This window comes from Roseateles sp. 22389, assembly GCF_052044995.1.
GTDB lineage: Bacteria > Pseudomonadota > Gammaproteobacteria > Burkholderiales > Burkholderiaceae_C > Roseateles.
This window is the reverse complement of record NZ_JBQEOF010000004.1, coordinates 307,172-363,993: the sequence shown is the minus strand read 5'-3', so window position 1 is coordinate 363,993 and position 56,822 is coordinate 307,172. Positions and strand designations below refer to the sequence as shown.

The window sequence follows — 56,822 nt, the reverse complement described above, 5'->3', positions numbered from 1 at the left end:
TGGTGATCGTCACCAACCAGAGCGGCCTGGCGCGCGGCTACTTCACCCGCGCCCAGTTCGCGCAGCTGCAGGACGCGCTGCTGCGGCGCCTGCGCGACGAGGCCGGCGTGCGCATCGACGACGTGCTGCTCTGCCCGCACGAACCCGATGCCCAGGGCCGGCCGGCCTGCCTGTGCCGCAAGCCGGCGCCGGGCATGCTGATCACCGCCGCGCGGCGGCACGGGCTGGACCTGACGCGTTCCTGGATGGTGGGCGACACGCTGGACGACGTCGAGGCCGGCCGCCGGGCCGGCGCGCGCGGCCTGCTCTTCGACAGTGGCGGCGAGACCGTGTGGCGGCGCTCGCCGCTGCGCGAGCCCGAGGCCGTCTTCGACAACTGGGCGGCGCTGGCCGCCCACGTGCTGGACGAGGTCGCGACCGGCGCGGCACCAGCCGGGAGACCGACATGATCGACAAGTGGGACAGCTCGCTCAAGTGCGTGCCGCCGGAGCGCCTGCGAGAGATGGCCGCGCGGCTGGCGCGACCGCTGGTGTTCACCAACGGCGTCTTCGACATCCTGCACGCCGGCCATGTGCGCGGGCTGGAGGCGGCCAGCGCGCAGGGCAGCAGCCTGGTGGTCGCGCTCAACAGCGACCGCTCGGCGCGCGGCCTGGGCAAGCGCGGCGATCGGCCGTACCACACGCTGGAGGACCGGGCGCGCGTGGTCGGCGCGCTGGCCTGCGTGTCCTGGGTCACCTGGTTCGACGAGCCCACGCCGCAGGCGCTGCTCGAGGCGCTGCGGCCCGATGTCTACGTCAAGGGCGGCGACTACCGCGTCGAGGAACTGCCGGAGACGCCGCTGGTGCGCAGCTGGGGCGGCCGGGTCTCGATCGGGCCCTACCTGCGCGGCCATTCGAGCACCCAGCTGATCGAGCACCTGCGGGCCCCGGCGCCATGACCGCGACCACGCTCCCCGAACTGGCGCCGCCGGAGGTGCTGATCGTCGGCGACTGCATGCTGGACGTCTACCTCGAGGGCGCGGTGCATCGCATCTCGCCCGAGGCGCCGGTGCCCATCCTGCGCCTGCATCGCCAGTCGCAGCGCGCCGGCGGCGCTGCCAACGTCGCGCTCAACCTGGCGCGGTTGCGCTGTCCCTGCACCGTCAGCGGCCTGGTGGGCACCGACACCGCCGGCGCCTGCCTGGTCGCGCTGCTGGACCAGCCCGGCATCACGCAGCGCTTCGTCCGCGGGCCGGCGATCGACACCATCCAGAAGATCCGCATGGTGAGCCAGCGGCAGCAGCTGCTGCGCATGGACGTCGAGTCCGAGCCGCCCGCCGCCAGCGTCGACGAGCTGACGACGCTCGCGGGCGAGCTGGCCGCGCGCCACCGCTGGATCCTGGTGTCCGACTACGCCAAGGGCGCGCTGCGCCAGGTGCAGACGCTGATCGAGCGCTGCCAGGACCTGCCCTGCCGCGTGCTGGTCGACCCCAAGCGCAAGGACCTGGAGGCCTATCGCGGCGCCTGGCTGATCAAGCCCAACCTGGCCGAGCTGCGCGAGGCCGTCGGCGACTGGCGCGACGAAGACGAGCTGTGCGAGCGCCTGGCGGCGCTGCAGCGGCGGCTGGACATCGACCATGTGCTGCTGACGCGCGGCGAGCAGGGCATGAGCCTGTTTTCCCAGGATGGCACCTGCCTGCATGTACCGACCGAGGCCCGCGAGGTCTATGACGTCAGCGGCGCCGGCGACACCGTGCTGGCCGCGCTGACCTGCTTCCTGGCGCGCGGCGCGTCGCTGGAGGACGCGGTGCGCGCGGCCAATCGCGCGGCCGGGCTGGTGGTCGGCAAGTTCGGCACCGCCTCGGTCACGCTCGAGGAACTAGGAGTCTCCGCATGAGTGCGCTTCCCCATCCCCTGCCCCATCCGCTGCCGCGCCCGGCCCGGCGCCCCGCGACCACGCCGCCGCGCGTCGATCCGGACGAGACCTTCCTGGAAGGCCTGCGGGCGCATCGCTCGCTGTTCGACCGGCTCGATGCGCTCGGGCCCGACATCGCCCGCGCCGCGATGCTGATGAGCGACACGCTGCGCGCCGGCCGCAAGCTGATGCTGATGGGCAATGGCGGCTCGGCGGCCGATTGCCAGCACCTGGCCGCGGAATTCACCGGCCGCTTCAGCCGGGAACGCGCGCCGCTGGCCGCGGTGGCGCTCACCACCGACAGTTCCGCGCTGACCTGCATCGGCAACGATTACGGCTTCGAGCAGGTGTTCTCGCGGCAGGTCGCCGGACTCGGCGCGCCGGGGGACTGCGTGATCGGCATCTCGACCTCGGGCAACTCACCCAATGTGCTGCGGGGCCTGACGCAGGCGCGCCAGCTCGGCATGACGACGATCGGCCTGAGCGGCCGGGACGGCGGCGCGATGCGGGAGCTCTGCGACCTGTGCCTGATCGTGCCGCACAGCGACACCGCGCGCATCCAGGAGGCCCACATCTTCATCGGCCACACCTGGTGCGCGCTGGTCGAGCAGGCGCTGCTGGCGCCGTGACCGGCGGCCCGCTGACCGACCACCCGTTCCGCTCCTTCTGGATGGGCGGCTACGAAGGTGCCGACCACGTCAACGGCCGCGGCGACGCGCTCGACATGGTCCGCGCCACCGGCCACGACCGGCTGCTGGTGCGGGACTACCGCGAGGCGCGCCGGCTCGGCCTGCGCTGCGTGCGCGAAAGCGTGGGCTGGCGCCTGAGCGAGCGCGCGCCCGGGGCCTGGGACTTCAGCCGCGCCCAGTGCATGGCCCGGACCGCGCGGCGCGAAGGCCTGCAGGTGCTGTGGACGCTGATGCATTACGGCGTGCCGCCCGACCTGACGCTGCTGGACGATGCGCTGATCCCGCGCTTCGCCCGCTTCGCCGCGGCGGCGGCCGCCGCGATCCGCCCGCTCTGCCCGGGGCCGCGCTTCTACACGCCGATCAACGAGATCAGCTTCCTGGCCTGGGCCGCCTCGTCCTCGGACGCGATGGGACCGGCGGGCGCGCCGCACGAAGTCGGCGCCCGCGAGGACTCGCGGATCAGCGGCTACGAGATCAAGCGCCGGCTGGTGCGGGCGGCGCTCGCCGGCATGGACGCGATCCGCGAGGTCGATCCGCAGGCGCGCTTCCTGCACATCGATCCGGTGATCCACGTCGTGCCGACGCAGGACACGCCGGACCAGCGCGCGCTGGCCGAGCAGGTGGCGTCCTACCAGTGGCAGGCCTTCGACATGCTGGCCGGCCGGCAGGATCCCGAGCTCGGCGGCCATCCGGCGGCGCTGGACTGGATCGGCCTCAACCACTATCACAGCAGCCAGTGGGAGGTGCCCAGCGAGAAGCGGCTGGCCTGGCACCTCGGCGATCCGCGGCGACAGCCGTTGTCCGCGCTGCTGGGTCAGGTCTGGCAGCGTTACGGCCGGCCGCTGCTGGTGGCCGAGACCGGCCACATCGGACGCGGTCGCGCCGACTGGCTGCACGACATCGCGGGGGAAGCGCAGCGCGCGCTGCGCGCCGGCGTACCGCTGGGCGGCGTCTGCCTCTATCCGATGCTGGACCGGCCCGACTGGTATGAGCCGACGCGCTGGCACCGCAGCGGGCTATGGCATGTGCCGCGCGATGCGCGCGGCGCCGCGGTCGGGCGGCGTCTGGTGCGCCCCTATGCCCGCGCGCTGGCCGACTGGGAGCGAGGTCGGCGCAGCGCGATGGCGCTGGACCTCGTTGCGGATCACGGATCGCACGCCGGATCGCACGCCTGACCGCGCGCCCGACCCGGTGTTCAGGCCACGGTGACGCTGCGCATCCCGAGCACGCCGCGGAAGTGCTCGATGGTGCGGCGCAGCCCGTCCTCCAGCGCCACTTCCGGCTCCCAGCCGAGCAGCGCCTTCGCGCGGCCGATGTCGGGGCAGCGGCGCTTGGGGTCGTCCTGGGGCAGCGGCCGGAACACCAGTCGCGAGCGGCTGCCGGTCAGGCGCAGGATCATCTCGGCCAGCGCCAGCATGGTGTGCTCGCCCGGATTGCCGACGTTGATCGGCCCGAGGTGCGCGCCGTCCATCAGCAGCAGCAGCGCGCGCACCGTGTCGTCGACGTAGCAGAAGCTGCGCGTCTGCAGCCCGTCGCCGTAGATGGTGAGGTCCTCGCCCTGCAGCGCCTGGACGATGAAGTTGCTGACGACGCGCCCATCGCCGGGCCGCAGCCGCGGGCCGTAGGTGTTGAAGATGCGGGCCATCCGCACGTCGACGCCGCGTTCCTGGTGGTAGGCCATCAGCATCGCCTCGGCGCAGCGCTTGCCCTCGTCGTAGCAGGAGCGCGCCCCGTTCGGATTGACATGGCCCCAGTAGTCCTCGTGCTGCGGATGGCACTCGGGGTCGCCGTAGACCTCGCTGGTGGAGGTATGCAGCAGCCGCGCGCCCGCCTGCTGGGCCAGTTCCAGCAGGCGCCAGGCGCCCAGCACGCTGCTGAGCACGGTGTCCACCGGCGCGGTCTGGTAGTACGCGGGGCTCGCCGGGCAGGCGAGGTTGAAGATGCGGTCCGCCTGCGCCATTTCCTGCGTCGGCTCCAGGCACACGTCGCGCCGGTGGAAGGTGAAGCCCTTGTGGCCGAGCAACTGGTCGAGGTGGCCGATGTCGCCGGTGCTCAGGTTGTCGACGGCCATCACCCGATGCCCACGGGCAAGCAGGCGTTCGCAGAGATGGCTGCCGACGAAACCGGCCGCGCCGGTGACCAGGATCGTGCGGGGAGTGTCGATGGCGTCGTTCATGTCGTGACCTCATGGAGAAGCTGCATCCAGTCCGCGACGAAGCGGTCGATGTTGAATCGCTCCCGCGCCAGCTCGCGGCCGCGCTCGCCCCATTCGCGGGCCAGGCCCGGGTCGCGCAGCAGGCGCGCCATGGTGTCGGCGAGCGCCTGCGGCCGGTTGTCGATGAAGCCGTTCTCGCCGCTGCGGATGACGGTGGCCAGCTCGGTGGTGGCCAGGCCGACCACCGGCTGGCCGATCAGCATCGCCTCGATCAACGCCAGGCCCAGGCTGGTGTAGCGGACCGGATGCAGGAAGAAGCGGTGCGAGGCCATGTGGGCCGGCAGCTCCAGTTGCGAGGCCTCGCCCCAGCCGCCTGGCAGCGCCTCGCTGCCCATGCCCACCAGTGTCAGCGGCACCCGCTCGAGCAGTTCCCGGTACAGGTCTGCGCCCAGGCGGCGGCCGCGGCGCTGCAGGTGGTTGACGACCACCAGCCCGCGCTCCAGGTCGCCGCGATAGACCACCTGCGTCAGCGGCCGCACGCCGTGCTCGACCACCCGGGTCGGCGTCCGGCCCGCGTCCCACATCAGCGCGTTGAAGTGGGTGCAATGGACCAGCATCGCGCCGGGGTCCTGCACCCAGTGCAGGGTGTCGGTGGGATGCTGCTGCGGCGGGTCGTGTTCCAGGTAGACGCGCGGCAGCCGCTGCTGCGCCTCGCTGAGCCAGCGCGGGCGGTCCTCGTCCCAGCCGGCGCGGTGCTGGTACAGCACCAGGTCGAAGGGCATGGTCGCGATCTGCTCGACCGGCGCCTCATGCACGTTGTCGCCCCAGGGCAGCGCGCCGACACGCCCCACGCGGCCCGGCGAGCGCGCCGGGTCGGTCACCAGGAAGAAGTCATGCGGAACCTGCGTGAGGTTGTAGAGGTAGTTGCCGTGGACGTGCCAGGTCAGGATGCGCAGGCGACGGGGCATGGGGACCCTCCTTGGAGATCGCGACGGATGGGATGGATGGCGCGGACGAACCCAGCAGGTCTTCCAGCGCCTGCAGCACCTCGAAGACCGACAGCGCATGCGCGCAGGCATGGCCATTGGGGCATTCGGGATAGGCGCAGGGACGGCAGGGCGCGGGCTTGGCCAGCACCCGGTGCCGGGCGCGGTCCGGCGGCGCCCAGCGCATCGGCTCGCTGCCGCAGGACAGCACCACGCTGGGCACGCGCAGCGCCGCGGCCACATGCGAGACGCCGGTGTCGTTGCACACCAGCACCCGCGCATCGCGCAGCAGCGCGCCCAGGGTCCACAGCGTGGTCGCGCCGGACAGGTCGGTGACCGGCACGCCGAGCGCGGCGAGCATCGCGGCGAATTCGCCGGTCAGCGGACGTTCGGCGGCGGTGCCGGTGAGCACGATCGCCAGGCCAGCGTCGTGCAGCGCCTGGGCCACGGCCGCGAAGCGGCGCAGCGGCCAACGCCGCGATGCCAGCTGCGCGCCCACGTGCAGGCAGGCGTAGGGGCCCGTTTGCGTGCGACCGGGCCAGGCCTGGGCGAGCGCCGCGTCGTCCTCCTCGCGTAGCGGGAACTCGAGCGTGTCGTCGTCGGCCGGTAGGCCGAGGTGGCGGCACAGCGACAGCAGCCGCTGCGTCTCGTGGCCCAGCAGCGGCCAGGGCGCAAAGCGGGCCTCGTCGGCCGGCGGCACCCAGGCCGCATCGCTGCGAAAACCCGCGTGCCAGCGCGCGCCCAGCAGGGCGAGGAAGGGATTGGTCCGCTCGCCGCTGCCGTGCAGCTGGATGGCGAGGTCCCAGTCGCTGGCGTGCATCGCGGCGAGGAAGGCGGGCAGCGCGCGCACATCGGGCTCGCGCTCCGGCAGGCCCGGCCAGCCGGGAAACGGGCGCCACTCGTCGACGCAGTCCAGGCGCGACAGGTACTCGCGCGCGACCGGCAGGCCCATCAGCGCGATGTGCGCCTGCGGCCAGGCGCGCCGGATGGCCCGCAGCGCGGGCACGGCGCAGATCGTGTCGCCCAGCACCAGCGCGCGCAGGATCAGGATGCGCCGCACCTCGCCGTCGATCGACGCGGGCGCGGCAGCGGCAGACGTCGCGGACCCTCGGACGGGGCCGGTGATGGACTTCGGGCTCGCCCCCGGAAGAGGCGAACTCGCCGGAGCCGGCGTATTGGACGGAAGCGGAGGTCGCATCGCGGGCTTAGAGGAACGGCGTCCGGAAATGCCACGCGCCGCGCAGCCGCCAGTACACCGAGAGGAAGGGGATCGCGGCCGAGGTGCAGAGCATCTCCCACACATGCGGCAGCGCACGCGAGGTGGCGCGCAGGCGGCGGGCGGTCAGTCGCAGGATCAGCGCGGCCGACGCGGCCAGCAGCCCCGCCGCGATCGCGCCCTGCCCCGCCACGGTCAGCACGAGCGCCGCCGGGGTCATCGCGACGATGGCGTAGTAGTCCCACGGCGGCACGCGGCGGATGCGCGAGCGGTAGATCCCCGGATGCTTGCGGTACAGCAGCGCGTCGAAGTAGACGTTGCGCTGCTGGCGCAGCGACACGCCCCAGCGTTCGGGACGCACGGGATGCCAGACCAGCGCGTCGGCGACGCGTCCCACCGGTCCCTGCGCCTGCAGGCGGAACTGGAGGTCGGAGTCCTCGCGCCAGGCGCGCAGGAAGCGCTCGTCGAAGCCCTCGATGCGGTCCAGCACCTCGCGCCGGGCGAAGGCATTCGCCGTCACGAATTCGGAGGTCTCCAGGCCGCGGGTCATCAGCTCATGGTCAGTCGGTCGCGCGTCGCGCCGGGCGTGAGCGCCGTCGCGGCCGCTGTCGCTGTCGCCGTCGGTGTCGGTGCCGCTGCCACCGGCGCCCCCGCTTGCGCTCGCGCTCGGCACCCTGACCTGGCCGGCCGCGGCGACCCATTCCGGGTGCGCCTGCATCGCGGCCAGGCCGCGCGCCAGCCACGACGGATCGGGCAGCGTGTCGTCATCGGTGAAGGCGACGAGGGGTGCCGTCGCGGCGCGCCAGCCGGCGTTGCGCGCGACCGCGGGGCCTCGGCCGCTCGCAGCGCGCAGGTAACGGATCGCCGGCGCGCCCGGCGTCGCGGCGATCCGCTCGACCTGCTCCCGGCACCGGTCCTCCTGGCCGTCGTCCACGACGATCACCTCGAAGCGGTCGGCCGGCAGCGTCTGCGTCAGCAGCGCGCCCAGGCAGCGGGCGAGCAGGTCGGGACGCCGATAGGTGGGCATGACGACGCTGAGGTCGAGCGTCGCGGTTGCCATGGGCGCCCCCAGTCCATCGGGACTTGCGACGCCGGCTACCGGGCCGGCCGCAGCCGCGCCTCGGGCCGGCACGACCGCACTCATGCGGCCTCCCCCAGCGTCGGCTGCGGTGGCGGCACCACCGCCGGGAACCGCGCTGGCATCAAGGCGATCGCCGCGGCCGCGACCTCGCGCGGCGACACGCCGCTCAGGCAGCGGTGGTGGCCTTCGGGGCACAGGCTCTTCTGGCAGAAGCGGCACGGCACGTCGCGGAACAGCACGCGAGACGGCACCAACCACGGCGTGTGCTGCGGATTCGTCAGCGCGTACAGGTCCACGACCGGCGTGCCGACCGCGGCAGCAAGGTGGACCGGACCACTGTTGTTGCCGATCAGCAGATCGGCCTCGGCGATCAACGCCGCGAGTTCACCCACGCCCGACACCCGCGGCGAGAGCACCAGGCCCCGGGCAGTGGAGGCCGGCAGGTCCGCCGCGGCCAGCGCCCGGACCGTCTCCTGGACCAGCGACTCCTCGCCCGGCCCGCCGCACACGACGATCGCGGGCGGGCCATCGCCCGGGCCGCCCGCGCCGGTGCGCGCCGCCATCGCCTGCCGCAACAGGCCGGCGGATTCACCCAGGCGGTCGGCCGGATAGCGCCGCGACGGCGCGCTCGCGCCCGGATGCACGACCACGAAGGGCTGGCGCGGTCCCACGCCCGCCGCGACCAGGCACTGACGAACCGCCTCGCGGTCGCCCTCGAGCACGCGAAAGCGCAGGCGCTCGTCGCGCGTGCGCAAACCCACCGCGCCCACCAGGTCCAGTTGGCGGCGGACCTCATGGCGCATGCCGTCGCCGACCTCGTCGCGATCGGGGATCTCGTCGCCCAGCAGGCCATAGGCGCGCTCGCGGGCATGGCCCAGCACGCGCGGGATGCCGGCGAGCCGGCACATCGTCGCCGCCGGAAAAACGCTCTGCGTGCAGACGGTGAAGATGATGGCCGCGTCATAGTCCTCGTCGGCCCATTGCGCGAGGGCCTGGCGCTCCGCCCGCCCCGCCGGCAGACCGCCAGCCGCCAACGCGTCGGCGCCGGCCTTCATCCACGGCGCATGGAAGCCGACGATGCGGTCCACCTCCGGCAGATGCGGCGCCAGCGCCGCCATCGACGGCGCGGCCAGCAGCGTCAGCTGGGCTTCGGGCAGCGACTCGCGCACCGCCGCCAGCGCTGGCGTCGTCATCAGCACGTCGCCGAGGTTGTCCAGCCGGATCAGCAGGACGCGGCGCGCCTGGCGCCATCGGGCGACACGTTCGGCCTGGGCCTCGGCGGCGGCCCCCACCGTCATCCCTGGCCTCCCGAATTGGCCAGCGGCATGGCGACGACCTCAGCATGGCCCGCGTCCGTCGCGCCGACGGCGGCCAGGTGCGGCCGCGCCAGGTGCCGCACCGCCGCCCCCGCACCGGCCTGGCCGGCCGCCGCGGCCAGCAGCCGGATCGACGAGCTGCCCTGCATCGCCCGCCGCGCGGCGACCTGGGCGTAGACGCCGGCCAGCTTGAAGGCGACGCCGTCCCAGGTGAACTCGCGCTGCACGCGCTGCAGCCCCGCGCGCCCCATCAGCCGGGCGATCTCGGGATGGCGGCGCAGGTCGTCGAGCCGCAGCGCCAGCAGCTCGGGGTCCTCGGGCGGGACCAGATAACCGGTGAGCCCGTCCACGACGGTGTGCTGAATGCCGCCCACCGCCGCGCCGATCACCGGCGTGGCGCAGGCCATGGCCTCCAGCGGCGTGATGCCGAAGGGCTCGTACCACGGCGTCGTCACGAAGACGTCGGCGGCCAGGTAGTAGTCGCGCAGCTGGTCGCGGTCACGCCGGCCGACGAAGGTGACGCGGTCCTCGATGCCGGCCTCGCGCGCGATGCCGCGCAGCCGTCCGATCTCCGGCGTGCGGGTCTCGTCGGGCTGCGTCGATTCACCGCCGACGACCAACAGCCGCCACGGCCGCCGCTCCGGCATGCGGTGCAGATGCGCCACCGCGCGGATCACGTTGTCCACGCCCTTGCGCGGCACCAGGCGGCCGAGCTGCAGCACGATGAACTCGTCCTCGCGCAGATGCAGCCGTCGACGGGCCTGCAGCTTGTCGCCCGGGCCGAACTCCTCCAGGTCCACGCCGCAGGGCACCTGCGCGATGCGGTCGGCCGGCGCGCCGCAGTGGGCGACCAGGTCGGCCGCGTCCTGCGGGCACTCGGCGATGACGCAGTCGGCCTCGCAGGCGATGCGCCGCTCCAGGTCGATGCGTTCGGCCGGGAACTTGTCGGCTTCCTTCTGATGCAGGCGCCGCACCGCGCCCAGCGCGTGGAAGGTCTGCACCAGCGGGAGGTTCAGCTGGCGCTGCAGCCGCAGCCCCACGACGCCCGACATGAAGAAGTTCGCATGCACCACGTCATAGCGCAGGCTGCGGCGCATCAGCCGCAACGCCTCGCTGCCGAAGGCCCGCATGTAGGGCAGCAGCTGCTCCTTGGGCACGAACTCCGGCGGCCCGGCATCGATGTGGAGCACCCGCACGCCCGGCCGCATGTCGACGGCCGTGGGCAGCGCGCGCTGGTCGCGCCGGGTGAGCACGTCCACATGGTGGCCGCGCCGCGCCAACGCCGCCGCCACATGGGACACGTAGACGTTCTGGCCGCCAGCGTCGACGCCGCCCTGCTGGGCCAGCGGCGAGGCGTGTTCGCTGATCAGCGCGACTCTCAAGGGGGCTTCGATCATGACTGCTCCTGCTGTTCGCATTCGCTTCTGGAAAGGCAAATGACATGCCGTCCGTTTGGACGGGGTTTCGCACGGCCGCTGTCCCGACGTGGCGACAGGCTCGTGTTCATCGGGTCTTGCGGCCGCCGACAGTGCCGCCGGCCATGCGCGGCTCGCGCGCGACCGTCAGCGCCGATGGGGCGACGGCGGCCGGCCGCGCGAGGAGGCGCATCCGCTCGGCCAGCCGCTGCAGCGCGTGATCGAGCCGGTGATGCCGCTCCATCCGCGTCCGCGCGGCCTGCCCCATGCGCTGTCGGAGCTCATGCAGCGTCAGCATCTGGTGCATGCGGCCGGCCAGGTCTTCGTAGTCGCGCGGCGCCACCAGCCAGCCAGTGCTACCGTGCGCGACGATCTCCGGCACCCCGCCGACGCGCGTCGCCACGACCGGCAGGCCGCTGGCCATGCCCTCCATCAGCGCCAGCGGCATCGCCTCGGAGTTGGAGCTGGACACCAGCAAGTCGAGGTCGTGGAAGACCGGGCGAACGTCGTCGACGCCGCCCATCACATGGATGCGCGACCCCAGGCCCTGCGCCGCGATCGCGTCGCGCAGCTGCGTCTTCATCGGTCCCTCGCCGACCAGCACCGCATGCACGTCCGGCAAGCGCTGCAGCAACAACGCCGCGGCGCGCACGAAGACCTCGGGCGCCTTCTCCGGCGACAGCCGGCCGACGAAGCCGGCGACCAGCGCCTCCGGCGCCAGGCCCAGCGCCGCGCGCAGGCCGTCGGCCGGCCTCGCGCCGGGCCGGAAGGCCTCGACGTCCACGCCGTTGGGTTCCAGGCTAAGGCGGCCGCGATCGACGCCGAGTCCGAGCGCGTGGTAATAACTCTGGCGGCAGACGACGCTCAGGTGGCTGCCCACCAGCCGGTGGATCTCCAGGTCGGGCAGGATCACCTGCCGGCCGTGGATGGTCGTCATCGCCGGCACGCCGGCGAGCCGCGCCGCCAGCCCCGCCAGCAGGTGCGCATTGGGCAGGTGCGCGTGGACCAGGTCCACCCGCTCCGCCGCGATCATCGCGGCCACCATCTGGATCGAGGACCAGGGCGGGTCCTCGGGCATCGGGACGACGCCGATCTCGCCGCCGACCGCGCGGATGCGTTCCGCGAAGTCGCCCTCCGATGGACAGAGCACGGTGAAGCGGAAATCGCCCGTGCCGCCCAGTCCGGCCACCAGCCGCTCCACGCAGCGTTCCATGCCGCCGACGATGCCGTTGCCGACGACCTCCAGCACATGCAGGGGCGCGGGGGTGGCCGGCGACGGCGGCACCGGGCGCACGGGACTGTCCGAGGGAAGGTCCATGGTGACGAAGCGAAGTGGAGGAAGAGAAGGAGCAGCGCTCTGGGTCCGAGACGGCCTCAGCAGCACACCGGCCGCCACGGGCGCGGCGCGTAGTCGCCACCGCCACCGCCACCGCCACCACCGCCGCCGCCCGTGCCTGCCAGCAGGCCCGCGTGCGGACGGTCCGAGTTGGAGCCAGCGTGGGTGCTGGCGTGGGCGCCGGCCTGGGTGTCGGCCGTGGCCGGCAGTCCGAGCCATGCGGCGGCGGTGCCGCTCCACAGGCGTTCGCGCGTGTCGGCGCCCAGGTCCAGCTCGTCCATGAGATCGACCACCCACTGCTTGCGCTCGCGCACGTGCGCGCCGGAACAAGGCAGGAAGCAGTCGCTGCCGAACTGCAGCGAGCCGGCGCCCAGCACGTCCAGCATCCGCGCCAGCACCTCGCGCCGGTACGGCGGCGGCGGCCCGAAGGAGATGTCCAGCCGGAACTGCGCGCGCTCATGCGGCACGCCGTGGATGCGGTCGATCAGGGTGACGGCGAGCGCCTCGTCGGTCCAGGGCCAGCCCATGTGGGCCAGCGCGACCCGGGTGCGGGGGTGGTCGCGCAGGGCCTCGAAATAGGTCGGCCGGCAGAAGCGGCCGGAGCGGCCGTCGATGAAGATCCCGCTGTGGAAGAGCAGCGGCAGCGCATGCTCGTTGGCGACCGCGAAGACCGGCTGCACCCGTTCCTCGTAGGGGTACCAGCCGGTGGGCACCATCTTGCAGCCCCGCAGCCCGAGGTCCTCGATCGCACGCCGCAGGTCGTCCGGCGCATCGGGATGGCGGGGATCCACCACCGCGAAACCGACGAGGCGGTCCGGATGGTGGCGCACCAGCCGGGCCAGGTGCTCGTTGGCGCGGCGCAGCGAGGCCGCGTCGTCCAGCGAGTAGCCGTCCCCGAGGAAGGGCGCGAGCAGCACGCCGACGTCGATGCCGGCTTCGTCCAGCGTGCGCAGCACGTCGTCCGTCGTTTCCCGGCCGGTGCAGTGAAGATGCGCGTCGATGATCATGCCGAGGTCCCTCAGGCCGCGCGCAGCGAGGCGCCGATGACGGGCGCGCCCGGGGCCACCGGCCGCAGGACCGCCGCCAGCCAGTCGCGCGCGCGGCCCGCGGCGGCGTCCCACGACGCGGCCGCGACCACGGCCGCCGCGCTGCCATGCCAGTACTCGCGCGACGCGGCGTCCTCCTGCAGCAGTTCCTCGCAGGCGGCGACGAACTCCGGCGCGTCGTGCCCGATGCGGACCACGTCGCCGTACAGGCCGACCACGTCGCGGATCGGCGTGCTCACGACCGGCTTGCCGCCGGCCAGGTACTCCAGCGTCTTGGTCGGGCTGATGAAGCGGGTGGACTCGTTCAGCGCGAACGGCATCAGGCAGACATCCCATCCGGCGAGCAGGTGCGGCAGCAACTCGTAGCGCTGCATGCCCAGCCAGTGGAGGTTAGGCCGACGCGGCAGGTCGGCCTCGGAGATCTTGACCACCGGCCCGACCATCGCCAGTTGCCAGTCCGGCCGGGCCGCCGCGATCGCATCGACCAGCGCCAGGTCCATGCGCTCGTCGATCACGCCGAAGAAGCCCAGGCGCGGCCGCGGAATGTGGCCTTGCACCGCCTGCGCGCGCAGCGCCAGCGGGTCGTCCGCCGCGCTGCGCGGCGGCGCGAAATGGGCCGCGTCGACGGCGCTGGGCAGGCAGTGCAGTTCGGGATGCTGGCCATGCCGTGCCGCGTACAGCGCCGGGCCGCCGCACAGCACCAGGTCGGCCGAGGCCATCAGCGCGCTCTCGCGCTGCCGCAGCTGCGCCGGCGCGTGCTTGAACGCGGACAGCTCGTCCATGCAGTCGTACACCAGCGCGCGAGGCTGCATGCCGGCGATCAAGGGCAAGGCCATCGGCGTGTACATCCAGACGGCGTAGTCACGCACCTCCCGCTGGGCCAGTTCGCGTTCGATCAACGGCAGCAGCAGCGGCAACTGCGCATCGTCGAAGCCGGGGGTCGCCACCGGCGTGACCGGCACCAGCACCTCGATCGCGCCGCCGGGTCCGACGCGGCGCGACTCCACGCGCGGCGGGCCCGCCGGGTCGTGCTGCGGCTCCTCGATGAAGATGACGCGGTAGTCGTTCGCGAGCCGCGTCATCAGATGCTGCGGGCGTTGGAACACGAAGTCCCAGCGCAGATGCGAGAACACGAGGAGGTGGGGCTGCTGTGGCATGGAGGGTCTCTGCGGATGGTCGTGAGCAACGCTTCGGCAAGCCCGCGTCCTGAGACGTTTCCGTACAGCGTTGGTCGCGTCGAAGCGCTGCTGGAGTCGCTGCTTCGTGGGACCGTCGATCGCTTGCGTGCGACAGCGCACAGCGCTTCGCATCGCACTTGCCAACGCTGCTTTTGCCGAAGCGCTTGCCGTCTGCGATGCGGCTTGAATTGCCGATGGATACGGAGATCGCGGCGATGCCGTACCGCTAGCTTCTGCGTAGGCGCGAGATCCCGGGCACCCCGCTTGCGAAGAGGTCGCCGATGGACGCCACCTCCGCTCCCGCCGCCGCTGCTCCAGCGGCGCAACTCCCCGCCCCTTCGCCGACGCGCCAGGTCTTCCTCGGACTGGCACGCGCGCTGTGGCGCTGGCGCGGCCGCACGCTGCTCGCGCTGGCGCTGCTGATCCTCTCCAAGATCGCGGCGGTGGGCGTGCCGGCGATGCTCAAGGCCATCGTCGATCACCTCACGCCGACGCAGGCGGCCACGCCTGGCGCCTCGGCGGGAACCGCGCTCGCGGTCGGACTCAGCGTGCCGGTCTGGCTGCTGCTGGGCTACGCGCTGCTGCGCTACGCGAGCACGCTGTTCACCGAGCTGCGCGACCTGGCCTTCGCACGCGTGGGCAAGCAGGTGGTCAGCAGTTTCTCGGAACGGGCCTTCGCCCACCTGCTGGCGATGAGCCCGCGTTTCCATGCGCAGCGCAACACCGGCTCGCTGGTGCGCGAGGTCGAGCGCGGCACCGATGGCCTGGGCTACCTGCTGGGCGCCGGCGTGTTCACCGTGGTGCCGACGGCGGTCGAGTTCGGCGCGGTGCTGGTGATCATCCTCAGCGGCTACGGCGCCAAGTTCGTGCTGATCATCGCGGGCAGCATGGCGGCGTACAGCGTCTGGACCGGCTGGATGACGCGCGCCCGCGTCGCGCGCCAGCGCGTGATGAACGAATACGACTCGCGCGCGCACGGCCTGCTGGTCGACACGCTGCTGAACTATGAAGCGGTGAAAACCCATGGCCGCGAGGACAGCGAGCGGGACCGCTACGGCTGCGTGCTGACGCAGTGGGTCGAGGGCAGCGTCGGCAGCCAGCGGACGCTGTCGGCCCTGCACCTGGGCCAGGCGGCGATCATCGCGGTCGGGGTCGGCGCGGTGATGCTGCTGGCCGGCATCGACACCGTCGCGGGGCGGATGAGCATCGGCGACCTGGTCATGGTGAACGCCTACCTGATCCAGGTCTTCCTGCCGCTGAACACGCTGGGCTTCGTGTTCCGGGAAACGCGCGACGCGCTGCTGAACACCGAGGTGCTGTTCGCGCTGCTGGGGCGCGAGCCTGACATCGTCGACGCCCCCGGCGCGCGGCCGCTGCCGGCCGGCGACACGACGCTGCGCTTCGACGACGTGCGCTTCGGCTACGACCGCCAGCGGCAGATCCTCAAGGGCCTGACGCTGGAGGTGCCGCACGGCCAGACCTTCGCGGTGGTGGGCAGCAGCGGGTCGGGCAAGTCCACGCTCGCGCGCCTCTTGATGCGGATGTACGACCCGGACAGCGGCGAGGTCAGTATCGGCGGCCACCCGCTCATCGGGCTGACGCAGCAGAGCCTGCGGCAGGCGATCGGCGTGGTGCCGCAGGACCCCGTGCTGTTCAACGACACCATCGCCTACAACATCGGCTACGGCCGGCCCGAGGCCGATCACGCCGCGATCGTCGCGGCGGCGCGGGCCGCGCAGGCCGACGAGTTCATCAGCCTGCTGCCCGAGGGCTACGAGACCCGCGTCGGCGAACGGGGCGCGCGGCTGTCCGGCGGCGAGAAGCAGCGCATCGCCATCGCGCGCGCGTTCCTGAAGAATCCGCCCATCGTCGTGCTCGACGAAGCGACCTCGGCGCTGGACACCAAGGCCGAGCGCGCGATCCAGGGCGCGCTGGACGAGGTCGCGCGCGACCGCACCTCGTTGATCATCGCCCACCGCCTGTCGACGGTGGTCGACGCGGACCAGATCATCGTGATGGACCGCGGCGAGATCGTCGAGCGCGGCCGCCATGAGGAGCTGCTCGAACGCCGCGGGCTCTATGCGCAGCTCTGGGAGCTGCAGCGCCAGCAGCAGCAGACCGAAACGCTGGAGCGGCGCATCGCGCAGCACCCGGTCAACGTGGCCGGCCTGCTGGTGCTGAGCCTGGACGGCCTGCGCGACACGGTGGCCGACGCCGACATCGATGTCTTCACCGACGTCGACCTGAACGTCGCCAGCGTTCATGGCGACGCCAGCCGCATCGCGCGCATCGTGCAGCTGATGTGCCTGCTGGCGCTGCGCGGCGCCACCCGCGGCCGCATGGAAGGCCGGCTGCGGCGCGTCGACCGGAGCAGTCAGTTGACGGTCGGCTTCCACGGCCGCCTCGATCCGGGCGTCGGCCCGCCGGACACGCTGGAGCTGCGCTCGCTGGTCGGCGAGGCTGGCGGTCACCTGGCGATCGATCGAGACGTGGAGGCCGGCTTCCAGCAGTACGTCGTCGACTTCCCGCTGCCGGCGCTGGCCGAGGCGCGCCTGTCCGAGGACGAGCTGCGCGCCGCGCCGCCCGCGCTGGCGCAGGCCGCGCTCGACCGCGAGGAGACGGCGCTGGAGACGGTGTTCGGCCTGGACGGGCATCCCCTGGCCGGCCTGAACGTGATGTGTGTGGACGACGACGAGGACGCGCTCGATTCGCTGGGCGCGCTGCTGGAGCACGACGGCGCGCGGACCGAGCGCCTGACCACCGGCCACGAGGCGCTGCGACGCCTGGCCGAGCGCCCGCCCGACGCGTGGCCGCATGTCCTGGTCTGCGACATCGCGCTCGGGCCGGAAGACGGCCATGCGGTGGTACGGGCGCTGCGCGACCTGGAGGCGCGGCGCGAGGTGCCGCTGGGCCGGCGCCTGCCGGCCATCGCGCTCACCGGCATGGCGCAGCCCGAGGACCGACTGCGCGCGCTGGTCGCCGGCTTCCAGCGCCACCTGGCCAAGCCGGTCGTGCCCGAGGAACTGGTGCGGACGCTGCATGACCTCGCGAGAGTGCCCGCCTGAGCGCGGCCCTCGTCCGCCCTCGTCACCGCTCTTCCGCCCTCCTCGCTCGCCACGACGGTCGCCTCGATTCCGCCCCTTCGCACCTTCGTTCTCAACCCTCACGGAGCTTCCATGACTGCGACTTCCCCCCGACGCCTGCTGACGCTGGGCATCAATGCGAGCTTCCACGACTCGGCCGCGGCCCTGATGGTCGACGGCGAGGTGATCGCGGCGGCCGAAGAGGAACGCTTCACGCGGGTGAAGCACGGCAAGCGGCCGGTGCCCTTCACGGCCTGGGAGCTGCCCTATCACGCCATCGACTTCTGCCTGAAGGAAGCTGGCGCGACGCTCGGCGATCTGGCGCATGTGGCCTACAGCTTCGATCCGCGGCGCTTCCTCGGCGACCGCGCGCCGGACGGCCGCTTCACCCTGCCGCTGCAGCCGTCGGACTTCGAGGCCGGGCCCTGGGAGAACCCGTGGGACCCGCTGTTCGCCGCCTATGTGATGAGCGCGCCGCGGCTGCTGACCGACGCGGTGCCGCATCACCTGCGCAAGCGCTTCGCCGGGGTGCGGCATGCCGATGCGCCCTACCGCTGGCATTTCGTGCCGCATCACCTGTGCCACCAGGCCAGCGCCTTCCTCGCCGCGCCGTTCTCGAGCTGCGCGGTGATGACCCTGGACGGCCGCGGCGAACAGGCCAGCACCTGCTATGGCCGCTACCGCGACCACCGCTACGAGGCGCTGGGCGAGGTCCATGTGCCGCATTCGCTGGGTCTGCTGTACGAGCGGGTGACCTCGCACCTGGGCTTCCTTCATTCGAGCGACGAGTACAAGGTCATGGCCATGGCCGCGCTGGGCACGCCGCGGTATGCGGACCTGCTGCGCGAGCACCTGGTGGTGGACGCCGACGGCCAGTACCGCACGCTGCCGCTGGACCTGACGGCGCGTTTCGGCCCGGCCCGGGTGCCGGGGTCGGCGATGGGCGAGGCCTACCTCGACCTGGCGGCCTCGCTGCAGGACGTGCTGGAGGAGACGGCGCTGCGGCTGGCGGTCTGGCTGCGCGAGCGCACCGGTGAGGACCGGCTGGCGATGGCCGGCGGCGTCGCCCTGAACTGCGTCATGAATTCGCGGCTGCGCGACGCGGGCATCTTCCGCGAGGTCTGGGTGCAGCCGGCCGCCGGCGACGCCGGCACCGCGCTGGGCGCGGCGCTGTGGGTGGACGCGCTGGCGCGCTCCGGCCAGGCGGACCGCGGGACGGACACGTCGACCGACGGCACCGTCCTGCTGGCCGAGCGCCGCTGGCAGATGGACCATGCCTACCTCGGCCCGGCTTATTCGGACGAGGAGATCGAGGCGCTGCTGCAGTGGGCGCAGCTGCGCTATCGCAAGGTCGAGAACGTGGCGGCCGAGACCGCCACGCTGCTGGCCGGGAACAAGATCATCGGCTGGTTCCAGGGCCGGATGGAGTTCGGGCCGCGCGCGCTGGGGGCGCGCTCGCTGCTGGCCTCGCCGGTCGATCCGGCGATGCAGGCGCGGCTCAACGAGCTCAAGGACCGGGAGGACTTCCGACCGGTGGCGCCCGCCGTCAATCGCGAGGACCTGGCCGACTGGTTCGAGCCGGCCGAGGCCAACGGCGGCGAGTCGCCGTTCATGCTGTTCGTCTACAACGTCAAGCCCGGACGCGGCGAGCGCATCCCCTCGGCCTTGCACACCGACCGGACCGCGCGCGTGCAGACGGTGGACGCCGCCACCAACCCGGTCTTCCACGACCTGCTCCAGGCCGTGGGCGAGCGCACCGGCGTGCCGGTGCTAGTGAACACCTCGTTCAACGTGCGCGGCGAGCCGATCGTGGGCACGCCCAAGGCGGCGCTCGAGGCCTTCTTCAGCACGCCGCTGGATGCGCTGGTGATCGGGTCCTTCATCCTGGAGAAGTGACGCTTGGGAACGAGGGCCCGCAGCGAGAGCCCGCAGCGAGAGCCGGCAACAAGAGCCGGCAACAAGAGCCGGCAACAAGAGGCGGCAACAAGAGCCGGCAACGAGGGCAGGCAATCAGGGCCGGCGGCGAGAGCCGCGCGCGTCAGTGGGTCAGCAGGTAGCGCGCCATCAGCCGCGCCTGCGTCTCGCTGATGCCCAGCGTCGGCATGGCGGTGTGGGCGTCGATCGCCTGGGGATCGCGGATCCATGCGGCCAGTCCGTCCTCGGTCGGGAAGGCCTTGCCGCCGATGCGGTCCCGGCCCGCCAGGCCGCTGAGCCGCGGCCCGTTGGACGTGTCCGGACCGACCACGCCGGGAATCGCGTGACAGGCGGTGCAGCCGTGCTGACGGAACGCTCGCCGGGCGAGCTCCGCGGTGGACAACGCCGGCGTCAGCGGCGCCGGCGCCTCGACCAGCGCCCCGCAGCGCCGCGTGGACGCAGGGGCCAGGGCGGCGCCGAGGGCGGGGGCGGCCGCGACGCCGCTGCGCGAGGCGTCGCCCTGCCCTGTTCCGACCAAGGCCCGGTACTGGTCCGGCGTCATCAGCGGCAGCGCGTCGAGGAAGGCGACCACCGACCAGAGCTCGCCGTCGTCGAGGCGGTACTCCCAGGCCGGCATGCCGCTCATCTTGATGCCGTTGCGGGTGATCCAGTACAGGTCCTGGCGGCGCCAGTGCCGGGTGGCTTCGATCAGCGAGCTGGGCACCGGCTGCATGCCCAGCGCGAAGGGTTCCGGCGCGACGCCGGGCGCGCCGTGGCAGGTGACGCAGTGCTCGCGGAAGCAGGCGGCCCCCTGCATCACGCGCTCGCGGGTCAGCAGGTCCGGCGGCGGCGGATGCGCCTCCGCCCGCCTCTGCACCGCCCGCTTGAGCGCGAATTCCAGCAAGGAATGCACCGGCTGCAGATGCGGCCCCGTCGCCGACACGTCGTAAATGCCGAGCCCGACGAAGGCGGCGGCCCCGGCGAGCCCGAGCGCCGCCGCCACGGCCAGGGCCGACCAGGCGGCTTTCGCGGGGGAGAGGCGGCGCGGCGGATCGCTCATGGCGGCAGCGAGGCAAGCGCGATGCCGGACCCCTGCCCGGGCAGGCACTTCGTGTGCCGGGGAGCGCGCATGCAGCGTCCTTGCCCTTCTTCTCCCGCCCTGTCCGTGAGCGCGCGCGACGGCGAGCCGCTGTCCGTGCCGGTCGTCGCCCACGGGTCCGAGCCGGACGTGGCGTGCCGGCTACGGCCGCTCGCCGGGCGCCAAGCCGGGCTTCGCATCGGCTGCGCGTTCGCCCGGCTCGCCGCCCGCCTGTCCGCCCCCGCGTCGGCGGTCCTGCTGGTGCTTGGACTGACGGGCTGCGGCCCCGCCCCGGACGAGCCGCTGCGACGCTGGCAGGTCGACACGGCGGACCTGGCGCGCGGGCGCACGCTGATGGCGCATTACCAGTGCGGCAGCTGCCATGCCGTGCCGGGCGTGCCCGGCGGCGCGCAGCGCGCGCCCGAGCTGGCGCGCTTCGGCCGGCGCAGCTACATCGCCGGGCAGCTGCCCAACACGCCGGAAACCCTGCAGCGCTGGCTGCTGGACCCGCCCGGGATGCTGCCGGGCACGACGATGCCGCGGCTCGGCCTGTCCGAGCGCGACGCGCGCGACATCGCCGGCTACCTGATGTCGCTGCAATGAGCGCGGGCGGCATGCTCCGGCCGGCCGGTCCCGAGGCGCGGGCGCTGGCGGAGGTCATGCACACGGCGCTGGGCGTCTGCGCCCTGGCCTTCGTCCTGGCGATGGGCTGCCTCGCGGCGGCGCTCTGGTGGAAGGGCCGGCGGCCGGTGGCCACCGCTTTCTGGCTCTGGGGCGGCGGGCTGGTGCTGCCGGTGCTGGTCTTCGGCGGCCTGCTGTTGCACGGCGAGCGCCACGCGCGCGGCCTCGACGAGCCGGCCCCCGCCGACGCATTGCGCGTGACCGTGACGGGCCACCTGTGGTGGTGGTCGCTGGCCTATGCGCCGGAGCACGGCGTCCCCGGCTTCGCCGCCGCCAACGAGCTGCGGGTGCCGGTCGGGCGCCCGGTCGCGCTGACGCTGGCCTCGGACGACGTCATCCACAGCTACTGGGTGCCGGCGCTGGGCGGCAAGGTGGACCTGGTGCCGGGGCGGCTGAACCGCCTGACCTTCACCGCCGATCGTCCCGGCGTGTACCGCGGGCCGTGCTCCGAGTACTGCGGCACGCAGCATGCGGCGATGGTGCTGCAGGTCGTCGCGATGCCGCCGGCGGACTTCGAACGCTGGCGGCGCGCCCAGTCCGACGCGGCGCCGCCGCCGGCCTCGCGCGCGGCCTTGCGCGGCGCGGCGCTGTTCCGCGACCAGGGCTGCATCGCCTGCCACGCGGTGCGCGGCGGCGGTGGGCCGGGCACCGCCTCGACCGCAGCGGACGCCACGGGCGCGCCGGATCGTCCGCCGCTGGGGCCGGACCTCACCCATGTGGCGAGTCGGCTGTGGCTGGGCGCGGGCGCGCTGCGCAACCGCGATCCGCTGGGTGATCCCCGCACGGCACTGCGCCAGTGGATCGCCGACGTGCAGCAGGTCAAGCCCGGCGCGCGGATGCCGAGCTACCGGCACCTGCGGGCGGACGAGGTCGACGCGCTGGTCGAGTACCTCGCCGGACCGCCGCCCGGCGGCGCCGGGACCGAGCGGCCCCTGGTCGCCCTGACACCATGACGGACACCGCCGACGCGCCCGCCCCGTCCGCGCCGCCGACGGCAACAGCGGCAGTAGGGTCACCGGCGCCGCGCGCGCCGCCCGCGATGCGACCCGACAACCGCCTTCCCCGCCCGGCCGGTGAGCTGGAGCGACTGCGCGCCGCCTGGACGCGGCCATCGGGTTGGCGCGTCGTCGGCAGCGTCAACAACGTCTTCATTGGCAAGCTCTACATCGCGACGGCCTTCGTCTTCCTGCTGCTGGGCGGCGTGCTGGCGCTGCTGATGCGGGCGCAGCTGGCCGCCCCGTCGCAGACGCTGATCGACGCGCCGCTGTTCCAGCAGCTGTTCACCATGCATGGCACGGTGATGATGTTCCTCTTCGCCGTGCCGATGGTGGAGGCGATCGCCGTCTACCTGCTGCCCAACATGCTGGGCGCGCGCGACCTGCCCTTCCCGCGCCTGTCCGCCTATTCCTACTGGATGTACGCGATCGGCGGGCTGGCCTTCTACGCCACCCTGTTCTGGCAGCTGGCGCCGGACTCGGGCTGGTTCATGTATCCGCCGCTGAGCGGCTCGCGCTACTCGCCAGGCCTGAACGCCGACTTCTGGCTGCTGGGCATCGGCTTCATCGAGATCTCCGCCATCGCCGGCGCCATCGAGCTGATCACCGGCATCCTGATGACGCGGGCGCCCGGCATGAGCCTGGGCCGCATGCCGGTTTATGCCTGGGCGATGCTGGTGGTGGGCCTGATGATCGTGCTGGCCTTCCCGGCGGTGATCGCCGGTACGGCGCTGCTGGAGCTCGAGCGGGCCTTCGACTGGCCGATCTTCGACGCGACGCGGGGCGGCGATCCGCTGCTGTGGCAGCACCTGTTCTGGTTCTTCGGCCACCCGGAGGTCTACATCATCTTCCTGCCGGCGGCGGGGCTGGTGTCGACCATGGTGCCGGCGCTGGCGAGGACCTCGCTGATCGGCCGGCATGCGGTCACCGCGGCGCTGATCGCCATCGGCGCGGTCAGCTTCCTGCTCTGGCTGCACCACATGTTCACCGCGGGGCTGGGCGGGCTGGGACTGAGCCTGGTGTCGATCTTCAGCGTCGCGATCGCGATCCCCGGGGCGCTGCAGATCTTCGCGTGGATCGGGACGCTGTGGCGCGGCCGCCTGAGGTGGACGACGGCGACCTGGTTCCTGGTCGGCTTCCTGGTGACCTTCGTGCTGGGCGGGCTCACCGGCGTGATGCTGGCGCTGCTGCCGATCGACTGGCAGGTCCATGACACCTACTTCGTCGTCGCGCATTTCCATTACGTGCTGATCGGCGGCATGGTGCTGCCGATGTTCGCGGCCCTCTACCACTGGATGCCGCTGTGGAAGGGGCGCGCGCTGTCGGAGCGGGCCGGCCGCTGGGTCTTCGGGCTCGTCTTCGGCGGCTTCCACCTGACCTTCTTCCCGATGCACCTGGCAGGCATGCTGGGCATGCCGCGCCGCGTCCACACCTATCCGGCGGGCCTGGGACTGGAGGCGCCCAACCTGCTGTCGTCGATCGGCGCGGTCGTCATCGCGGCGGGGGTGCTGCTGTTCGTCGTCGACCTGGTCCGCAGCCAGCGCGGCCCGGAGCAGGCGCACAAGGACCCCTGGCGCTCGTCGACGCTGGAGTGGCTGCCGAGCGAGGCCTACGGCACCCGCAGCATTCCGCATGTCGAGCATCACGAGCCGCTGTGGCACCGGCCCGAGCTGCATGAGGAGGTCGAGGCCGGCGCGCACTGGTTGCCCGGCACGGTGACCGGCGGCCGGGAGACCTTGATCACCAGCCCGATCCGGGCCCATCCGCTGCGCGTGGTCGTGCTGGCCGGCGACAGCCTGTGGCCCTTGCTGGCCGCGATCGGCACGGCGGCCTTCTTCCTGCTGATGACCGTCAAGCAGGTGGGCGGGACGGTGGCGGGCGGCGTGCTCGCGCTGGTGGCGATCTGGGCCTGGCTGTGGCAGACGGACCGGGCGCCGGCCGCCGAGGACGCGCAGGCGGCGGACGGCGTGCTGCTGCCGCTGGGCGCATCGGGCCGGCAGTCGCCGTCGTTCTGGGGCGTGGTGATCCTCATCGTGGTCGAGGCGACGATCTTCGCGTCGATGGCCTTCGCGCACCTGCATGTCGCGATGCGCCTGGATGTCTGCCCGCCGCCCGGAGTCGGCCTGGCGGACGTCGACGCGCTCTGGCTGCAGACGCTGGGGTTCGTGCTCAGCGCGCTGCTGGTGGCATGGACCGGCCGCGGCGCCTGGCGCGCGCCGGTGCCGGCCTGGCGAAGCGCGTTGCTGCTGCCCGCCTTCGCCCTGGCGGCATGGGCCTTCCACGCGGGGTTAAGGGCCGCATGGCCGGCCGACCGCCCCCCCACGCTGGACGCATGGACGGGCACGCTCGCCGCGCTGCACGCGCTGCAAGGGCTGCAGATCGTGGTGGCAGCGCTGCTGGCGCTGTACTACGGCGTGCGCATCGCCAGCGGCCTGGTCCGTCCCCGCCAGCACGCCACCCGCGAGTCGGTGCTGCTGCTCTGGGGGTGGATCTGCCTGCAGGGCGTGATCACGGTGTGGTGGCCGCGCTGGGTGGCTTGATCGCCGACGCGAATCGCGCCCCACCCGGGCTTCCCCCAGAAGGTGGCCCCTCTTCTCTCCCCCCTCGAGAACCAGTTTGAGTCATGGCGAAACCCGCCTCGATTTCGAGAATGGGCAGCTTCCATCGGCATGGGGTCGATGACGGCGAAAGGCAGTAGCGATGTTGAAGCAAGTCGAGTGCAGGGAGGCGCCGCATTTGAGCGCGCAGCAGAGTGATCGGACCGGGCCTCGGCCCGGGACGGTGTGGGTCTACAGCAAGGGACAGTCGCCCTACGAGTTCTGTCCCTCCCGGGATCCGTGCTCGCCCAACGAGTGGCCCTACAACCTGCAGGCGCTGCGCGGCACGCCGGACCACGAGGACATCCTGGCGTGGCATCTCGGGAGGTACCACGAGTTCTCGCGCGTCGAGCTGGAAGCGCTCATGCAGCTGTTGATCCGACACGTCGGCGATCGGCAGATCAGCATTGCCGTCTACCACGACGTCGACACGGGTCGTCGCCACCTCTGGTTCACGGTCTGGGGCTTCTCGATGGACCGCTGGAGCGAGGCGTCGATGCTGATGCAGCGGTTTGAAGACGACTGGGCCTCCAACCGGGCGCTGAGCCAGCTGCTCTGGGTGGTGGACGTCACCGCAAGCCCTGGCACGTTCGAGGCCAGGGATCATGCCGCCGCGTCCGCTCAAGCCTGAGGCGCCTCACGCCGGACCAAATACGCGCTGACGGGCAGCAGTCCCCGCATCCAAGGAGCCGTTGACTCCTGCCGCCGTTCACCTGGCGTGGCGGTCGTGGCCGGCCGGGGACTGCCGGCCGACCGCTGCGAGACCTGGCGAGAAGGTCTTCAGACGCCGAGCAGCGACACCGCCTTGGTGTTCAGGTAGGCCTCGAGCGCCTCGGGGCCGCCTTCCGACCCATAGCCCGAATCCTTGACGCCGCCGAAGGGCATCTCGGCGGACGGCGTGGCCGGCTGGTTGATCCAGAGCATCCCGACCTCGACGCGCTGCGCGAGCAGATGGGCGTTCTTGATCGACTTGGTGAAGGCATAACCGGCCAGGCCGAAGGGCAGCCGGTTGGCTTCCGCGATGGCGTCCTCGAGCGTGTCGAAGCCGCGAATCGCCGCGATCGGCCCGAAAGGCTCATCGTTGAAGACCGAGGCGTCCAGCGGCACGTCCGCCAGGATGGTGGGCGCGAAGAAGTTGCCCGCCGTCCCGACGCGCTCCCCGCCGGTGGCGATCTTGGCGCCGCGCTCCCGCGCCTCGGCGACGATCTTGGACATCGCGACGACGCGCCGCTCGTTCGCCAGGGGGCCGAGCGTCGTGCCTTCGGCGAGGCCGTCGCCGAGCTTCAACCCCTGCGCATGCTTGACCATCGCGGCGGTGAACTCGTCCTTCAGGCTGTTGTGGACCAGGAAGCGCGTGGGCGAGATGCAGACCTGTCCCGCGTTGCGGAACTTCGCGCCGCCGGCGGCCTTGACCGCCAGCGCGACATCGGCGTCCTCCGCCACGATCACCGGCGCATGACCGCCGAGCTCCATCGTGACGCGCTTCATGTGGGCGCCGGCCAGCGCCGCCAGCTGCTTGCCCACCGGTGTCGATCCGGTGAAGGTGACCTTGCGGATGACCGGGTGGGGAATGAGGTAGCTGGAGATCTCGGCCGGATCGCCAAAGACCAGCCCGACCGTGCCGGGCGGCACGCCGGCGTCGACGAAGGTCTGCAGGAGCGCCGCCGGGGATGCCGGCGTTTCCTCGGGCGCCTTCACGAGGAAGGAGCATCCGGTGGCCAGGGCCGCGCCGAGCTTGCGCACGATCTGGTTGACCGGGAAGTTCCACGGCGTGAAGGCGGCCACCGGACCGACCGGTTCCTTCAGCACCAGCTGCTGCGCCGCCAGGTTGCGCGACGGCACGATGCGCCCATAGACGCGGCGGCCTTCGTCGGCGAACCACTCGATGATGTCGGCGCCGGCCAGCACCTCGACCTTGGCCTCGGCCACCGGCTTGCCTTGCTCCTGCGTCAGCAGCCGGGCGATGTCGGCCGCGCGTTCGCGCAGCAGCGCGGCGGCGCGACGCATGGTGGCGGCGCGCTCATGCGCGGACACCTGGCGCCAGGCCTCGAAGCCCTTGCGGGCAGCTTCGAGCGCGCGGTCCAGGTCGACCTGGCCGGCATGGGCGACCTTGCCGATGACGGCACCGGTGGCCGGGTTGCGCACGTCGATGGTCTTGCCGCCGGCCGCATCGACCCATTCGTTGGCGATCAGCAGGCGGACATCGGGATAGGAAGGCGTCGTCATGGCGGGTCCTCGTGGCATCGCCCACGGGGCCGAAGCGGACGCGACGGCGGCGGGCGGGGGTGAACGATGGCGGCGACTCTACCCGCTCCCGCCGCGCCGCTGGGCGAGGCGCGGGGAGTCCGACGCCGTGCCGGCCCATTGCACGCCATGCGCCCAAACGGGCGCCGGCGCAGGATCAATCAGGCCGCTTGAGCACCTTCACCGCCCTCGCCCGCTCCTGCAGCGCGGCTTCGATGCGCCCCATGTCCACGCGCTCACTGAACTGCCGCTGCTGCGGCGTCAGCTCGGTCCGGCGCTTGACGACGATGGCCCGCGCCTCCGGCGAGAGCGCCGCATGGACGGCGTTGCTCGCCTGGCCCCAGCACCGGGCCTGCTCGAGCAGGCGCGGCGTCGGCAGCGTCGGCCCGACGCCCAGCAGCCCGGCGGTGGAGCTGAGGATCATCTGCCCCACNTCGCTGCGCAGCGACTCGGCGATGCAGAAGACGATCAGCGACTGCAGCCGGAACAGCTCCTCCCCGTTCGCCTGCGGCAGCCGCCGCACCGCGGCGTCGAGCCCGCTGGCCGTGGGCTGCATCTGGTCCAGCGTGCTGGCATAACGCTCGAAGCGGCGGCCGTCGATGTCGGCCACGTAGAGGTCCTTCTCCTGCAGCGTCAGCCGCACGCCGGGCGCGTTGCCGGTCTTGTCGTCGCCGGGCTTGAGCAGCACCTGGAACTGCCCGTGGCCGGGCCGGCAGATGCGATAGAAGCCGTTGTCGAAGCGGATCAGGTGGGTTTCCTCGGTGGTCGCGTCGCGCAGCGTCGCGATCTGCCGGGCCCAGTCCGCGTTGATTCGCAGCAGGTGCATGGGGTGTCTCCCTTTCGAAGCAGACCGCAGGCTAGCCGCGCCCCCGGGCGGAGCCAGTGACCAAAGTCCGGTGCCGCGTGACCGGCCCGGGCAAGCCGATTGCCCCGCGGGCGGCACCTGCGCTGATGAATGGATCGGGATGACGGTGTCGACCGGATGGCTGTCGCGGCTTCTCGCGACATGGATGTTGGGCCTGCTGACGGCGGCGTCGACGGCCTGGGCGCAGGAGGCGCCGAGCGCGCCCGTCGATCCCGACAAGGTGCTGGAGGCCGCGCGCAAGGACCTGGCCCAGCTGCAGCGGCAGCAGGACAAGGGGCTGGACGACGAGGCCGACCTGCAGGATTTGCGCAAGCAGGCGCTGTCGGTGCAGTCGCGCGCCGAGGAGGCGTCGGCGGCGCTGGAGCCGCGGCTGACCGACGCCCGCGCGCGGCTGGCCCAGCTGGGCGACGCGCCGGCGGGCGCGAAGGAGCCGCCCGAGCTTGCCGCTCAGCGCGCGCAGCTGGCGCGGGAGATCGCCGACACCGACGCGCAGGTCAAGCTCGCCAAGCTCACCGCCGTGGAGGCCGGCCAGGCAATCGCCGGCGCCGAGCAGAACCGCCGGATGCAACTGGGCGCGCGGCTGGGAGAGCGCGTGCCGTCCCCGCTGCAATCGAGTTTCTGGACCGGACTGGCCCGCGAGGGGCCGGACGACCTGGCGCGGGTGCGCACGTTCTGGCAGTCGCTGGCCGATCTCTGGCGCGCCGTGCCGGCCCGGGGCTGGCTGGTGCTGGCGGGCGCGGCGGCCCTGGTGCTGCTCGTCACCCACGCGCTGCTGCGCCTCATCGCCCACTTGTGCGCGACCCGCGTGCCGCCAGGGCGGTTGCGGCGCTCGCTTTACGCGGTGAGCCTGGTGACGCTGCGCACGCTGCGACCCGGCCTGATCGTCCACGGCCTGATGCTGACGCTGGGCGCCACGGCGCCGGTGGCGCCGGTGCTGGCCGGCTGGCTGGACACGGTCGAGGCCATCGTCTGGTTCGGCGGCTTCGTCGCGGGCCTGGGCGCCGCCGCGCTGATGCCGCGCAAGCCCTCGTGGCGCCTGCTGCCCGCGCCGGATGAGACGGCCGCGCGGCTGGCCTGGTTCCCGCACACGCTGGCCGCCGCGGCGATGCTGGGCTGGTTGACCTCCCGGACGGCGGCGACGCTGGAGATCAGCCTGGCCTGGACCGGCGCCGCGCATGCGCTGGCGGCCCTCACCTTCGTGGCGGTGCTGGCCCTGGCGGCCAGACAGTTGCCAAGACGCGGTGCGCCCGTGGATGCGCCTGGGGACGCGTCCGGGAAAGCGCCCGGGAAGACGGCCGGATCAAAGGACGCCGATGGCGCGCCCCGGTCGGCCGAGCTCGCCATCCGCCCCCTTTGGCTGTCGGTGCTGCGCGCCGGCGTGTGGCTGCTGCTGACCGCCGCGGTGCTGGCGCTGCTGCTGGGCTTCGTGTCGCTGGCCGTGTTCGCGATGAACCAGTTCGTCTGGGCGCTCATCGTGCTGGGCGGCGCCTACCTGGCGAGCGCGCTGGTCGACGACCTGTTCATGACGCTGCTGGCGCCCCTGCCCGCGGTGCCCAAGCCCGACGGCAAGCCCGCCGCGGCGCCCGACGAGGCCCCGGCGCCGCCGCGCACCCGCGAGCAGACCGCGCTGCTGCTCTCGGGCCTGTGCCGCATCGCGATCGCCTTCCTGGCGCTGCTGCTGCTCCTGGCGCCCTATGGCGAGGGCCCGCTGGACCTGGTGCGGCGGTCCGGCAAGGTGGCGGACGGCCTGGCGATCGGCGGCCTGACGCTGCGCCCGCTGGAACTGCTGCAGGGTCTGGCGGTGCTGCTGCTGGGCCTGGGCGCGGTGCGGGGGCTCAAGGGATGGCTGTCGACGCGCTACATGCCCACCACGCGGATGGACGCGGGCATGCGCTCATCGGCGACGACGCTGTTCGGCTACATGGGCACGGTCCTGGCGATCGCCGCCTCGCTGACCGCGATGGAGTTCAGCCTGCAGAGCGTGGCCTGGGTGGCCAGCGCGCTGTCGGTGGGCATCGGCTTCGGCCTGCAGTCCATCGTGCAGAACTTCGTCTCCGGCCTGATCCTGCTGGCCGAGCGGCCGGTGAAGGTGGGCGACTGGGTTTCGCTTTCCGGCGTCGAGGGCGACATCCGCCGCATCAGCGTGCGCTCGACGGAGATCCAGATGGGCGACCGCTCGACGGTCATCGTGCCGAACTCGGAGTTCATCACCAAGATCGTGCGCAACGTCACCTACGGCGAGTCGCTGGGCATGGTGCAGTTCAAGCTGCCGATGCCGCTGGCCACCGACATCGACCGGGTGAAGGCGCTGGTGCTGGCCTCGTTCGAGGCGCATCCGGGCGTGCTGGCGACGCCGGCGCCCAACGTCCAGCTCGACGGCGTGGACGGGACGAACCTGGTGCTCAACGCCTCGGGATTCGTGAACTCGCCGCGCGCCGCCTACGGCATCCGCAGCGACCTGCTCTTCGACGTGCTGGCCCGGCTGCGCGGCGAAGGCCTGCTGCCAGGCCAGCCCTCGCCCGCGGCCTGAGGCGCCGCAGCGGGGCATCGCGGCACCGAAGCACTTCGGCACCAAGGCACCGCGGCGGCGAGGCACCGCCCGCTGCTTCTTGCTCCTCTCCCGCTTGCGGGAGAGCAACCGTGTCCAGCGCTCCTGCACTACCACCGCCGCTGGCCCTCACCCCTCCCTCTCCCACTCCGCGGGAGAGGGTGTAAGAGAGAGAGCCGCTGGCCGGTATGACCCCCTCTCCCGCTTGCGGGAGAGGGTTGGGGTGAGGGCCCGCCCGATCAGAACCGGTGCTGGATCCCCAACCCGACGCTGGACTGCGAATCAGCGAAGCCGTTGTCATCACGCGAGACGCTGACCACGCCGCCATCGCCGGACTTGGCGGTCGAAGCCACCGCGTACAGGCTGGTGCGCTTGGACAGTTCGTACTTGGCGCGCAGCGCGAAGAGGCGCGGATCGTCGGTGCCGCTGGCGCCGCTGGAGATGTTCTGGAAGTAGACGGCCGGTGTCAGGCTGATCGCCGGCGTGGCCTGCCAGGTCGCGCCCAGCCAGGTCATCGTGCTCTTGGCGTTGGCGCCGCCGGTGGCGAATTCCTTCTTGTAGACGCGCTGCGCCAGGAACAGCTTGACCGGCTTCCAGTCATAGGAGACGCCCCAATGCAGCGCCTTCTCCTTGTCGTAGCGGCCGTTGGCCGCGATGGTGGAGCCATTACGCTGGTCCACCACCAGCGCCGCCGCGAACGGCCCCGCCGTGTAGCCACCCGCCAGCGAGAAGAAGCGCCCCGCCGAATCCGAGCCCGCCACCTCGCCCAGCGCATACGTCGCGCCGAGCTTCACCGGCCCGAAGGTCCCCTGGTACTTGATCAGGTTGGACACGCCGGTGACCATGCCGTCCTTGCGCGGCAGGGTCGCGATCTGGCCGCCGGAGGTGGCCCAGGAGTAGAACGGCGCGTAGCCCATCGGGTCGAAGGGCAGCATGAAGTCATAGGTCGTCGAGTACGAGCGGCCGACGATCACGCGCCCGAAGTCGCCGTCCAGCCCGACGTTGGCCTGGCGCCCCCAGAACGACGAGCCCGCCGCGCCGGTGTCCATGCCGACCTCGGCCTCGAGCTGGAACACGGCCTTGAGGCCGCCCCCCAGGTCCTCGCTGCCGCGCAGGCCCCAGCGCGAGGTGTTCATGCCGCCCGAGGTGACGCCGAAGCGGTGGTCGCCGGCCGCGTTCATGTGGTCGCGGTATTCCATCAGCACGTCGGCGATGCCGTAGACGGTGACGCTGCTCTGCGCGAAGGCGGCGGGCGCGGCGCACAGCGCCAGCAGGCCGGCGCACAGGGCATTCAGTCGAAGGGTGCGGGTCGTTTTCAAGAGGTCTCCTCGTTGTCGTTGATGGGGATCGGGAAAGGCAAGGGGTCGGCAGGCACCCGGGTCGCTCAGCGCCGCAGGCCGAAGCGGGTCGCCAGCTCGCCGTACTGGCGGTTCTGGCGGTCGATGAAGGCGCGCAGCGCCGGGCCGGTCAGCGCCAGCGGGAACAGCCCGTGTTGCGCGCGGAGTTCCTGGAAGGCCGGCGTGGCCATCAGCTGGTCGAAGCTGGCCGTCCAGGCCGCGACCGCGCCGTCCGGCACCTGCGGGCCGACGTAGAAGCCGCGGATCGCGGGCCAGACGATGTCCACGCCCTGCTCCCGCGCCGTCGGTACGCCGGCCAGCGGCCCGGGCAGGCGCTGCTCGGCCAGCACCGCCAGCACCCGGAAGGGACCGCCGGGCGCGAGCTTGTCGAAGACCTCGGACGCGTCGCCCATGTAGACCTGCACGTGCCCGCCCTTGAGCGCGGCGCTGGCCTCGCCGCCGCCCTCGAAGGCGACGAAGCGCATGGACTTGTGATCGACGCCCGCCGCCCCGGCGACGAGGGCGGACTTCACCCAGTCCTGGCTGCCGATGGTGCCGCCGGCGGCGAAGCTGATGCGTCCCGGGTCGGCCTTGAGCGCGGCCAGCAGGTCCGGCAGCGTCTTCCAGGGCGCCTGGCGTCCCACCAGCACCACGCCGTAGTCGATGCCGACGGCGGCGACCCAGCGCACGTCGTCGATGCTGCGCTTGCCGAAACGGCCGTTGGAAAGGTTGAGCAGCGAGCCGCTGGAGAAGGCGACCAGCGTCTGCGGTTCCGCGGGACGGCGGGTGACGATCTGGTCGAAGGCGATCGCGCCGACGCCGCCCGGCAGGTAGGTGATGCGCATCGGCGTCTTCGTCAGCCCGGCCTGCTGGAACGCCGCCTGGGCGAGCTTGCAGCTCTGGTCGAAGCCACCGCCGGGCTTGGCCGGGGCGATGCATTCCGGCGCGGCGTCGCCCACCGGCAACGCGGGCGGCGCGGCATGAGCCGCCGGCGCCATCAGGCCGGTCCCGGCCGCCAGGGCGGCGGCCATCAGCAGCGCGCCCGCCCAACGCCGGCCCGCCTGCAACATCGGGGTCGATCGCATCTTGTCTCCTGCGGTGATCTGGGTCGCCGTCAGCCGCCGGGCTCGCGGGAATCGCGAATCGCCGGCAGGCTCGCGCGGTCGCCCGCCACCTGCTTGCAGCGGACTCTAGGAAAGCGGCGCTTTCAGCCGGCTTTCAGCGGTTCAGGAATTTCCGATGCCGGCGACAGCGGAAGCCGCAGCGTCACGGTGGTCCCCCGCTCCAGGCCGTCGGCGTCCAGGCGCGCGGCGCTGACGTCCATGTCGCCCAGGTGCCGCCGGACGATCGCCCGCACGATCGCCAAGCCCAGGCCCGAGCCCGGCAGGTCGACGTTGCTGCCGCGGAAGAAGCGCTCGCCGGCGCGCGGCCGCTCGTCGGCGGGAATGCCGGGGCCGTCGTCGACGACGCGGATCACCGCCATCGGGCCCGCGATGCCGACCTGCAGCGTCACCTGCCCGCCGCGCGGCGTGTAGCGCAGCGCGTTGTGCAGCAGGTTCAGCAGCGCCTCGCGCAACTGGCCCTCGTGGCCGAGCACGACGATGTCGGCCTGGCCGCAGTCGAAACCCAGGTCGATGCCCTGCTCGCGGGCCAGCGGCCAGGACTCGCGCGCGCAGCGGTCGGCCAGGCGGTCCAGCGCCAGCGGTGCCATCACCACCGGCGCGGTGTCGGCGCGGGCCAGCGCCAGCATCTGGTTGGTGCGGCGCACCGTGTCGTCGATCTGGCCCTTGAGCGCTTCCAGCGCCTCGGCGATGCGCGCCGGATCGTGCTCGCGCCGCGCATAACCGACCATGGTCGCAAGCGTCGCCAGCGGCGTGCGCAGCTGGTGCGAGGCGTCGTCGACGAAACGCCGGCGGCCGTCGATCAGCTCCCGCTGCCGGGCCAGATGGTGGTTGATCGCGCGCACCAGCGGCGCCGCGTCGGCGGGCACCTGGGTTTCGTCGACCGGCGACAGGTCGTCGTCGGCCCGCGCCTCGACCTCGCGCCGCAGGCGGTCCAGCGGGCGCAGCGCCCAGCCGATCACCAGCGCCAGCGTGCCGGCGACGACGGACACCGTCAGCAGGTCGCGCCACATCGCCTGGATCAGCAGCGCGCGGGAGAACGCGTTGCGCGAGTTCGTGCTCTCCGCCACCTGGATGATCATGCGGCGGCCGGGCCGCTCCGGATCGAGCTCGCGCGCCCAGGCGCCGACGCGCACCGGCTCGCCGAAGTATTCGGCATCGATGAAGCGCGGCACGCCGCTCTTGAGCGGCTGCGCCGGCAACGGCAGCCCGGCGTTGCCGATCTCGACCAGGCCGTCCTCGGTGCTGACGCGGAAATACACCTGGCCGCTGGCGGTCAGCTCGAAGAACTCCAGCAGGCGATACGGCATCTCCACCGACAAGCCGCCGGTCTCGGTCGACACGTTGTTCTCGATCGCCTTGATGGCGCCGAGCAGCGAGCGGTCGTAGGCCGAGTTCGCGGCCTGCAGCGCGGTGCCCCAGGTCAGCGCCAGTTCGACGCCGACGGCGGCCAGCATGACGGGCAGCACCAGCGCCAGCAGCGTGCGACGGACGCTGAAGCGGTGCCAGCGGGCCGGCAGCGACGGCAGCAGCGGCATCAGGCGGGCGAGCCGGCGCGCGCCCGACGCCGGCGCCGTCATGAGGCTTCCAGCACGTAGCCCAGGCCGCGCAGCGTGGTGATGCGCACCTTGCCGGATTCGATCCGGCGGCGCAGCCGGTGCACGAGCACCTCGACGGCCTCGGGCCGCACGTCCTGCTCGTCGGAGAACAGGCGCTCGAGGATTTCCTGCTTGGACATCGGCTCGCCGCTGTGCTGGATCAGCGTGCGCAGCACCGCGTGCTCGCGGGGGGACAGCGGCAGCGGTTCGCGGTCCAGGGTGAACAGCTTGGAGGCGGCGTCGTAGACCAGCGGCCCGCAGGCGAAGCGCGGCTGGTCGCGCCCGCGCGAGCGGCGGATCAGCGCGACCAGGCGGGCCTCGAGCTCCTGGATCTCGAAGGGCTTGGCAAGGAAGTCGTCGGCGCCCTCATGCAGCGTGCTGACGCGCTCCATCAGCGAGTCGCGGGCGGTCAGCACCAGCACCGGCACGCGGGAATCGGCGTCGCGCAGGCGGGCCAGGACTTCGTGGCCGCCCAGTCCCGGCAGGCCGAGGTCCAGGATCATCGCGTCGTAGCGGGTCGCGCCGAGCTGGCCCAGCACGAGCCGGCCGTCGTCGACCCAGTCGACGACGAAATCGTTCTGCCCGAGCGCCTTCACCAGCCAGTCGGCCAGGGGCTTCTCGTCTTCGACCAGGAGGATCCGCATGGCGCGCGATGCTAGCGCGCGGACATGCGGTGCCGGCTAGTGTCTTTCCACATGCCGGCGGCGCCGGGTCGGCGCCCCCACGAAAGTCGGCCAGGCTCGAATTGAAACCGAAGGAGGTCAGCCGTCGCCGGTCGGGGCGCTGCCCGACCGGTCGACGGCTGACTGATGGGGAAATGAATCGAGGGCCGATGAGCTTGCGCTCAGGCGAGGTCGCCGCGGGCGGCGTCGATCGTGGCGATCGCCTCGACGGTGTCGCCGTGGCGGACCAGCCAGCTGACCTTCTCCAGCTGACGCAGCTCGGGGGCGCTGACCGGCAGGCGCTGCGCCATCAACTGGCGACGGGCGTCGCGCAGCAGATGCATCGCGTTGTCCTGGTGGTCGCAGTAGAGCTCGACCTGCACCGCGCGCAGTTGCTGCTGGACCATCGCGCGTCGCTCCGATCGGCGCGCCATGTCGTCGGGATCGGTCGCGGCCTGGGCCGACGCCGCCGCGAAGGCGGCCACCATGGCGAGGATCGGGGTGGACTTGCTCATGTGCTTCTCCTGCGGTCCGGCGGGCTCCGCGCCGGTGGCGTCTTCTGCAAGGCGTCGCCGTGGGCCGCGGAGCGGGTCGGGCCGATTGCGTCAAACAACGTGTTGCCCTGGGACGTAAGGTGCGCCGGCCGGGTTAGGGAATGCTTAAGAAAACCCGCGATCACGCAAGTCGGCACAACGACTTGGCGTTGGGCGCACCTGCCTTCACGCCACCTCCACGTCACCGTCACACGCGGTCACCGACGCCGGTTTGTATGCCACTGTGTCCAGCACCCGCCGCGACACGCGCCGCGCCAATTCGCCGCGGCAGTCACACACCGGCGATACATCGCCCCGATGCAATGCGGACCACGCAGCAGACGACGCTGCCTTCAAGCCTTCAAAGGAGTCCGCCATGTCCACGACCACCGATCACGTCCAGGTTCTCTACACCGCCCACACCCGCACCACCGGCGGCCGCGAGGGCCGCGGCCAGTCCGACGACGGCCGCCTCGACGTGCAGCTCGGCACGCCCGGATCGTCGCGCCCCGGCACCAACCCGGAACAGCTGTTCGGCGTCGGCTGGTCCGCCTGCTTCATCGGCGCGATGGGCTTGGCCGCCCAGGCGATGGGCGTGCGCCTGCCCGCGGAGACCGACGTCGAAGCCATCGTCGACCTCAACCGCGGCGCCGACGGCTACTTCCTGAGCGGCCGGCTGCGCATCCACGTGCCCGGCCTGCCGCGCAACCAGGCCTACGACCTCATCAAGCGCGCCCACGAGACCTGCCCCTACTCCAAGATGACGCGCGGCAACATGAACGTCGGCCTGGAGCTGGTCTGAGCGCGACGCCGGGAAACCCGCCATGAAGCGCCTGGTCCTCGCCCTGCTCTTCCTGCTCGGCGGCATGGCCCACGAGGTCCGCCATCCGCTGCAGTGCACCGCCATCACCAGCGGCGGCGGCACGCGCAGGCGCCCCACCGGCGGCTCCTGAGCCGCCTCGCCCCGGGCCGTCGACGCGCCACCCCGGCGCCGGTCCGGGGCGGACCGCCGGTCCACTGCGCAGCGCTCGGCGCCCGGCGCTCGGTATAGTGCCCGGCACCCCCACCAGCCGCGAGCGCCCCGGCCATGAGCCACGCCTCCTCCGGCCTGTCGATCCAGGCCTTCCACGATCCCCAGACCGGCACCGTCAGCTACGTGCTGACGGATCCCGCGACCCGGCAGGCCGCCATCGTCGACCCGGTGCTGGATTTCGACCTCAAGTCCGGCCGCACCGCCACCACGCAGGCCGACCGCCTGCTGGCGCATGTCGCCCAGGCCGGCCTCACCGTGCAGTGGATCCTCGAGACCCACGCCCATGCCGATCACCTCTCCGCCGCGCGCCACCTGCAGGCGCGGGTCGGCGGCCGCATCGCCATCGGCGAGCACATCCGCGAGGTGCAGGCGGTCTTCCGCAAGCTCTACAACCTGGAGCGCGACTTCCTGCCCGACGGCCGCCAGTTCGACCACCTGTTCCGTGACGGCGAGACCTTCCGCATCGGCGGCCTCGAGGCCGAGGCGATCAGCGTCCCGGGCCACACGCCAGCCTGTGTCGCCTATCGCATCGGGGACGCCGTCTTCGTCGGCGACACGCTGTTCATGCCGGACGTCGGCACCGCGCGCGCCGATTTCCCCGGCGGCGACGCGGCGACGCTCTACCGCTCGATCCAGCGGCTGCTGGCGCTACCGCCGGCGACGCGGCTGTTCGTCTGCCACGACTATCCGCCCGAGGGCCGCGCGCCGGCCTGGGAAACCACGGTGGCGGAGCAGCGCCGCGCCAACCTGCATGTCCACGACGGCGTGAGCGAGGCGGCCTTCGTCGCGCTGCGCCAGGGCCGCGACGCGCGGCTCGAGGTGCCGACGCTGATCCTGCCGTCGATCCAGGTCAACATCCGCGCCGGCCACCTGCCGCCGGCCGAGGACAACGGCGTACGCTACCTGAAGATCCCGCTGGACACGCTCGGCCGGCAATGAGCCCGGAGTGGGCCGCCCGTGAGGCGGCCTTGAAGGATCAGTGCCCGCCACCCGGCGTGGCTTCGGCCTCGCCGTCGTGTCCGGCCCGGATCGGGAACGGCGCGAACCAGGCCAGCACGATCGGCGGGATCGAGAACACCAGCACCCAGCCGAAGAAGCTCGCGTAGTGCTGGCCGACCCCGGCGAACAGCCAGCCGCTGACGCTGCCGGTGGCCCACTTGGTCATCGCCATCACGCCGGTGGCCATCGCGTAGTGGGTCATCTTGAAGGGCCCCGGCGCGATCTGCTGCATCATGTACAGCATGTGGCCGACGGAGCCCATGCCGAAGCCGAACTTCTCGATCGCGACCACGGCGCCGATCCACCACAGGTCGGTCGGCATCGCGTGGCTCAGGTAGTAATAGGTCAGGTGCGGCAGGTTGAGCGAGATCGCCAGCAGCAGGAAGGACCGCCGCAGCGTCATCTTCGCGGCGATGAAACCGCCCAGGAAGGCGCCCGCGATGAAGGCCACCGTCCCCGCCGTGCCGTAGATGTGCCCCAGCGCGCCGTTGTCCAGGCCGAGGCCGCCGGCGCTGCGCGGATCGAGCAGGAACAGCGGGCCGAACTTCTCGATGAAGCCCTCGCCGAAGCGGTAGAAGAAGACCACCGCCAGCATCATCCAGATCGACGGCTTCTGGAACAGCGTGGCCCAGGACTGCCGCAGCGACAACATCGCGCTGCCCAGGTCCTGGCCATGGACCGCGGCCGGCGCGCCCGGCGGCAGCACCCGCAGGTGCCACAGCCCGAAGCCGCCCATCATCGCCGCCGCCCCCAGCATCACGGCCATCCAGCACTGCACCCAGGTCCAGTGCAGCGACGCGTGCAGCCAGCCGGTCAGCGACACCAGCAGCCCCGAGGCCACCACCGCGCCCAGGTTCCAGCACATGCCCTGCAGGCCGGCGTAACTGGCCTGCTCGCGGGGCGGCATGGTGGTCATGAACACGCCGTCGGCCACGATGTCCTGCGTCGCGGAGGCGAAACCGGTGATCCAGAAGAAGGCCAGCGAAGCGCGGAAGAAGCCGTCCAGCGGCAGGCAGAACGCGACCGCGCCCAGCGACGCCATCATCAGGAACTGCATCGTGATCACCCACCAGCGCTTGGTCCGGTAGGGTTCCAGCAGGGGCGACCACAGCGGCTTGAGCACCCAGGGCAGGTACATCTGCGAGGTGTAGAGCGCGATGTCCTCGTTGGACACGCCCAGGTTCTTGTAGAGGATCGCCGCCACCGCGCCGACCAGCACGTTCGGCAACCCCATCGCCAGATAGAGCGACGGCACCCAGGTCAGCGGATGGCGGGCCGGCCGCGCGGGGGCCGCCGCGCCCGGATCGTCGCCCGGTGCCGCTTCCGCCAGGGCCGGCCCGGACGGCGTGCCGCCCCCGGTGATCCGGGAAAGATCTGCGCTCATCGACTTGTCTCCTTCTTGTGGGCGCGGAGCATACGACACCATGACAACGTTGTCAGCCCAGGGGAAGCGAGCATGCCTGGCCACCACCCGGGCATCCGGCCTGCCCCGCCAGGGAAATTCCAGGCAATGTTTCCGGGAGCTTCCCATGGCCTTGCTTCGTAATTTCCGGATCGGCAGGCGGCTGGCGCTGGCCTTTGCGGCGATCCTCGCCCTGCTCTGTTTCAGCGCTTGGTTCGGGACCCTGCAGATGGCCCGGATCAACGAGAACGTCCAGGACCTGAACGGCAACTGGCTGCCCAGCGTCACCCGGCTGGGCGCGATGCACGATGCCGCCAACCTCGCCCGCCGCCAGTCGCTGCGGGCCGCGCTGGTCACCGACGAGACCACCCGCGCCGCCAGCGGCCGCGAGCGTGAAAGCGCACTGCGCGCGTTCGACGAGGCCGCCAAGGCCTACGAAACCAGCATCACCGGCGAGACCGAACGCGCCCTCTACCAGGACATCCGGGCGGCCTGGACGGCCTATCTGGCGGCCGACGCCGAGCTGCTGCGCGCGGCTGCCGCCGGCGAGGCCGAGCACGCGAACGCCCGTCAACTGGCGACCGGGCGCACCACGACGCTGTTCGTCGCCGTGTCGGCCGCGATCGCCAAGGACATCGACTTCAACCGCGCCGGCGGCGACCGGGCCGCCCGGGCCGCCGCCGAGTCCTACGACCACGGCCGCCTGATCACGCTGCTGGTCGTCGGCGCCGCGCTGGCGGTGGGCATCGCGCTGGCCTGGCAGGTGACGCGCTCCATCACCTCGCCGATCGCCGAGGCGGTCAAGGCCACCGAGGACGTGGCCGCCGGCGACCTGACCGTCGACATCCACGCCGAGGGCCGCGACGAGCCCGCCGATCTCCTGCGGGCCATGGCGCGAATGGTCGGTCAGTTGGGGACGCTGGTCGGCCAGGTACGCGACAGCAGCGAGAGCATCGCCACCGGATCGCGCGAGATCGCCCAGGGCAATGCCGACCTGAGCACCCGCACCGAAAGCCAGGCCAGCAGCCTGCAGCAGACGGCCGCCTCGATGGAGCAGCTGACCAGTTCGGTGTCGCAGAGCGCGGCCTCGGCCGGCGAGGCCAGCCGCATGGCGGCGGATGCCTCCGGCGCGGCCAGCGAGGGTGGCCAGGCTGTCGGCGAGCTGGTCCGGACGATGCAGGGCATCAGCGATGCTTCGCGGCGCATCGAGGACATCATTGGCGTCATCGACTCGATTGCCTTCCAGACCAACATCCTGGCGCTGAATGCGGCGGTCGAGGCGGCCCGGGCCGGCGAGCAGGGGCGCGGCTTCGCCGTCGTCGCTTCCGAGGTGCGTGCGCTGGCGCAGCGCTCGGCCGGCGCCGCCCGCGAGATCAAGGGCCTGATCCAGGCCAGCGTCGACCGTGTCGACACGGGCGCCCGCCAGGCCGAGGGGGCCGGCGAGGTCATGCAGCGGGTGGTCGCCCAGGTCGGCCAAGTCGACACCTTGATCCGGGAGATTTCCGCAGCAACGCAGGAACAGAACGGCGGCATCCAGCAGGTCGGCGGCGCTGTCTCCCACCTCGACCAGGTGACCCAGCAGAATGCCGCTTTGGTCGAGCAGAGCGCCGCCGCCGCCGAGAGCCTCAACGGCCAGGCCCAGCAACTCGCCAAGCTGGTCAGCCAATTCCGCCTCCGCAGCGCCTGAGCCCCCTCCCGACGTCCTCGGTCGCAAAACCGACGCAGTACGGTCCTGGTCGGGGACGGTGAGGCGTGGGGTTCCGGCGCTTGACGCCGGGGCCCCATGCCTCGGCGGCCAACGCCCGGACCTGCGCAGGGGCGTCCTCGCCACCGCCCCCCCGCGCCTGGCCACGCCCCTCCCCGATTACCTAAGTCACCACGCCCAACCGCCCCCACTGGCTATCCTTTCCTCCGGTCAAGAAGGACAGCCAAGATGCTCACGCCTCGTTCGGGACACCACGGATACATGCGCGCCGCTCGCCGGGGCGCCACAGGAATGCTGCTGGCGCTGGGCGCGCTCGGCCTGCTGGGGGGCTGCTCGTCGATCGACAAGCTCAATCCCTTCTCCAGCTCGCCCAAGCCCACCGAGGTGCGCGGCAGCATCCAAGCGTCGCCGCAGCTCAACCCGAGCGTCAACAAGCGCCCCTCCCCGCTGCTGGTGCGGGTGTATGAGCTGAAGTCGACCAACGCCTTCAATGCTGCCGATTTCATCAGCCTGTACCAGAAGGACCAGGCCGAGCTTGGCACCGAGATGGTCGCCCGCGAGGAAATGACCCTCCAGCCCGGCGAATCCCGGACCATCAACAAGAAGACGCTGTCGCCGGAGACCCGCTTCATTGCCGTCTTCGGCGCCTACCGCGACCTGGAGCATGCGCGCTGGCGCGCGGTGGTGCCGGTGATGGTCGGCAAGAAGCAGGACGTCCTCATCCAGGCCGACGAGCTGTCGGTCAGCGCCTCGGTCAAGCAGCCGTGAGCTGGCACAGCAAGGTCATCTGGTCGCAGGGCATGTTCCTGCTGCCCCACCATTTCCAGCAGGAAACCCGATATCTGGAGCACCTGGTCGACAGCCGCGCCCGCGCGCTCGCGCCGCATGGCTGGGGCTTCACCGAGCTGGTGCTGGACGAGGCGCTGCTGAGCGTCGGCCGGCTGGGCATCGTGCGCGCCAGCGGCATCCTGCCCGACGGCACGCCCTTCCAGATCCCGCAGGCGGACGCCGCGATGGCGCCGCTGGAGGTGCCTGCCGACCTCAAGGGCGACATGATCGTGCTGGCCGCGCCGATCGCGCGCCCGGGCACCGACCAGGTGGCCTTCAACGGCCACGATGCCGGCGAGCTGCACCGCTACCACGTCGTCGACCAGGACCTGCGCGACCAGACCAGCGCCGGCGACGAGCCCGAGCCGGTCCAGACCGGCGCGCTCACGCTGCGGCTGCTGCCGGCGCGCGAGCTCAACGATGCCTATGCCGCGCTGGGCGTGGCCCGCATCGCCGAGCGCCGCGCCGACCAGCAACTGGTGCTGGACCGCAGCTACATCCCGCCGCAGACCCGCATCGACGCCAGCGGCCACCTGTCCGCGATGGCCTCGCTGCTGCACGGGCTGGTGCGCCAGCGCGCGCAGCTGCTGTCCTCGCGCATGGGGCAACTGGGCAACGGCGTGTCCGAGCTGGCCGACTTCCTGATGCTGCAGGCGCTGAACCGCGCCGACCCGCTGTTCCGCCAGCATGCCGAGTCACCGCATGTCCATCCGGAGCTGCTGCACCGCGACTGCCTGCAGCTGGCCGGCGATCTGGCCACCTTCGTGAGCGACACCCGCCTGGCGCCCGAATATCCGCTGTACCGCCACGACGACCTGCGCGGCAGTTTCGCGCCGCTGCTGGAGGACCTGCGCCGCATGCTCAGCGTGGTGCTGGAGCGCAACGCGCTGCAGATCGACCTGACCGAGCGCACCCATGGCGTGCGCACCGCCGTCGTGCCCGATGCCGACCTGCTGCGCAGCGCCAGCTTCGTCATCGCGGTCAATGCGCAGGTCTCGGCCGAGCAGCTGCGCCAGCGCTTCCCGGCGCAATCCAAGCTGGGCCCGGTGGACCGCATCCGCGACCTGGTCAACCTGCAGCTGCCCGGCATCGGCCTGCGCGCGCTGCCGGTGGCGCCGCGCCAGCTGCCGTTCCATGCGGGCTTCCATTATTTCGAGCTGGACCGCGGCGGCGAACTGTGGAAACAGCTCGAGCGCAGCGGCAGCCTGGCGCTGCACGTGGCCGGCGACTTCCCCGGACTGGAGCTTGAGCTCTGGGCCATCCGGCAATAGCCGCCCCGCGCGACGGCATGCCGGGCCTGGTCCCCGCTCCTCAGCCCTTCCATCGACAAGACAAGCAACCTCCGGGAGCCGGCATGGACCCCTCCGCGCTCAACGATCCGTTCGCAGGCTTCGACGATCAGCGCACCTTCATCAAGCCCCGCCCCGGCGGTGCGCAGGCGCCGCGTGGCGCCTCGCCCGCGCCGGACTCGGTCCAGCCCGACGCCGCCCCGCCGGCCGCCGGACTCAACCCGCTGCTGACGCTGGCCAACCCGCTGCTGCTGCTGGTGCCGCAGCTGCGCACGACGCGCCGCGTCGACGACGTGGCCGCGCTGCGCAACAACCTAGCCCAGGGCATCCGCGACTTCGCCGCGCGCGCCGCCGCCGCGGGCATCCCGCCCGAGCGCGTCATGGCCACCCGCTACGTGCTCTGCACGATGATCGACGAGGCCTGCGCCGACACCCCCTGGGGCGGCTCCGGCGTCTGGGCGCGGCACAGCCTGCTGTCGATGTTCCACAACGAGACCTGGGGCGGCGAGAAGGTCTTCCAGCTGATGGCGCGCCTGGCCGAGAAGCCCGATGCCAACCGCGACCTGCTCGAGCTGATCTACGCCGCGCTGACGCTGGGCTTCGCCGGCCGCTATCGCGTCATCGACAACGGCCCCGCGCAGCTGGAGGCGGTGCGTGACCGCCTGGCGCAGATCCTGAAGCAGCAGCGCGGCGACTATCCCGCCGCGCTGGCGCAGCACTGGCAGGTCGAGCCGACCGTGCAGCGCCGCCACATCGGCTGGCTGCCGCTGGCGGCGACCGCGGCGCTGACGGCGCTGCTGCTGGTGGGCGTGTACCTGACGCTGACGCTCTCGCTGGCGGATCGCTCCGATCCGGTGTTCGGCCAGATCCAGTCGCTGCGGCTCTCGCCGCCGGTGGTCGCGCCACCGCCGCCGCCGGCCAAGCCGCGCCTGGCGCAGTTCCTGCAGTCCGACATCAAGGCCGGCCTGGTCGCGGTGCGCGACGAGGTCGACCGCAGCGTGGTCACGATCCGCGGCGACGGCCTGTTCGCGCCGGCCAGCGCGACCATCGTCCCGGAGCGCGAAGCGCTGATGGGCCGCATCGCCGACGCGCTGACGCAGGTCCAGGGCACGGTGCTGGTGACCGGCCACAGCGACAACACGCCGATCCGCACCGCCCGTTTCCCGTCCAACTGGCACCTGTCCGAGGAACGCGCCAACACCGTGCGCGAGCTGCTGATCGCGCGCCGCGTCGCCCCCGAGCGCATCCGCGCCGAGGGCCGCGCCGAGGCCGAGCCGGTGGCGCCGAACGACACCCCGACCAACCGCGCGCTGAACCGGCGCGTCGAGGTCAGTCTGATGATCAATGGCCGCGCGCCCGACGCGCCGGCGCGCGGAGCTTCGCGATGAAACGCGTCCTGGGATGGATCTTCAACCGCTGGGTCCTGCTGGCGGTGCTGGTGCTGGCGGTCGCGCTGCTGATCTGGATCGTCGGCCCGCTGATCGCCGTCGGCGAGGCGCGTCCGCTGGACACCGCGCGCTCGCGCTGGATCACCATCGGCGTGCTGGTGCTGGTGGTGGCGCTGTGCATCGCCTGGAGCCGCTGGCGCGCCAAGCGCGGCAACACCGCCGTCGTCAACCAGTTGCTCCAGCAACCGGCCGCCGACACGACCGAGCGCGAGAGCGCCGACATGCTGGCCGTGCGCGAGCGCTTCCGCCAGGCGCTGCAGCTGCTGCAGCGCTCGCGCTTCGGCGCCGAGGGCTCGGCCGGCTTCGGCGCGAAGCTGCGCTCGCGCTTCGGTGGACGTTATCTCTATGAGCTGCCCTGGTACCTGATCATCGGCGCGCCGGGTTCCGGCAAGACGACCGCGCTGCGCCACAGCGGGCTGAACTTCCCGCTGGCCGACCAGATGGGCGACCACGCGATCCGCGGCGTCGGCGGTACCCGCCACTGCGACTGGTGGTTCACCGACCGGGCGGTGCTGATCGACACCGCCGGCCGCTTCACCACGCAGGACAGCGACCCGACCAACGACAAGGCGACCTGGAGCGGCTTCCTTCAGATGCTGCGGCGCTCGCGCCCGCGCCAGCCGATCAACGGCGCGCTGGTGACGGTGTCGGTGACCGACCTGCTGTCGCGCAGTCCGGCCGAGCGCGCCCAGCATGCCGCCACCGTGCGGGCCCGCGTGCAGGAGCTGCAGAAGGACCTGGACATCCGTTTCCCGGTCTACCTGCTGGTGACCAAGGCCGACCTGCTGTCCGGCTTCATGGACTACTTCGCCACGGTGGACAAGGACCAGCGCGCCGCGCCCTGGGGCTTCACCTTCCCGCGCGCCAGCGCCTCGCCGCTGGCCGGCTTCGGCGCCGAGTTCGACGCCCTCGAGCAGCGCCTGCAGGACGGCCTGATCGATCGCCTGCAGGCCGAGCGCGACCCGCAGCGCCGCGCCCGCATCTACGGTTTCCCGGCCCAGTTCGCGAGCCTGCGCGCGCTGCTGGCCGAGTACGCCGACGGCGTCTTCGCGCCCTCGCCCTACGAGGCGCAGCCGCAGCTGCGCGGCATCTACTTCGTCAGCGGCACGCAGGAAGGCACGCCGATCGACCGCGTGCTGGGCTCGGTGGCGCGCAGCTACCAGATCGAGCATGCGGTGCTCGCGCCCAACCAGGCCAGCGGCCGCAGCTACTTCCTGAACCGCCTGCTGGGCGAGGTCGTCTTCGCCGAGGCCGGCCTGGGCGGCACGCACCGCGGCTGGGAGCGGCGCCGCAATGCGCTGGCGCTGGCCGGCTACGCGGCCGTCGCGGTCGTCGGCGTGGGCCTGCTGACCGCCTGGACGGTCAGCTACTTCAACAACCGCAAGTACCTGCAGGAGACCAGCGCCCGCGCCGAGCAGGTCCGCGAGCTGCTGCAGGCCACGCCCAACCGCGCCTCGGCCGACCTGCTGCCGATCCTGCCCGCGCTGCAGGCCACGCGCGCGCTGGCGGCGGTCGAGGACGAGGTACCGCTGTCCATGCGCATGGGCCTGTTCCAGGGCCGCAAGATCGACAGCGCGGCGCGCGCCTCCTACCAGCGCATGCTGGGCGACGCGGTGCTGCCGCGGCTGGTGCTGCGCATCGAGGAACAGCTGCGCCAGGGCGCCGCGACGCCGGTCACGCTGTACGAGGCGCTCAAGGCCTACGTGATGCTGCACGACCCGCAGCACTTCGACGCGCAGGCGCTCAAGCAGCACATCGAGGGCGACTGGGAAAGCACCCGCCGCGAGCTGACGCCCGACCAGCGCGCCGCGCTCGGCGCCCACCTGGATGCCTTGCTGTCGCAGGGGGGCATCGCCTCGCCGCTGCCCGAGGATGCCTCGCTGCTGACGGCGGTGCGCACGCAGCTGGCGACGCAGCCGCTGCCGCAGCGCATCTACAACCGGCTGCGCGCGCAGGGCCTGGGCACCGAGTATCCCGACTTCACCGTCGCGCGGGCCGGCGGCCACAACGCGCCGCTGCTGTTCACCCGCGCCAACGGCGCGCCGCTGACGCAGGGCGTGCCGGGCTTCTTCACCCGTGACGCCTACCTGCGCGGTTTCCAGCCGCGCGTCGGTCAGGTGACCGACGAGCTGGCCGCCGAGGAGCCCTGGGTGCTGGGCGTCGCCGCCGCGCCCAAGGACGCGCAGGCCATGGTGCGCGCCAACGCGCCGCTGGTGGACGACGTGCGCCGGCTCTACCTGAACGACTACGCCGCGGCCTGGGAGGCCTTCCTCAACAGCGTCAAGCTGCTGCCGATGGCGACGGTGCCGCAGTCGGTGGAGCGCTCGCGCATGCTGTCCGCGCCGGACAGCCCGCTGGGCCCGTTCCTGCGCGCCGCCGCGCGCGAAACCACGCTGGCCCAGCCCGGCAACGCGATCGAGAACGCCGAGCGCCGCGCCGCCGACCTGGTGCAGCAGACGCGCGAGCGCGTCGCGGGCATGTTCTCCGGCAAGCCCGGCCAGCCCGCGCAAGCCGATCCGAACGCGCCGCGCATCGAGAGCATCGTCGACGACCGCTTCGTCGGCCTGCGCAGCATGGTCACCGCGCCCCCGGGCGGCGGCAAGGCGCCGCTGGACGAGACGGTGGGCCTGATCGCCGAGGCCAACATCATGCTGACCGCGGCCGATTCCGCGCTCAAGGGCGGCAGCGCGCCGCCGCCCTCGCCGGTGCCCACGCGGCTGAAGGCCGCCGCGGCGATGAGCCCCGAGCCGCTGCGCACGATGCTGGACGACCTGGGCAGCAGCAGCGCCCGCGTGTCGCAGGGCGCGATGCGCCAGAACCTGGGCATGGAGGTGCGCTCGCAGGTCGGCGAGTTCTGCAACCAAGCCGTGGCCGGCCGTTATCCGCTGGACCGCAATTCCTCGCGCGATGCGACCCAGGCCGACTTCGCGATGCTGTTCGCGCCGGGCGGCAAGATCGACCAGCTCTTCCAGCAGAAGCTCGCGCCCTACGTCGACACGACGACGCGGCCGTGGAAGTTCCGCGCGGTCGAGGGCACGCCGCTGGGCGCGGACAGCGGCACGCTGCCGCAGTTCCAGCGCGCGCAGGCGATCAAGGAGACCTTCTTCCCGGGCAGCAACACGCCATCGCTGCGACTGGACTTCAAGCCGATCGAGATGGACACCTCGATCCAGCAGTTCATCCTGGACGTGGACGGCCAGATCGTGCGCTACAGCCACGGCCCGCAGATCCCGACCTCGGTGCAGTGGCCGGGGCCGCGCGGCAGCTCGCAGGTGCGGGTGCAGTTGAGCCCGGCCAGCACGAGCGGCTCGTCCGGCATGGTCAACGACGGCCCGTGGGCGCTGTTCCGCCTGTTCGACCGGGTCAAGATCGAGAAGACCGCCGCGCCCGAGCGATTCAAGGCCACCTTCGAGATCGAGGGCCGCAAGGCGGTCTTCGAGGTCACCGCCAGCAGCGTCCGCAACCCGTTCCGGCTGCCGGAGCTCAACGAGTTCCGCTGCCCCGGCGGGCTGTGAGGCGCACCAGGAGAGACCGACGATGAGCGCGTTGCCCGAAGCCCTGAACACGTCCGGCGACACCGTGCCGGGCTGGTACGGCAAGGTCGCCGCCCTGGGCGACTTCGCCCAGCGGCGGCTGCCGCAGCACTGCGTGCGCCACTGCGACGCCTGGCTGTCCGGGATGATGCAGGACCTGCCCAAGGTGCTGGGCGCCCGCTGGCTCGACACCTACCTGACGGCGCCGGTGCTGCGTTTCGCCTGGGCGCCGGGCGTGGTCGACATGAAGTGGTGGTTCGGCGTGCTGATGGCCAGCTGCGACAACGTGGGCCGCTATTTCCCGCTGGTGATCGCGCAGCCGCGCACGCAGCCGCCGATCGACCGCGCCGGGCTGGACCACCTGGACCGCTGGTACACGGTGCTGGCCAACGCGGCCATGCGCACGCTGGACGACACCGCCACGGTGGACTCGCTGGAAGCGGCGCTCGCGGCCGCCCCGCCCTGGCCGGCGAGCCATGCGGCGACGCTGCCCGCGCCGGAGAACGCGGTGCAGTGGGTCACCTACACCGCGCCGGCGAGCCTGCTCACCTCGGCGATGCCGATGCTGGCGGCGGGCGAGCTGATGGAGCGCCTGGCCGGCTGCACCGTGTGGTCGCCCAACCCCGAGCCCGGCCAGCAGATCGACATGCGCTGGGGGCCCGGCCTGCCCTATGTGGAAGCGTTCGCGGCGCTGCTGACGAAGAAGACCGGTTGATCAGGGTTTTCCCTTAATCGCGCGGCTCTTGAAGCGCGAGGCCCCAATTCCTAAATCTGTGTCGACCCGCCATCCACCGATTCGGACGAGGAACTGAATCATGGCCAAGCCGCTCTCCGACACCCCCTCCCAGGCGCCGACCCGGCGCTCCGCGCGCCCGCTGCGCTCGACGCGGCTCGTGATGAGCCCGCCCCATCTCCAGGCCTATCTGCTCGCGCGCGAGACGCTGCGACGCCTGAAGTGCTCATCGCGCCCCTGCTTCGCGCGCGAGCCCTCCCCCGCCGCGACGGCAACCACGACCAGGGCCGCGTCCCGTCCTGACGGGCGATAGCGCCCGCCTTGCCGCGACGGTGCGAGCCCGCCGACCCAGCGCCTCGGGTCGCCCTCGGGCCGAGCCTGGCCGCGCGTCTCCGGTCGTCCGCACCACCGGTTCATCACGGGACGGCGCCTGCGCCATCCCTTTCATCGCCCCATCGATTCATCGACCAGGAAAGGAGGTCTCTCATGTTCGATACCGTGTTCCACCGCCCTCAAGGCCTGCTGGAGCAGCTCACCCAGCTGCAGCAGGCGCTGTCGCGTTCGCGCGCGCCGGACGGTCTGGCGGACAGCATCCGCTCGGCGACGGCGGGCGCTTTCCCGCCGATCAACGTGGGCCGCACCGAGCGCTCCATCGAGGTTTACGCCTTCGCCGCCGGCCTGGACGCGCAAGCCATCGACGTGACCGTCGAGCGCGGCGTGCTGCGGATCTCCGGCGAGCGCAAGCCCACCGCGCGCGACTCGTCCGACGGCGTGCAGCTCTACGCCGCGGAGCGCTGGCACGGCCGCTTCACCCGCGCCGTGGCGCTGCCCGACGATGCCGACACCGGCAGCGTGGACGCGCATTACCGCGACGGCGTGCTGCGCGTCACGGTGGGATTGCGCGAAGCCGCCCGTCCGCAGCGCATCAACGTCCAGTGAACGACGATCTCACGAAGAAAGGAGCTGTCATGTCCACCCACACCCAACTGACCCGCGCCGATGGCGCCCGCGCGGAACTGGCTTCGACCGGGCAGAACACGTCGGCCGGCAAGCCCGTCTCCGGTCCCCGCGCGGTCGCGGAACCCGCGGTCGAGATCTTCGAGGACGCTGGCGGCATCACGCTGCTGGCCGACATGCCGGGCGTGCCGCGGGAAGCGCTCGACGTCCGGCTCGATGGCGAGACGCTGGTGATCGAAGGCGAGGCCGCGGTCAGCGCGCCTGACGGCATGCGCCCGCTGTGGGCCGAGGTGAGCGTGCCGCGTTTCCGCCGCGCCTTCACCTTGAGCCGCGAGCTCGACATGGGCCGCATCGAGGCCGGCATGAAGGACGGCGTGCTGACGCTGCGGATCCCCAAGCAGGCGCATGCGCAGCCGCGGCGCATTGCGGTGTCCACGGGCTGAAGGACGGCCAGGCGATCGGGCCGGCGTTCGTCGACCCGATCGCCGCCGGCGGGGCCATGGAGGGCCATCGACCATCGTGCCAGGACTCCCCCTGCCGTGCGCCTGGCCGGCCGCACCGCCGCCGGCCGGCGTGTGAATGTCTCGCGCGTCACTTCATGGGCAGGCCTTGAAATATCGACTCGACATAGGCGGCTATCTCGGCTCCATCGGACGAGTCGATGACCAACAGGTGGCTTCTTGCAAAAGCCACCCAATCCAACTCCGGGTCGGACAGCGCCGCTGCCAGCTCTGTGGCGAGCTGAACGGGATCAACAAAGCCATCTGCGATGTCTCTCTCGAGCAGGTGGCGACGCTGCACGTTGTCGAGATCCATGTCACTTCGATAAGAAGTCAGCGCGGCAATCAAGGTCGTGTAGCTTTTCATCCGAGGTGCGCAACAGTGGGGACTGACGCTTGAGCTGATGGGCTCACCGGCAAGGGGCGTTGGCCGCAATGCGCATGATAGGCAGCCAGGACATCACGGCCAAGTTGCAACCCCAGCTCTACATGAGCGCCACGCGCGCAAGTCGCGAGCGACATCACACCAGCCTTGATGCCACAGCAGCCGATACCGGCCGCGCCTGCGCAGGCCGCCGGGACCAGCGCTCAGCGCTTGTGTTCCGCGCCCGCCGGCAACGGAACCTCGACCCATCGATTCAGCCAATCGACGATGCGCGCATGCCCGTCGAGTCGATGGGACGGTCGGCCCTGGCCCAGCGTGTGGTGGTCGCCGCCGGGGTAGAGGACCATCTCGCTCGGCGTTCCCGAGCGCTTGAGCTTCACGAACATCTCTTCCGACTGGCATTTCGGGCAACGCTCGTCGTCCTTGCCCTGGAGGAACAGCGTCGGCGTGCGGCCGCGGCCGATGTGCGCCATCGGCGAGAGCTCGATCATCAGTTCGCGGTTGGCCTCGGGCTTGCCTTCCATCGAGAAGGGGTCGGCGTAGTAGCCGCTGTCGGAGGTGCCGTAGTGCGTCTCCAGGTTGCCCACCGGCGCGCTGACCACCGAGACGCGGAAGTCCTCGCAATTGCCGGTGGCATACGCGCTGAAGTAGCCGCCGTAGGACGAGCCGGCGATCGCGACCCGTTCGTCCACCAGGCCCTCGCGCCGCAGCGCGGCGATCGCGGCGCGGTATTGCGGCAGGTCGAGCTTGCCCCAGCACTTGCGCAGCCGCTCGCTGAACCGGCGGCCGTAGCTGGCCGACCCCACCGCGTTGAGCGCCAGGATGGCCCAGCCCTGGCTGGCCAGCACCTGCCAGTACGGTGCCGTCGGGAACTGCAGGGCCACGTAGCTGGCCGGCCCGCCATGCACGTCGACCAGCAGCCGGCGCGGTGAGGCGTCGCCCTCGCGCAGGAGCAGCCAGCCCTCGATCGACTCGGTGCCGCCCTCGCCGTCCGGCACCTCGAAGCGGCGACGCTCGAGCTTGAGCGCAGGCCGCTGCCGCCACCAGCCGTTGAAGTCGCTGATGCGTCGCGCCTGGCCGCCGTCCAGGTCGCAGCGGTGGGCTTCGATCGGATGGTCCATGCCTTCCTCGACATAGGCGATCACCTCGCCCACCGCCATCGCGCTCACCTGCCCGGCGGGCGGCTCGACCAGCGGGGTGACTTCGCCGCTGTCCACCTGGATGGACACGATGCGCTGGACGCCGCGCCAGGCCTGCACTGCGCGCAGCCGGCGGCCATCGGCGTCCCAGAACAGCGCGTTGCTGAAGAGCTCGACATCCTCGTCGGCCACTCGACGCGTTGTGCCGCTGGCCACGTCCACCGCCCACAGCCGCATGATCGCGTCGCCGCCGTTCTCGGCGCCCATGAAGGCGATCGTCGATCCGTCAGGGGAGAACGCCGGCCACGAGGCGGTGGCCACCGTCGTGGTGAGCCGCCGCGCTTCGGGAAACGGCTGCACGGGGCCGTCGAGGTCCAGCATCCAGACATCGGTGCAGTGGCTCTCGCGTTCGTCCTCGCGTCCCCGGGTGTAGGCCAGACGCCGGCCGTCGCGCGACCAGGCCAGATGCCCCACGTCGTAATCGCCGCGGGTGAGCGGCGTCGCCGCCTGCGACTCGATGTCCAGCAGCACGACCTGCAGCCGGGCGCCCAGCACATAACCGGAGCCGTCCATCTTGTAGGGCAGGCGCCAGACCACTTCCGGCGCCGTCGCGGAGGCGATCGGCCGCTGCAGGTCGACCTCCCGCGTGCCGTCGACGCGCTGGTCCGGATCGACATTGACCGCGCAGACCAGCGCGAGCTGCCGGCCGTCCGGCCGCCACGCCAGGTCGACCACGGTGCCGGCGAAACGCGTGATCTGGCGCGCCTCTCCGCCGTCCGCGGGCATCAGGTACACCTGCTTCGGCCCGCCATGCCGGTCGCTGAGGAAAGCGATGCGATCGCCGCCGGGAGACCAGTGCGGTCGCGTGTTCTTGCCCGGCACGAAGGTCAGCCGGTTCGATGGCCCACCGTCCAGGGGCAGCAGCCACAGGTGGGTCTGGTAGTCATCGTCCGCGCGTTGGACCGACTTCAGCGCGCACACCGCTCGCTGGCCGCCAGGGTGCAAGTCGAGCGACTCGATGCGCTGCTCGTTGCAGAGGTCGTCCACGGTGAAGGCGCTCGGGGCTTCGGCCATCGGCATTTCCTTTCGCTGAAAGAGGAAAGGGGCCGACCCCTGCGGGCCGGCCCCCACGCTGGCAGATGCTCAACGCTCGTCGCGTTGCTGGCCGCCCTCGTCGCGCTGCTGGCCGCCTTGCTGGCGCTGCTGCTCGGCACGGTTCTGCGAGCCGTCCTCGCGCTGCTGGCCTTGCTGGCCTTGTTGGCGCTGCTGCTCCTGGCCTTGGGAGGCCTGGCCTTGCTGACCCTGGTTCTGGCCCTGCTGGCGCTGCTGCTCGCGGTTCTGGTCCTGCTGGCCTTGCTGACCTTGGTTCTGCTGGTTCTGCTCCCGCTGCGAGCCGGAACCGCCTTGCTGGCCTTGGGTCGACTGACCTTGGTTGGATTGCTGAGTCATGGTGGTGTCTCCGTCAATGGGTCATTGGCACATGCCAACGACCTCTTCATTGCAAAGCCCATGCCATCGAGGTTGCGGGGCGGCAGGCGGTTGTGGACGACCGGCAGATGAACCAGTCAGTCGCGGAAAAGCGAGCCTGGGCGCGGCCTGCTAGAGAGAGCACGCGCGTGCGCCTCGCGGCGCGCGAACCGGCGCAAGCCCTGACCCCAAAACACTTGCCTGGACAAGTGTGTGAGTTCTGCCGCATGCCCTTCCGAACGTCGGAAACGAAGTGACGCAATTTTCCTGGCGGCCGAGAACCCCGATGCCATCGGCGATCCACGGCCATCGCGCCCCCACCGTGGCGGCGAGACCCTCATCGCAGCGCTGGATCGGCCCTTGCCAGATCGACCTTGTCGCCGTGCACGCCGGCCCCGCTCGAGGGCTGCGTGACGCGGCGCTTCAAGTTGCCCTCTTCCCCGCCTACCGTAAGGAGATTCCATGTTCGCCCACAACAAACGCCTCCAGTACACCGTCCGCGTCCGCGAATGCAATCCGGCGCTGGCCAACCTGATGCTCGAGCAGTTCGGCGGCCCGCAAGGCGAGCTCGCCGCCGCCTGCCGCTACTTCACCCAGGCGCTGGCCGAGGACGACCCGGGCCGCAAGGACATGCTGCTCGACATCGCCACCGAGGAGCTCAGCCACCTCGAGGTCATCGGCACCATCGTCGCGATGCTCAACAAGGGCGCCAAGGGCCAACTGGCCGAGGCGACCGATTCCGAAGCGGAGCTGTTCCGCTCGCTGCAGGGCGCCGGCAACGACTCGCATGTGACGCAGGTGCTGTACGGCGGCGGACCGGCGCTGACCAACTCCGGCGGCCAGCTCTGGAACGCCGGCTACATCGACAGCATCGGCGAGCCGACCGCCGACCTGCGCTCCAACATCGCCGCCGAGGCGCGCGCCAAGATCGTCTATGAACGGCTGATCGCGGTGACCGACGACCCCGGCGTGAAGGAGGCGCTGGGCTTCCTGATGACCCGCGAGATCGCCCACCAGCGCTCGTTCGAGAAGGCGCTGTATTCGATCAGCCCCAACTTCCCGCCGGGCAAGCTGCCGGGCAAGCCGGAGTTTGCCTCGGTCTACTACAACATGTCGCAAGGCGAAGGCGACATGCGCGGCCCGTGGAACGACAGCAAGCTGTTCCTGTACGAGTCGGCCCGCGAGCGCCAGTGCGCGGTCGACGGCGGCGACGGCCAGGCGTCGGTGGGCCTGACGCCGGACGAGGAACGCGACTGCGAGGCCATGCGCACCCGCACCGCGTCCGATCCGCTGAGCGAGCCCGTCACCGGCGTGGAGCTGGGCAGCGGGCCGACCCCGGTGGATGCGTCGAATGCGGCGATGGACAAGTCGCAGCCGTAAGCCCGACGGAAGAGGCCACGCAGGCACCCGGGCCGGCAGGGATCGAACTCCTAGGGCTCGTCCTTCGGCGAACCACCTTCGCCAGATTGCACCGGCCGGGTCGCCTCGATCTCACTCTCTTCGCTGGACTCCTCCGACTCGTCCGAGTCCACATCGACGATCGTTGCCGCGGCGGGCTGGAGCGCGCCCGGTATCGGATAGTCCGTCTCCTTCACCGGACGGCCCTCCTTGAAGAGCGCATTGTTTCCTTTCAGGTAGTAGAACTCGCTCGCTCCGTCTTGATGCAGCTTCTTTCGCGCCTTGTGGGAAGTGATCGTTCGAATCGGCTTGCCCTGGTCGTCCGTCGTGAGCTGCGGAGCTCCGCCGCGGTCCGATGAAGCCCCCTGCTGCCTGCGTGCTTTCGAAAAAGCTGCCGAGGTCTCGATGGCACTCTTGCGACTCTCCGAGTCGTGAGGCTTCCAACCGGTTCGGGTCAGCGTCTCGACCAGCTTCCTGCCTGTGATCGCGTCGATGGTGTACGCCGCCCCCGAGGTCGAGGGCGCGGCTCCGTGGGCCTCCTCGTGAGCCTGCGAAATCAAGCTCCAATTACCCTGCTTGAACGCGTGGTAGCTCGTATTGAGGTCCTCAAAGAATTTGGTAACGAAGTCCGGTATGGCCGAGTCCGTTCTACCCAACTGAGCGACACCCACGGGTGACGCCGCAGCCGCCTTACCCGGCCAAGACTTTCCGGCGCCTTGCAATACGGGCCGATCACTCTCTGCCCCGCCAAGCACGCCATCGACGAGCCGACGCTGCGCCTGCATGCGGGGTGACTGGTCGACAAAGGCCTGCAGCGTCCTCGCCTGGATCAGGCTGCGCTCATGCATCGCTCGCACCGACACGCGGTCGCCCTGCGCCGCGGGGAGGTCCTGTGCCGAGGGGGCACGGTGGTGAGAGCGCTGCTTCATCGCGAACCCTTTGGCGGAAGTGATGTCGAACGCCAATCTATCCGCCGGCGTCCCGAGGTTCCATCGGCCCCTGGCTGATCTGTCTCCCGCAAATTGCCGAAAGGCCGCCCCGCCCCGCACAGGGGGCGTTGATCAGACTCGTCGCTCCCTCGCAGCCGCCTCGACGAGGTCCATCACCGCCGCGGCGAAGACGGACGGGCATTCCTGCGGGAAGTTGTGGCCGACGCCCGCCACTCGCTCATGTCGCACGAGCCGCGCGAAATGGCGCGCATGCGAGCGCGTGTCGGGCTCGACGGCGACGCCGTCCGCCAGGCCGTCGAGCAGGATGGTCGGGACCTGGATCAACGGTCGCGTCAGCAGCTTCGCCTCCAGTTCGAGGAAGCGCGCATCGCCCGGGACCAGGCCATAGCGGTGGCGATAGGAATGCACGACCACCTCGACGAAATCGGGGTTGTCGAAGGCCGCCGCCGAGCGAAGGAAGTCGGCCTCGGTGAACGGCCAGCGCGGTGACCACATCTGCCACAGCAGCTTCGCCATGGCCTGCCGGTGCTGCTCCAGGCCGCGCCGGCCGCGCTCGCCATGCAGGTAGAACTGGTACCAGTAGCGCGCCTCGTTGGCCGGCTCGTCCGGCGCCATCGCGTCCGGCGGATGCAGCAGGTTGTAGCCGTTGCAGGACACCAGCCCGGCGCATCGCTCCGGCCACGCCGCAGCGACCACGCAGGCGGCCCGTCCGCCCCAGTCGTATCCGGCCAGCACCGCGGACTCGATCCGCAGCGCGTCCATCAGCGCCCGCAGGTCGGCGCCGAGCACCGCCTGCTCGCCGGACCGCAGGGTGTCCGCAGCGAGGAAACGCGTCGAGCCGTAGCCGCGCAGGAAGGGCACCAGCGCCCGGCAGCCCCGCTCGACCAGGCGATCGGTCACCGCCTCGTAGGCATGGATGTCATACGGAAAGCCGTGCAGCAGCACGACCGCCGGCCCGTCGCTCGGACCCTCGTCCCACAGGCCGACGCTCAGGTCGCCGGCGTCGACTTGACGGACCGTCCTCATCGCCTGTCTCCAGCTGTCCACGACTGTCTCGCGGCGCCTAGCACCGTCTCGCGCCTTCCCCGCGCTGACTCCCGCGTCGGCGCGCTCGCGCCCCGCGCTCAGAGCGGCATCCGCCGCGTCGACTCGTCCTCTTCTTCCTCTTCCAGCGGGACGGGTCCGGAGTCCACCGCGGTCTCGTCCGTGGCGGTGCCGGCCGCGTCGGCCGGGGCCTCGGCGGCCACGGCCAGGGCCGGCTCGCCGACCCACAGCGCGATGGCGCTGAAGTTGTCCTGGTCCGGCAAGCCGCGCTCCTCGATCACCGCGCGCATCGACGCCAGCCAGTCGTCCGGCGAGGCGGCCGCGCGCAGCGTGTCGTGGATCAGCGTGTCGCCCGCGCTGCCCCACCAGCCGTCGCTGCACAGCAGGAAGACGTCGCCGTCCTGCAGCGGCTGCGGCGAGGTCGTGTGGGGATGCAGCTCGTCCT

46 protein-coding genes and 1 pseudogene (2 of these 47 running past the window's edge) are annotated in these 56,822 nt (G+C 71.8%); 24 read left to right on the top strand and 23 right to left on the bottom strand.

Features of this window, described 5'->3' with window-relative positions:
* The 5 genes in view from ACTJKJ_RS08445 to ACTJKJ_RS08425 are tightly spaced (each overlapping or abutting the next) and all read left to right on the top strand, a layout consistent with a single transcriptional unit that may run on beyond the window.
* A protein-coding gene (locus ACTJKJ_RS08445; protein ID WP_254783309.1) for a D-glycero-alpha-D-manno-heptose-1,7-bisphosphate 7-phosphatase crosses the window boundary here: on the top strand, nt 1–449 show its 3' portion. The gene continues 226 nt to the left of window position 1, outside the view; 449 of the gene's 675 nt are visible here — the last part of the coding sequence; the start codon falls outside the window, past its left edge; it ends in the stop codon at nt 447–449.
* Nucleotides 446–937 carry an adenylyltransferase/cytidyltransferase family protein gene (locus tag ACTJKJ_RS08440; protein ID WP_183491505.1) on the top strand — a complete coding sequence of 164 codons (492 nt, stop codon included), beginning with the start codon at nt 446–448 and terminating at the stop codon, nt 935–937. The genes ACTJKJ_RS08445 and ACTJKJ_RS08440 overlap by 4 nt, the downstream gene beginning before the upstream one ends.
* On the top strand, nt 934–1,875 hold the full coding sequence (rfaE1, locus tag ACTJKJ_RS08435; RefSeq protein WP_440820144.1) for a D-glycero-beta-D-manno-heptose-7-phosphate kinase: 942 nt from the start codon (nt 934–936) through the stop codon (nt 1,873–1,875). The genes ACTJKJ_RS08440 and rfaE1 overlap by 4 nt, the downstream gene beginning before the upstream one ends.
* The gene (locus ACTJKJ_RS08430; RefSeq protein WP_440820143.1) at nt 1,872–2,522 is read left to right on the top strand and encodes a D-sedoheptulose 7-phosphate isomerase; all 651 of its coding nucleotides are present in this window, start codon (nt 1,872–1,874) and stop codon (nt 2,520–2,522) included. The genes rfaE1 and ACTJKJ_RS08430 overlap by 4 nt, the downstream gene beginning before the upstream one ends.
* A complete protein-coding gene (locus tag ACTJKJ_RS08425) occupies nt 2,519–3,757 on the top strand; it encodes a beta-glucosidase (protein ID WP_440820142.1) in 1,239 nt (412 codons plus the stop codon). Before ACTJKJ_RS08430 ends, ACTJKJ_RS08425 begins: the two co-directional genes overlap by 4 nt.
* A gap of 20 nt (nt 3,758–3,777) precedes the next feature.
* Here the strand turns inward: ACTJKJ_RS08425 and ACTJKJ_RS08420 are convergent, their stop codons facing one another.
* The 9 genes and pseudogenes from ACTJKJ_RS08420 to ACTJKJ_RS08380 all read right to left on the bottom strand — a co-directional run bounded on the left by ACTJKJ_RS08420 (nt 3,778) and on the right by ACTJKJ_RS08380 (nt 14,290).
* Nucleotides 3,778–4,758: a UDP-glucuronic acid decarboxylase family protein gene (locus ACTJKJ_RS08420; protein ID WP_297382567.1), complete on the bottom strand. Its 981-nt coding sequence runs from the start codon at nt 4,756–4,758 to the stop codon at nt 3,778–3,780.
* The gene (locus ACTJKJ_RS08415; RefSeq protein WP_440820141.1) at nt 4,755–5,705 is read right to left on the bottom strand and encodes a glycosyltransferase family 4 protein; all 951 of its coding nucleotides are present in this window, start codon (nt 5,703–5,705) and stop codon (nt 4,755–4,757) included. Before ACTJKJ_RS08415 ends, ACTJKJ_RS08420 begins: the two co-directional genes overlap by 4 nt.
* Nucleotides 5,629–6,783, bottom strand: a complete 1,155-nt coding sequence (locus ACTJKJ_RS08410; RefSeq protein ID WP_440820140.1) for a glycosyltransferase family 9 protein — start codon at nt 6,781–6,783, stop codon at nt 5,629–5,631. The genes ACTJKJ_RS08415 and ACTJKJ_RS08410 overlap by 77 nt, the downstream gene beginning before the upstream one ends.
* Before the next feature lie 145 nt (nt 6,784–6,928).
* Nucleotides 6,929–8,011 (bottom strand): glycosyltransferase family 2 protein, encoded by a 1,083-nt coding sequence (locus ACTJKJ_RS08405; RefSeq protein WP_440820174.1) that lies wholly within the window; start codon nt 8,009–8,011, stop codon nt 6,929–6,931.
* Nucleotides 8,012–8,079: 68 nt separating this feature from the next.
* Complete coding sequence (locus ACTJKJ_RS08400; RefSeq protein WP_440820139.1) at nt 8,080–9,318, bottom strand: glycosyltransferase family 9 protein; 1,239 nt, start codon at nt 9,316–9,318, stop codon at nt 8,080–8,082.
* Nucleotides 9,319–9,446: 128 nt separating this feature from the next.
* Nucleotides 9,447–10,733, bottom strand: a pseudogene (locus ACTJKJ_RS08395) (glycosyltransferase family 4 protein); the annotation flags it as partial.
* Nucleotides 10,734–10,839: 106 nt separating this feature from the next.
* A complete protein-coding gene (locus tag ACTJKJ_RS08390) occupies nt 10,840–12,069 on the bottom strand; it encodes a glycosyltransferase family 4 protein (RefSeq protein ID WP_440820138.1) in 1,230 nt (409 codons plus the stop codon).
* Nucleotides 12,070–12,125: 56 nt separating this feature from the next.
* On the bottom strand, nt 12,126–13,094 hold the full coding sequence (locus tag ACTJKJ_RS08385; RefSeq protein WP_440820137.1) for an amidohydrolase family protein: 969 nt from the start codon (nt 13,092–13,094) through the stop codon (nt 12,126–12,128).
* Between the two features lie 11 nt (nt 13,095–13,105).
* Nucleotides 13,106–14,290, bottom strand: coding sequence for a glycosyltransferase (locus tag ACTJKJ_RS08380; RefSeq protein WP_440820136.1), 1,185 nt, complete (start codon nt 14,288–14,290; stop codon nt 13,106–13,108).
* A gap of 302 nt (nt 14,291–14,592) precedes the next feature.
* Between ACTJKJ_RS08380 and ACTJKJ_RS08375 the strand changes: the two genes are divergently transcribed.
* Nucleotides 14,593–17,376 carry an ATP-binding cassette domain-containing protein gene (locus ACTJKJ_RS08375; RefSeq protein WP_440820135.1) on the top strand — a complete coding sequence of 928 codons (2,784 nt, stop codon included), beginning with the start codon at nt 14,593–14,595 and terminating at the stop codon, nt 17,374–17,376.
* Between the two features lie 111 nt (nt 17,377–17,487).
* Nucleotides 17,488–19,290, top strand: coding sequence for a carbamoyltransferase family protein (locus ACTJKJ_RS08370; protein ID WP_440820134.1), 1,803 nt, complete (start codon nt 17,488–17,490; stop codon nt 19,288–19,290).
* A 142-nt stretch (nt 19,291–19,432) separates the two neighbouring features.
* On the opposite strand, the gene ACTJKJ_RS08365 is transcribed toward ACTJKJ_RS08370, so the two are convergent.
* Entirely contained in the window at nt 19,433–20,368 is a 936-nt protein-coding gene (locus ACTJKJ_RS08365; protein WP_440820133.1) for a c-type cytochrome, read from the bottom strand.
* A 69-nt stretch (nt 20,369–20,437) separates the two neighbouring features.
* Between ACTJKJ_RS08365 and ACTJKJ_RS08360 the strand changes: the two genes are divergently transcribed.
* The 4 genes from ACTJKJ_RS08360 (at nt 20,438) to ACTJKJ_RS08345 (ending at nt 25,290) form a co-directional block, all read left to right on the top strand.
* Nucleotides 20,438–20,989: a c-type cytochrome gene (locus tag ACTJKJ_RS08360; RefSeq protein WP_440820132.1), complete on the top strand. Its 552-nt coding sequence runs from the start codon at nt 20,438–20,440 to the stop codon at nt 20,987–20,989.
* An 11-nt stretch (nt 20,990–21,000) separates the two neighbouring features.
* Nucleotides 21,001–22,020 carry a cytochrome c oxidase subunit II gene (gene coxB, locus ACTJKJ_RS08355; protein ID WP_440820131.1) on the top strand — a complete coding sequence of 340 codons (1,020 nt, stop codon included), beginning with the start codon at nt 21,001–21,003 and terminating at the stop codon, nt 22,018–22,020.
* An 86-nt stretch (nt 22,021–22,106) separates the two neighbouring features.
* Nucleotides 22,107–24,602, top strand: a complete 2,496-nt coding sequence (locus ACTJKJ_RS08350; RefSeq protein WP_440820130.1) for a cbb3-type cytochrome c oxidase subunit I — start codon at nt 22,107–22,109, stop codon at nt 24,600–24,602.
* 160 nt (nt 24,603–24,762) lie between these two features.
* The gene (locus ACTJKJ_RS08345) at nt 24,763–25,290 is read left to right on the top strand and encodes a hypothetical protein (RefSeq protein ID WP_440820129.1); all 528 of its coding nucleotides are present in this window, start codon (nt 24,763–24,765) and stop codon (nt 25,288–25,290) included.
* A 149-nt stretch (nt 25,291–25,439) separates the two neighbouring features.
* Here ACTJKJ_RS08345 and ACTJKJ_RS08340 read toward each other — a convergent pair whose 3' ends face one another.
* Nucleotides 25,440–26,885, bottom strand: coding sequence for an NAD-dependent succinate-semialdehyde dehydrogenase (locus ACTJKJ_RS08340; RefSeq protein WP_091724503.1), 1,446 nt, complete (start codon nt 26,883–26,885; stop codon nt 25,440–25,442).
* A 983-nt stretch (nt 26,886–27,868) separates the two neighbouring features.
* Here ACTJKJ_RS08340 and ACTJKJ_RS08335 point away from each other — a divergent pair.
* A complete protein-coding gene (locus ACTJKJ_RS08335) occupies nt 27,869–30,298 on the top strand; it encodes a DUF3772 domain-containing protein (RefSeq protein WP_440820128.1) in 2,430 nt (809 codons plus the stop codon).
* Between the two features lie 257 nt (nt 30,299–30,555).
* Here the strand turns inward: ACTJKJ_RS08335 and ACTJKJ_RS08330 are convergent, their stop codons facing one another.
* From ACTJKJ_RS08330 to ACTJKJ_RS08310, 5 genes are all read right to left on the bottom strand, one after another.
* Entirely contained in the window at nt 30,556–31,635 is a 1,080-nt protein-coding gene (locus ACTJKJ_RS08330; protein WP_440820127.1) for a porin, read from the bottom strand.
* Between the two features lie 65 nt (nt 31,636–31,700).
* The gene (locus tag ACTJKJ_RS08325) at nt 31,701–32,738 is read right to left on the bottom strand and encodes a tripartite tricarboxylate transporter substrate binding protein (RefSeq protein WP_440820126.1); all 1,038 of its coding nucleotides are present in this window, start codon (nt 32,736–32,738) and stop codon (nt 31,701–31,703) included.
* Nucleotides 32,739–32,860: 122 nt separating this feature from the next.
* Complete coding sequence (locus tag ACTJKJ_RS08320) at nt 32,861–34,354, bottom strand: sensor histidine kinase (RefSeq protein WP_440820125.1); 1,494 nt, start codon at nt 34,352–34,354, stop codon at nt 32,861–32,863.
* The gene (locus ACTJKJ_RS08315; protein ID WP_091724499.1) at nt 34,351–35,016 is read right to left on the bottom strand and encodes a response regulator; all 666 of its coding nucleotides are present in this window, start codon (nt 35,014–35,016) and stop codon (nt 34,351–34,353) included. Before ACTJKJ_RS08315 ends, ACTJKJ_RS08320 begins: the two co-directional genes overlap by 4 nt.
* Before the next feature lie 200 nt (nt 35,017–35,216).
* Nucleotides 35,217–35,549, bottom strand: coding sequence for a hypothetical protein (locus ACTJKJ_RS08310; protein ID WP_091724497.1), 333 nt, complete (start codon nt 35,547–35,549; stop codon nt 35,217–35,219).
* A 394-nt stretch (nt 35,550–35,943) separates the two neighbouring features.
* Between ACTJKJ_RS08310 and ACTJKJ_RS08305 the strand changes: the two genes are divergently transcribed.
* From ACTJKJ_RS08305 to ACTJKJ_RS08295, 3 genes are all read left to right on the top strand, one after another.
* Nucleotides 35,944–36,369, top strand: a complete 426-nt coding sequence (locus ACTJKJ_RS08305) for an organic hydroperoxide resistance protein (RefSeq protein WP_091724496.1) — start codon at nt 35,944–35,946, stop codon at nt 36,367–36,369.
* 22 nt (nt 36,370–36,391) lie between these two features.
* Nucleotides 36,392–36,520: a hypothetical protein gene (locus ACTJKJ_RS08300; RefSeq protein WP_255489496.1), complete on the top strand. Its 129-nt coding sequence runs from the start codon at nt 36,392–36,394 to the stop codon at nt 36,518–36,520.
* A gap of 134 nt (nt 36,521–36,654) precedes the next feature.
* Nucleotides 36,655–37,539, top strand: a complete 885-nt coding sequence (locus ACTJKJ_RS08295) for an MBL fold metallo-hydrolase (protein WP_091724495.1) — start codon at nt 36,655–36,657, stop codon at nt 37,537–37,539.
* A 37-nt stretch (nt 37,540–37,576) separates the two neighbouring features.
* Here the strand turns inward: ACTJKJ_RS08295 and ACTJKJ_RS08290 are convergent, their stop codons facing one another.
* Complete coding sequence (locus ACTJKJ_RS08290; RefSeq protein WP_440820124.1) at nt 37,577–38,983, bottom strand: MFS transporter; 1,407 nt, start codon at nt 38,981–38,983, stop codon at nt 37,577–37,579.
* 145 nt (nt 38,984–39,128) lie between these two features.
* Here ACTJKJ_RS08290 and ACTJKJ_RS08285 point away from each other — a divergent pair, with 145 nt between their 5' ends.
* From ACTJKJ_RS08285 to ACTJKJ_RS08250, 8 genes are all read left to right on the top strand, one after another.
* Nucleotides 39,129–40,688: a methyl-accepting chemotaxis protein gene (locus tag ACTJKJ_RS08285; protein ID WP_440820123.1), complete on the top strand. Its 1,560-nt coding sequence runs from the start codon at nt 39,129–39,131 to the stop codon at nt 40,686–40,688.
* Nucleotides 40,689–40,997: 309 nt separating this feature from the next.
* Nucleotides 40,998–41,474, top strand: a complete 477-nt coding sequence (tssJ, locus tag ACTJKJ_RS08280; protein ID WP_183479361.1) for a type VI secretion system lipoprotein TssJ — start codon at nt 40,998–41,000, stop codon at nt 41,472–41,474.
* On the top strand, nt 41,471–42,805 hold the full coding sequence (tssK, locus tag ACTJKJ_RS08275) for a type VI secretion system baseplate subunit TssK (protein WP_440820122.1): 1,335 nt from the start codon (nt 41,471–41,473) through the stop codon (nt 42,803–42,805). The genes tssJ and tssK overlap by 4 nt, the downstream gene beginning before the upstream one ends.
* An 83-nt stretch (nt 42,806–42,888) precedes the next feature.
* Nucleotides 42,889–44,211 (top strand): DotU family type VI secretion system protein, encoded by a 1,323-nt coding sequence (locus ACTJKJ_RS08270; protein WP_091724491.1) that lies wholly within the window; start codon nt 42,889–42,891, stop codon nt 44,209–44,211.
* Nucleotides 44,208–47,786 (top strand): type VI secretion system membrane subunit TssM, encoded by a 3,579-nt coding sequence (tssM, locus tag ACTJKJ_RS08265; protein WP_440820121.1) that lies wholly within the window; start codon nt 44,208–44,210, stop codon nt 47,784–47,786. Before ACTJKJ_RS08270 ends, tssM begins: the two co-directional genes overlap by 4 nt.
* Nucleotides 47,787–47,808: 22 nt before the next feature.
* Nucleotides 47,809–48,519 (top strand): type VI secretion system-associated protein TagF, encoded by a 711-nt coding sequence (gene tagF, locus ACTJKJ_RS08260; RefSeq protein WP_091724489.1) that lies wholly within the window; start codon nt 47,809–47,811, stop codon nt 48,517–48,519.
* A 504-nt stretch (nt 48,520–49,023) separates the two neighbouring features.
* Complete coding sequence (locus ACTJKJ_RS08255) at nt 49,024–49,476, top strand: Hsp20/alpha crystallin family protein (RefSeq protein WP_091724487.1); 453 nt, start codon at nt 49,024–49,026, stop codon at nt 49,474–49,476.
* Nucleotides 49,477–49,505: 29 nt separating this feature from the next.
* Nucleotides 49,506–49,937: an Hsp20/alpha crystallin family protein gene (locus ACTJKJ_RS08250; RefSeq protein WP_440820120.1), complete on the top strand. Its 432-nt coding sequence runs from the start codon at nt 49,506–49,508 to the stop codon at nt 49,935–49,937.
* A gap of 148 nt (nt 49,938–50,085) precedes the next feature.
* Here the strand turns inward: ACTJKJ_RS08250 and ACTJKJ_RS08245 are convergent, their stop codons facing one another.
* The 3 genes from ACTJKJ_RS08245 to ACTJKJ_RS08235 form a co-directional block, all read right to left on the bottom strand.
* Nucleotides 50,086–50,361: a hypothetical protein gene (locus tag ACTJKJ_RS08245; RefSeq protein WP_297382629.1), complete on the bottom strand. Its 276-nt coding sequence runs from the start codon at nt 50,359–50,361 to the stop codon at nt 50,086–50,088.
* A gap of 221 nt (nt 50,362–50,582) precedes the next feature.
* Nucleotides 50,583–52,592, bottom strand: coding sequence for a S9 family peptidase (locus ACTJKJ_RS08240; protein ID WP_440820119.1), 2,010 nt, complete (start codon nt 52,590–52,592; stop codon nt 50,583–50,585).
* 69 nt (nt 52,593–52,661) lie between these two features.
* The gene (locus ACTJKJ_RS08235; protein WP_440820118.1) at nt 52,662–52,967 is read right to left on the bottom strand and encodes a hypothetical protein; all 306 of its coding nucleotides are present in this window, start codon (nt 52,965–52,967) and stop codon (nt 52,662–52,664) included.
* 480 nt (nt 52,968–53,447) lie between these two features.
* Here ACTJKJ_RS08235 and ACTJKJ_RS08230 point away from each other — a divergent pair, with 480 nt between their 5' ends.
* Nucleotides 53,448–54,365 (top strand): manganese catalase family protein, encoded by a 918-nt coding sequence (locus ACTJKJ_RS08230; protein WP_440820117.1) that lies wholly within the window; start codon nt 53,448–53,450, stop codon nt 54,363–54,365.
* Nucleotides 54,366–54,415: 50 nt separating this feature from the next.
* On the opposite strand, the gene ACTJKJ_RS08225 is transcribed toward ACTJKJ_RS08230, so the two are convergent.
* The 3 genes from ACTJKJ_RS08225 to ACTJKJ_RS08215 all read right to left on the bottom strand — a co-directional run.
* Nucleotides 54,416–55,348, bottom strand: coding sequence for a hypothetical protein (locus tag ACTJKJ_RS08225; protein WP_440820116.1), 933 nt, complete (start codon nt 55,346–55,348; stop codon nt 54,416–54,418).
* A gap of 96 nt (nt 55,349–55,444) precedes the next feature.
* Entirely contained in the window at nt 55,445–56,359 is a 915-nt protein-coding gene (locus ACTJKJ_RS08220; RefSeq protein WP_440820115.1) for an alpha/beta fold hydrolase, read from the bottom strand.
* A gap of 98 nt (nt 56,360–56,457) precedes the next feature.
* Nucleotides 56,458–56,822: the 3' portion of a PP2C family protein-serine/threonine phosphatase gene (locus ACTJKJ_RS08215; RefSeq protein ID WP_440820114.1), read on the bottom strand. The gene runs 505 nt beyond the window's last position; the window shows 365 of its 870 coding nt (coding positions 506–870); its start codon lies beyond the right edge, outside the window; it ends in the stop codon at nt 56,458–56,460.

Bases quoted from the DNA above. Each gene is read 5' to 3' on its own strand.
- ACTJKJ_RS08340 (WP_091724503.1), bottom strand. From the start codon at position 26,885: ATGACGACGCCTTCCTATCCCGATGTCCGCCTGCTGATCGCCAACGAA.
- ACTJKJ_RS08390 (WP_440820138.1), bottom strand. From the start codon at position 12,069: ATGGACCTTCCCTCGGACAGTCCCGTGCGCCCGGTGCCGCCGTCGCCG.
- ACTJKJ_RS08270 (WP_091724491.1), top strand. From the start codon at position 42,889: ATGGACCCCTCCGCGCTCAACGATCCGTTCGCAGGCTTCGACGATCAG.
- ACTJKJ_RS08345 (WP_440820129.1), top strand. From the start codon at position 24,763: ATGTTGAAGCAAGTCGAGTGCAGGGAGGCGCCGCATTTGAGCGCGCAG.
- ACTJKJ_RS08295 (WP_091724495.1), top strand. From the start codon at position 36,655: ATGAGCCACGCCTCCTCCGGCCTGTCGATCCAGGCCTTCCACGATCCC.
- ACTJKJ_RS08440 (WP_183491505.1), top strand. From the start codon at position 446: ATGATCGACAAGTGGGACAGCTCGCTCAAGTGCGTGCCGCCGGAGCGC.
- ACTJKJ_RS08380 (WP_440820136.1), bottom strand. From the start codon at position 14,290: ATGCCACAGCAGCCCCACCTCCTCGTGTTCTCGCATCTGCGCTGGGAC.
- rfaE1 (WP_440820144.1), top strand. From the start codon at position 934: ATGACCGCGACCACGCTCCCCGAACTGGCGCCGCCGGAGGTGCTGATC.
- ACTJKJ_RS08245 (WP_297382629.1), bottom strand. From the start codon at position 50,361: ATGAAAAGCTACACGACCTTGATTGCCGCGCTGACTTCTTATCGAAGT.
- ACTJKJ_RS08365 (WP_440820133.1), bottom strand. From the start codon at position 20,368: ATGAGCGATCCGCCGCGCCGCCTCTCCCCCGCGAAAGCCGCCTGGTCG.
- ACTJKJ_RS08350 (WP_440820130.1), top strand. From the start codon at position 22,107: ATGCGACCCGACAACCGCCTTCCCCGCCCGGCCGGTGAGCTGGAGCGA.
- ACTJKJ_RS08325 (WP_440820126.1), bottom strand. From the start codon at position 32,738: ATGCGATCGACCCCGATGTTGCAGGCGGGCCGGCGTTGGGCGGGCGCG.
- ACTJKJ_RS08385 (WP_440820137.1), bottom strand. From the start codon at position 13,094: ATGATCATCGACGCGCATCTTCACTGCACCGGCCGGGAAACGACGGAC.
- ACTJKJ_RS08235 (WP_440820118.1), bottom strand. From the start codon at position 52,967: ATGACTCAGCAATCCAACCAAGGTCAGTCGACCCAAGGCCAGCAAGGC.
- ACTJKJ_RS08375 (WP_440820135.1), top strand. From the start codon at position 14,593: ATGGACGCCACCTCCGCTCCCGCCGCCGCTGCTCCAGCGGCGCAACTC.
- ACTJKJ_RS08430 (WP_440820143.1), top strand. From the start codon at position 1,872: ATGAGTGCGCTTCCCCATCCCCTGCCCCATCCGCTGCCGCGCCCGGCC.
- ACTJKJ_RS08415 (WP_440820141.1), bottom strand. From the start codon at position 5,705: ATGCCCCGTCGCCTGCGCATCCTGACCTGGCACGTCCACGGCAACTAC.
- ACTJKJ_RS08320 (WP_440820125.1), bottom strand. From the start codon at position 34,354: ATGACGGCGCCGGCGTCGGGCGCGCGCCGGCTCGCCCGCCTGATGCCG.
- ACTJKJ_RS08400 (WP_440820139.1), bottom strand. From the start codon at position 9,318: ATGACGGTGGGGGCCGCCGCCGAGGCCCAGGCCGAACGTGTCGCCCGA.
- ACTJKJ_RS08250 (WP_440820120.1), top strand. From the start codon at position 49,506: ATGTCCACCCACACCCAACTGACCCGCGCCGATGGCGCCCGCGCGGAA.
- ACTJKJ_RS08255 (WP_091724487.1), top strand. From the start codon at position 49,024: ATGTTCGATACCGTGTTCCACCGCCCTCAAGGCCTGCTGGAGCAGCTC.
- ACTJKJ_RS08315 (WP_091724499.1), bottom strand. From the start codon at position 35,016: ATGCGGATCCTCCTGGTCGAAGACGAGAAGCCCCTGGCCGACTGGCTG.
- ACTJKJ_RS08290 (WP_440820124.1), bottom strand. From the start codon at position 38,983: ATGAGCGCAGATCTTTCCCGGATCACCGGGGGCGGCACGCCGTCCGGG.
- tssM (WP_440820121.1), top strand. From the start codon at position 44,208: ATGAAACGCGTCCTGGGATGGATCTTCAACCGCTGGGTCCTGCTGGCG.
- ACTJKJ_RS08305 (WP_091724496.1), top strand. From the start codon at position 35,944: ATGTCCACGACCACCGATCACGTCCAGGTTCTCTACACCGCCCACACC.
- ACTJKJ_RS08370 (WP_440820134.1), top strand. From the start codon at position 17,488: ATGACTGCGACTTCCCCCCGACGCCTGCTGACGCTGGGCATCAATGCG.
- ACTJKJ_RS08230 (WP_440820117.1), top strand. From the start codon at position 53,448: ATGTTCGCCCACAACAAACGCCTCCAGTACACCGTCCGCGTCCGCGAA.
- coxB (WP_440820131.1), top strand. From the start codon at position 21,001: ATGCTCCGGCCGGCCGGTCCCGAGGCGCGGGCGCTGGCGGAGGTCATG.
- tssJ (WP_183479361.1), top strand. From the start codon at position 40,998: ATGCTGCTGGCGCTGGGCGCGCTCGGCCTGCTGGGGGGCTGCTCGTCG.
- ACTJKJ_RS08310 (WP_091724497.1), bottom strand. From the start codon at position 35,549: ATGAGCAAGTCCACCCCGATCCTCGCCATGGTGGCCGCCTTCGCGGCG.
- ACTJKJ_RS08360 (WP_440820132.1), top strand. From the start codon at position 20,438: ATGCAGCGTCCTTGCCCTTCTTCTCCCGCCCTGTCCGTGAGCGCGCGC.
- ACTJKJ_RS08300 (WP_255489496.1), top strand. From the start codon at position 36,392: ATGAAGCGCCTGGTCCTCGCCCTGCTCTTCCTGCTCGGCGGCATGGCC.
- ACTJKJ_RS08420 (WP_297382567.1), bottom strand. From the start codon at position 4,758: ATGAACGACGCCATCGACACTCCCCGCACGATCCTGGTCACCGGCGCG.
- ACTJKJ_RS08240 (WP_440820119.1), bottom strand. From the start codon at position 52,592: ATGGCCGAAGCCCCGAGCGCCTTCACCGTGGACGACCTCTGCAACGAG.
- tagF (WP_091724489.1), top strand. From the start codon at position 47,809: ATGAGCGCGTTGCCCGAAGCCCTGAACACGTCCGGCGACACCGTGCCG.
- ACTJKJ_RS08335 (WP_440820128.1), top strand. From the start codon at position 27,869: ATGACGGTGTCGACCGGATGGCTGTCGCGGCTTCTCGCGACATGGATG.
- ACTJKJ_RS08220 (WP_440820115.1), bottom strand. From the start codon at position 56,359: ATGAGGACGGTCCGTCAAGTCGACGCCGGCGACCTGAGCGTCGGCCTG.
- ACTJKJ_RS08285 (WP_440820123.1), top strand. From the start codon at position 39,129: ATGGCCTTGCTTCGTAATTTCCGGATCGGCAGGCGGCTGGCGCTGGCC.